Annotated in this window: 45 protein-coding genes and 2 tRNA genes (2 of these 47 cut by a window edge); 19 read left to right on the top strand and 28 right to left on the bottom strand. The window is 20.9% G+C overall.

From position 1 onward, the window contains the following. Both ACZ5EC_RS00495 and ACZ5EC_RS00490 read right to left on the bottom strand, forming a co-directional pair. A protein-coding gene (locus tag ACZ5EC_RS00495; protein WP_464303013.1) for an RHS repeat domain-containing protein crosses the window boundary here: on the bottom strand, positions 1-369 show its 5' end (the start). The gene continues 12,450 nt to the left of window position 1, outside the view; the window shows 369 of its 12,819 coding nt (coding positions 1-369); the start codon lies at positions 367-369; its stop codon lies off the left edge, out of view. A gap of 91 nt (positions 370-460) precedes the next feature. Next, positions 461-4,090 carry a hypothetical protein gene (locus ACZ5EC_RS00490; RefSeq protein ID WP_464303012.1) on the bottom strand — a complete coding sequence of 1,210 codons (3,630 nt, stop codon included), beginning with the start codon at positions 4,088-4,090 and terminating at the stop codon, positions 461-463. Between the two features lie 1,058 nt (positions 4,091-5,148). On the opposite strand from ACZ5EC_RS00490, the gene ACZ5EC_RS00485 reads away from it, so the two are divergent. The 3 genes from ACZ5EC_RS00485 (at position 5,149) to ACZ5EC_RS00475 (ending at position 8,222) form a co-directional block, all read left to right on the top strand. Next, positions 5,149-6,594, top strand: a complete 1,446-nt coding sequence (locus ACZ5EC_RS00485) for a hypothetical protein (RefSeq protein ID WP_464303011.1) — start codon at positions 5,149-5,151, stop codon at positions 6,592-6,594. Between the two features lie 123 nt (positions 6,595-6,717). Continuing rightward, the gene (locus ACZ5EC_RS00480) at positions 6,718-7,671 is read left to right on the top strand and encodes a hypothetical protein (protein ID WP_464303010.1); all 954 of its coding nucleotides are present in this window, start codon (positions 6,718-6,720) and stop codon (positions 7,669-7,671) included. A gap of 89 nt (positions 7,672-7,760) precedes the next feature. After that, on the top strand, positions 7,761-8,222 hold the full coding sequence (locus ACZ5EC_RS00475; RefSeq protein WP_464303009.1) for a hypothetical protein: 462 nt from the start codon (positions 7,761-7,763) through the stop codon (positions 8,220-8,222). A gap of 24 nt (positions 8,223-8,246) precedes the next feature. Here the strand turns inward: ACZ5EC_RS00475 and ACZ5EC_RS00470 are convergent, their stop codons facing one another. From ACZ5EC_RS00470 to ACZ5EC_RS00405, 14 genes are all read right to left on the bottom strand, one after another. Further along, complete coding sequence (locus ACZ5EC_RS00470; protein ID WP_464303008.1) at positions 8,247-10,502, bottom strand: hypothetical protein; 2,256 nt, start codon at positions 10,500-10,502, stop codon at positions 8,247-8,249. A gap of 138 nt (positions 10,503-10,640) precedes the next feature. After that, positions 10,641-11,426, bottom strand: coding sequence for a tetratricopeptide repeat protein (locus ACZ5EC_RS00465; protein ID WP_464303007.1), 786 nt, complete (start codon positions 11,424-11,426; stop codon positions 10,641-10,643). A 54-nt stretch (positions 11,427-11,480) separates the two neighbouring features. After that, a complete protein-coding gene (locus ACZ5EC_RS00460) occupies positions 11,481-12,395 on the bottom strand; it encodes a hypothetical protein (protein WP_464303006.1) in 915 nt (304 codons plus the stop codon). A gap of 204 nt (positions 12,396-12,599) precedes the next feature. Then, the gene (locus ACZ5EC_RS00455; protein WP_464303005.1) at positions 12,600-13,709 is read right to left on the bottom strand and encodes a hypothetical protein; all 1,110 of its coding nucleotides are present in this window, start codon (positions 13,707-13,709) and stop codon (positions 12,600-12,602) included. 256 nt (positions 13,710-13,965) lie between these two features. Then, the gene (locus tag ACZ5EC_RS00450; RefSeq protein WP_464303004.1) at positions 13,966-14,931 is read right to left on the bottom strand and encodes a hypothetical protein; all 966 of its coding nucleotides are present in this window, start codon (positions 14,929-14,931) and stop codon (positions 13,966-13,968) included. A 14-nt stretch (positions 14,932-14,945) separates the two neighbouring features. Further along, positions 14,946-15,473, bottom strand: a complete 528-nt coding sequence (locus tag ACZ5EC_RS00445) for a PulJ/GspJ family protein (RefSeq protein WP_464303003.1) — start codon at positions 15,471-15,473, stop codon at positions 14,946-14,948. 657 nt (positions 15,474-16,130) lie between these two features. After that, the gene (locus ACZ5EC_RS00440; RefSeq protein WP_464303002.1) at positions 16,131-16,337 is read right to left on the bottom strand and encodes a hypothetical protein; all 207 of its coding nucleotides are present in this window, start codon (positions 16,335-16,337) and stop codon (positions 16,131-16,133) included. Beyond that, on the bottom strand, positions 16,309-16,881 hold the full coding sequence (gene gspG / locus ACZ5EC_RS00435; protein WP_464303001.1) for a type II secretion system major pseudopilin GspG: 573 nt from the start codon (positions 16,879-16,881) through the stop codon (positions 16,309-16,311). The genes ACZ5EC_RS00440 and gspG overlap by 29 nt, the downstream gene beginning before the upstream one ends. 166 nt (positions 16,882-17,047) lie before the next feature. Further along, positions 17,048-18,205, bottom strand: coding sequence for a type II secretion system F family protein (locus ACZ5EC_RS00430; RefSeq protein ID WP_464303000.1), 1,158 nt, complete (start codon positions 18,203-18,205; stop codon positions 17,048-17,050). Positions 18,206-18,403: 198 nt separating this feature from the next. After that, positions 18,404-19,879, bottom strand: coding sequence for a GspE/PulE family protein (locus ACZ5EC_RS00425; RefSeq protein ID WP_464302999.1), 1,476 nt, complete (start codon positions 19,877-19,879; stop codon positions 18,404-18,406). A 1,082-nt stretch (positions 19,880-20,961) separates the two neighbouring features. Further along, complete coding sequence (gene typA / locus ACZ5EC_RS00420) at positions 20,962-22,785, bottom strand: translational GTPase TypA (protein ID WP_464302998.1); 1,824 nt, start codon at positions 22,783-22,785, stop codon at positions 20,962-20,964. A 428-nt stretch (positions 22,786-23,213) separates the two neighbouring features. Then, positions 23,214-24,410: a cation:proton antiporter gene (locus ACZ5EC_RS00415; protein WP_464302997.1), complete on the bottom strand. Its 1,197-nt coding sequence runs from the start codon at positions 24,408-24,410 to the stop codon at positions 23,214-23,216. A 61-nt stretch (positions 24,411-24,471) separates the two neighbouring features. Beyond that, entirely contained in the window at positions 24,472-24,912 is a 441-nt protein-coding gene (locus tag ACZ5EC_RS00410; protein WP_464302996.1) for a CBS domain-containing protein, read from the bottom strand. 399 nt (positions 24,913-25,311) lie between these two features. Continuing rightward, positions 25,312-26,412: a divergent polysaccharide deacetylase family protein gene (locus tag ACZ5EC_RS00405; RefSeq protein ID WP_464302995.1), complete on the bottom strand. Its 1,101-nt coding sequence runs from the start codon at positions 26,410-26,412 to the stop codon at positions 25,312-25,314. A gap of 220 nt (positions 26,413-26,632) precedes the next feature. Here ACZ5EC_RS00405 and ACZ5EC_RS00400 point away from each other — a divergent pair, with 220 nt between their 5' ends. Continuing rightward, positions 26,633-27,979: a sensor histidine kinase gene (locus ACZ5EC_RS00400; protein WP_464302994.1), complete on the top strand. Its 1,347-nt coding sequence runs from the start codon at positions 26,633-26,635 to the stop codon at positions 27,977-27,979. Between the two features lie 19 nt (positions 27,980-27,998). Continuing rightward, the gene (locus ACZ5EC_RS00395) at positions 27,999-29,360 is read left to right on the top strand and encodes a hypothetical protein (RefSeq protein ID WP_464302993.1); all 1,362 of its coding nucleotides are present in this window, start codon (positions 27,999-28,001) and stop codon (positions 29,358-29,360) included. Here ACZ5EC_RS00395 and ACZ5EC_RS00390 read toward each other — a convergent pair. Continuing rightward, complete coding sequence (locus ACZ5EC_RS00390) at positions 29,341-31,260, bottom strand: DUF5693 family protein (RefSeq protein ID WP_464302992.1); 1,920 nt, start codon at positions 31,258-31,260, stop codon at positions 29,341-29,343. The genes ACZ5EC_RS00395 and ACZ5EC_RS00390 overlap by 20 nt on opposite strands. 84 nt (positions 31,261-31,344) lie before the next feature. Here ACZ5EC_RS00390 and ACZ5EC_RS00385 point away from each other — a divergent pair, with 84 nt between their 5' ends. From ACZ5EC_RS00385 to ACZ5EC_RS00350, 8 genes are all read left to right on the top strand, one after another. After that, entirely contained in the window at positions 31,345-31,695 is a 351-nt protein-coding gene (locus ACZ5EC_RS00385) for a YraN family protein (RefSeq protein WP_464302991.1), read from the top strand. A gap of 12 nt (positions 31,696-31,707) precedes the next feature. After that, the gene (locus ACZ5EC_RS00380) at positions 31,708-31,830 is read left to right on the top strand and encodes a hypothetical protein (RefSeq protein ID WP_464302990.1); all 123 of its coding nucleotides are present in this window, start codon (positions 31,708-31,710) and stop codon (positions 31,828-31,830) included. Between the two features lie 350 nt (positions 31,831-32,180). Then, positions 32,181-33,398 carry an OmpA family protein gene (locus tag ACZ5EC_RS00375; RefSeq protein ID WP_464302989.1) on the top strand — a complete coding sequence of 406 codons (1,218 nt, stop codon included), beginning with the start codon at positions 32,181-32,183 and terminating at the stop codon, positions 33,396-33,398. A gap of 289 nt (positions 33,399-33,687) precedes the next feature. Beyond that, positions 33,688-35,220, top strand: coding sequence for a radical SAM protein (locus ACZ5EC_RS00370; protein ID WP_464302988.1), 1,533 nt, complete (start codon positions 33,688-33,690; stop codon positions 35,218-35,220). Between the two features lie 111 nt (positions 35,221-35,331). Further along, positions 35,332-35,904 (top strand): 16S rRNA (guanine(966)-N(2))-methyltransferase RsmD, encoded by a 573-nt coding sequence (gene rsmD / locus ACZ5EC_RS00365; protein ID WP_464302987.1) that lies wholly within the window; start codon positions 35,332-35,334, stop codon positions 35,902-35,904. After that, a complete protein-coding gene (locus tag ACZ5EC_RS00360) occupies positions 35,894-37,096 on the top strand; it encodes a triphosphoribosyl-dephospho-CoA synthase (protein ID WP_464302986.1) in 1,203 nt (400 codons plus the stop codon). The genes rsmD and ACZ5EC_RS00360 overlap by 11 nt, the downstream gene beginning before the upstream one ends. A 77-nt stretch (positions 37,097-37,173) precedes the next feature. Beyond that, positions 37,174-37,246, top strand: a tRNA-Val gene (locus ACZ5EC_RS00355). A 10-nt stretch (positions 37,247-37,256) separates the two neighbouring features. Beyond that, positions 37,257-37,329: transfer RNA gene (locus ACZ5EC_RS00350), tRNA-Gly, on the top strand. Between the two features lie 148 nt (positions 37,330-37,477). Here the strand turns inward: ACZ5EC_RS00350 and ACZ5EC_RS00345 are convergent. The 4 genes from ACZ5EC_RS00345 to ACZ5EC_RS00330 form a co-directional block, all read right to left on the bottom strand. Next, entirely contained in the window at positions 37,478-39,982 is a 2,505-nt protein-coding gene (locus ACZ5EC_RS00345) for a hybrid sensor histidine kinase/response regulator (protein WP_464302985.1), read from the bottom strand. A 398-nt stretch (positions 39,983-40,380) separates the two neighbouring features. Further along, on the bottom strand, positions 40,381-40,725 hold the full coding sequence (locus ACZ5EC_RS00340; RefSeq protein ID WP_464302984.1) for a DUF190 domain-containing protein: 345 nt from the start codon (positions 40,723-40,725) through the stop codon (positions 40,381-40,383). 87 nt (positions 40,726-40,812) lie between these two features. After that, positions 40,813-41,196 carry a fluoride efflux transporter CrcB gene (gene crcB / locus ACZ5EC_RS00335; RefSeq protein WP_464302983.1) on the bottom strand — a complete coding sequence of 128 codons (384 nt, stop codon included), beginning with the start codon at positions 41,194-41,196 and terminating at the stop codon, positions 40,813-40,815. A 174-nt stretch (positions 41,197-41,370) separates the two neighbouring features. Continuing rightward, positions 41,371-41,631, bottom strand: coding sequence for an RNA recognition motif domain-containing protein (locus ACZ5EC_RS00330; protein ID WP_464302982.1), 261 nt, complete (start codon positions 41,629-41,631; stop codon positions 41,371-41,373). A 335-nt stretch (positions 41,632-41,966) separates the two neighbouring features. Between ACZ5EC_RS00330 and ACZ5EC_RS00325 the strand changes: the two genes are divergently transcribed. Further along, positions 41,967-42,725, top strand: coding sequence for a phosphorylase family protein (locus ACZ5EC_RS00325; protein WP_464302981.1), 759 nt, complete (start codon positions 41,967-41,969; stop codon positions 42,723-42,725). A gap of 127 nt (positions 42,726-42,852) precedes the next feature. Here the strand turns inward: ACZ5EC_RS00325 and ACZ5EC_RS00320 are convergent, their stop codons facing one another. Continuing rightward, positions 42,853-45,105 carry a methyl-accepting chemotaxis protein gene (locus ACZ5EC_RS00320; RefSeq protein ID WP_464302980.1) on the bottom strand — a complete coding sequence of 751 codons (2,253 nt, stop codon included), beginning with the start codon at positions 45,103-45,105 and terminating at the stop codon, positions 42,853-42,855. A gap of 448 nt (positions 45,106-45,553) precedes the next feature. On the opposite strand from ACZ5EC_RS00320, the gene gpmI reads away from it, so the two are divergent. Continuing rightward, complete coding sequence (gene gpmI / locus ACZ5EC_RS00315) at positions 45,554-47,125, top strand: 2,3-bisphosphoglycerate-independent phosphoglycerate mutase (RefSeq protein ID WP_464302979.1); 1,572 nt, start codon at positions 45,554-45,556, stop codon at positions 47,123-47,125. Positions 47,126-47,133: 8 nt separating this feature from the next. On the opposite strand, the gene ACZ5EC_RS00310 is transcribed toward gpmI, so the two are convergent. After that, on the bottom strand, positions 47,134-48,180 hold the full coding sequence (locus tag ACZ5EC_RS00310) for a hypothetical protein (RefSeq protein WP_464302978.1): 1,047 nt from the start codon (positions 48,178-48,180) through the stop codon (positions 47,134-47,136). A gap of 295 nt (positions 48,181-48,475) precedes the next feature. On the opposite strand from ACZ5EC_RS00310, the gene ACZ5EC_RS00305 reads away from it, so the two are divergent. Continuing rightward, complete coding sequence (locus tag ACZ5EC_RS00305; protein ID WP_464302977.1) at positions 48,476-51,160, top strand: adenylate/guanylate cyclase domain-containing protein; 2,685 nt, start codon at positions 48,476-48,478, stop codon at positions 51,158-51,160. Between the two features lie 67 nt (positions 51,161-51,227). On the opposite strand, the gene ACZ5EC_RS00300 is transcribed toward ACZ5EC_RS00305, so the two are convergent. The 3 genes from ACZ5EC_RS00300 to ACZ5EC_RS00290 are packed head-to-tail and all read right to left on the bottom strand — an operon-like array spanning position 51,228 to position 54,126. Continuing rightward, a complete protein-coding gene (locus tag ACZ5EC_RS00300; protein WP_464302976.1) occupies positions 51,228-52,898 on the bottom strand; it encodes a hypothetical protein in 1,671 nt (556 codons plus the stop codon). A 21-nt stretch (positions 52,899-52,919) separates the two neighbouring features. After that, positions 52,920-53,240, bottom strand: coding sequence for a hypothetical protein (locus tag ACZ5EC_RS00295; RefSeq protein ID WP_464302975.1), 321 nt, complete (start codon positions 53,238-53,240; stop codon positions 52,920-52,922). Between the two features lie 55 nt (positions 53,241-53,295). Beyond that, positions 53,296-54,126: an HAD hydrolase-like protein gene (locus ACZ5EC_RS00290; RefSeq protein ID WP_464302974.1), complete on the bottom strand. Its 831-nt coding sequence runs from the start codon at positions 54,124-54,126 to the stop codon at positions 53,296-53,298. 63 nt (positions 54,127-54,189) lie between these two features. On the opposite strand from ACZ5EC_RS00290, the gene smpB reads away from it, so the two are divergent. The 3 genes from smpB to ACZ5EC_RS00275 all read left to right on the top strand — a co-directional run bounded on the left by smpB (position 54,190) and on the right by ACZ5EC_RS00275 (position 55,865). After that, positions 54,190-54,669: an SsrA-binding protein SmpB gene (gene smpB / locus ACZ5EC_RS00285; protein ID WP_464302973.1), complete on the top strand. Its 480-nt coding sequence runs from the start codon at positions 54,190-54,192 to the stop codon at positions 54,667-54,669. Positions 54,670-54,694: 25 nt separating this feature from the next. Then, complete coding sequence (locus ACZ5EC_RS00280; protein WP_464302972.1) at positions 54,695-55,156, top strand: universal stress protein; 462 nt, start codon at positions 54,695-54,697, stop codon at positions 55,154-55,156. 184 nt (positions 55,157-55,340) lie between these two features. After that, positions 55,341-55,865, top strand: coding sequence for an HIT family protein (locus ACZ5EC_RS00275; protein WP_464302971.1), 525 nt, complete (start codon positions 55,341-55,343; stop codon positions 55,863-55,865). A 302-nt stretch (positions 55,866-56,167) separates the two neighbouring features. On the opposite strand, the gene ACZ5EC_RS00270 is transcribed toward ACZ5EC_RS00275, so the two are convergent. Then, positions 56,168-57,397 carry a lysophospholipid acyltransferase family protein gene (locus ACZ5EC_RS00270; RefSeq protein ID WP_464302970.1) on the bottom strand — a complete coding sequence of 410 codons (1,230 nt, stop codon included), beginning with the start codon at positions 57,395-57,397 and terminating at the stop codon, positions 56,168-56,170. An 89-nt stretch (positions 57,398-57,486) separates the two neighbouring features. Further along, on the bottom strand, positions 57,487-57,671 hold the final stretch of the coding sequence (locus tag ACZ5EC_RS00265; RefSeq protein ID WP_464302969.1) for an Lrp/AsnC family transcriptional regulator. Its footprint extends 268 nt past the window's final position; only the last 185 of its 453 coding nucleotides appear in the window; the start codon falls outside the window, past its right edge; the stop codon is at positions 57,487-57,489.

The raw sequence follows: 57,671 nt of genomic DNA, 5'->3' as shown, positions 1-57,671 counted from the left end.
AATTCCAGCTCCATCAGAACCTGTTGTTTCTATATATGTTTCTCCTTTGTTATCTATAAGTTTAAAAATATTTTTGAAATTGTGTTCAATTATTGATTCATTACTGTTTACTTCTACATTAGAAATATTTTTCTTAATATCTCCATCATTAAAGGAAGAAATGTATTTTATACTATATATTGAAACCTCATTAAAATAATCTGAGTAATTACTCCCTTCTCCATTTCCATATACTTTGATAGAAAAAATATCCTGTGAAAAGATTTTTTTTAATATATTATTATCATAATAATCTGAAACATAAATATTAAGTACATTAATTGCTATTAAAACAAGAATAATTGTTATTAATCTTAATTTTTTACTCATTTTTTATCTCCACAATAAAAAATTCAATTTATATTTGCATTACTTTTATATTTATTTTTATTTTACACACTTTTATTTATAGTATGTCTATTTACTTTACATAACCTGAAATATATGTTTTTAAATCCATCAGGTTTTCATCTGTATTTATATTTAAATCATTTAAAATAATATCCCTTACACCATTTAGAACCAGTATCTTTGATTCAACTAATGGCAGTGTTCCTGTATTTATATGGATTAAATTATTAATATTACCATTATTTGTATTATTGTTGTCTGAAACATATGAGGCTAAAATATATTTTTCAAAAAATTCTATAACATTATCTTTATATGCACTGTTAATGATATTTTCAATACCTTCATTTGAATAAAAAAGCAATGATACTTTACTATTTGTTATATATACATTATCAAAATAAACAAGTGTCTTTGAAGATAACGGAATATCATTGCCATCTTCACTTTTATATGTTGAACTTACTTTATTAATAACAAGGGTTAAAAAATCTTTATACCCATTTATATTATATCCAGCACTATTGTTATTACTATTGTTGTTATCAATAAAGTTTATATAAGGATTTTCATTTACTAGCATTAAAAGGTTTTCTGTTTTTTCAAAAAAGATTGCAGAGTATGCATGGTCAATTAAAAGATTTTTTAAATAAAGATTTCCCCCATCCATTAAATATATACCACCAAAATATTTTTCGCAATTCTGGCTATTATTATCTGGACTACTATTATTAGTTGTATCCATGTCTACAGCTGAAATATATGGCACATGATAAAAGTCATTTCCATTTTCATCATTACCTTCAATAATCAATGTTCCATAAACAATTATTTTTTTATCATTTTCAACTTCAAGACTACCTGATGTATTTACATCATAGGGCACATACAAGACTATTTTTGTTTCACCTGCTATTGTTAGGCTACACCCTTCTGGTACAACAATACTTTTAGATGTATATAAAGGGCATAAAGTCCATTTTATATATACATCAGTCTCCTCATTAAAATCAGGTGAAATATCAATAACTTTCTGTAAATAAGCTTCAAAAGCATGTGGATCTATCGTTATTTGTTTTCCCTCAATCTTCTTTTCCTGTTTACTCTGATTTTCTATATCAAAACCATAATAATATGTATTAATCTTTATATTTATTGGTTTATTAACTGGAAGTCCTTTTATCTCAAAATAATAATTTGTTGAAATTGGATCTTTTTCATACACTATATTCTCATCAGATATATTTAATCCATGTTCATCAAGAACCTCTACTTCAAATTTGTTACATTTTATAAATTCATTTTTAAGCTTTAATCTGAATGTGTATCTACTATCATCATTTTCCATCAAGGAAAGTGAAGATAAAATAAATTCTTTTTTCAATAAACCCTCTGTAGCTACAACTTTTGTTGATGGTGTATAAAATGTCCTATCTACAAAATTTAGTCCTGTTTTATTTATAGTATTATCACTATTTGAATTAAATGTATTTCCCGCATAATCACATAAATTAAAATTTATTTCAAATTCAATCTTTCTATTATCAAAATAGTTGTATTTTATCGCATTTTTTTCATTATTATATTTTACTTCAACATTATAAATCTTTATTTTATAATCTTTTAATTCATCAGGTATCACAATATCTTTATTTTCATCAACAAATACAGAAATATTAAAATCATCTTTATTAGTGCTAGTATCATTTAAACTAATATTATTTTTAATAATTTCTTTAATATCTGTACTAGTACCTTGATTTAAAATATCATACCATTCTGTACTTCCATAAGGTGAAATTTCAAGTGATGTTTTATCAAAAAATACAATTGAAAATTTTAACCCTTTAACCTCTTTTTGATTTATTTCATTATTATTTGCATTATCAAGTATATAATCCCCATATATAAAATCCTCTTCCCCAAATTCCGAATTAATATATTTTATGTTATTATTATTGCTATCTTTAAAATAACCATCAACACTTTCATTATTAGATAAATCTTTTAAAAAACCATTAACTTCAGAATTTTTTAAAACATAAACTTCAGGCAGTTTCGTATCAATAAATACATATGATGAGCTTTTTGATACTGTATTCAGAAGAATATCACTATAATCAACAGCTATTTTAAATTTTTCTTTATCAATACTGTCATTTATTAAATTGGATATATCAATATCAATATAGGGGGATCCATTATTAATATTATTTGAAGATTCATGAAATGAAATTTTTTTATTATCTATATCTATAAGTGTAATAGATTTGTCAACTTCTTCCCACCCTTTTGCTTCATTATATTTAGTTATTTTAATTGTCATATTATTTTTTATATATTCTTGAAAACAGGAAGAGGATATTGATTTAGCACCAATAAGTTTTGATAAACTTATTTTTAAATCCCCATCACTATTGATAACTTTAATATTTTCAAAACCATTATTTGTTATATCTATATATTCATTTTTTTTATTATAAAGCTGAATATCATAATCACTAATTAAATTTCTTATGTATATAAATTTAAAATTATTATTTCCATCTTTAATTTTATCACTATTCAATGTTATCCCATTGGAATCTGTTACAGAGATTGTAAAGTAAAATTCACCTATTTGATAATTATTAATAATATCATTTAGAACATTAAGAATAGAAATTTTCTCCCCATTTTCATAGGTATAGGTAAAAGTGGGATTCTTTGGAAAAGTTTCTTCATCTTCTCTCTTTAAATAAGCATTCACAACAATTTTTGAAATTGTTGGAGTTAGATCAATTCCTCCACGAACAAAACTGCCAATTTTTCTACTTAAATTAAACTTTATTGCCGGAGAATATATTGTTTTACCACTTATTGTTCTTCCTGAAAGATCATTTGATGGAACAATTATATTACCTTTACCATCCTTTTGATTAAAATAATATTTATTTAAAGGAACTTGATAATTATTATAAAAATTATTACTACTAAAATCTGATGAATGAACACCTTTTAATGATGAAGATGTTGTAATTGTTATTTTACCTTTATCCTCTTTATATGCTGTATATGCATAAATTTTACCTCCTTCTTTTGATATTAATTCTATTTTATAATTACCATAAATTTTTCCCTTAAAAATTATATTTATTTTTGAATTAGATGATTGGATAAAAACAATTTTTTTATTAGAATTTAGTTGAATATTATTTGAAAAAATTATGTATATATTATCTGGAAAATCTATAATTTTTTGTTTATAAATATAATGGTATTTAATTATTTTATTTTGAGTTTCTCTTTTTATAGTATTACTATAATTACTATTTATATAATTAACAAAAATCAAATCTTCTGAAAAATTATTAATATTATTTTCATTTGGTTTTTTAATTTGATAATTAGAAATATTTATATTATTATTGCCAATATAATCTTTAACTAAATCATTAATATCAATTTCAGTATATATATCTTCTGTCTCTTTAGGATGTATATCATTATTTTGATTAGATGAGTCAGATGATGTAGAATCATCAGTATCATCGTCTCCACTGACGCCACCACCTCCAACACCTGGATCTATAAAAACTGCTTTTATTATATTTTTATTTATTTTTAACCCTGATTTATCAATTGTTATATTTATCCCTGAAAAAAGAAGGATAAATAAAAATAAAATTAAAATCAATTTTGTGATTTTTATTTTTCTCATAATCATCCCTTAAAATAAAATATTTTTTAACTATAACTTTTTATTATAATAGCTATAATTAATTGGAATAAATATATTTTGAAAATTTTTATATCAATAAAAATATTTTTCAACAATTTTTTAATTTTTTTTAAAAAAATTTATTATATTTAATAAAAATAAATTAAATTAATGTATCCTGATTGAAATTTATAAAAATTCAAAAGCTAAAGAGAATAAAATATTTTTCGTGGTTGATGCAGTTAATAATAAAATTTGAAATAAATATTTGATTAAATAAATATAAGCAAATATATAAATCATAATTGAAATTTTTTGACTGGATTGTAGTTGTCAAAGACAAAAAAGATTAAACTTTATTTTAGACTTAATTTATAAAAAGATTAAATAAAAGAAATATATAACTACACTAAGGAGAAAAATTTCAACTATGATATAATACTTCTTATTTTTAAAATATATAAATAATTTTAATTTTATTATTAACAAAAAAGATCTATCATTATTATAATTTTTCGAACGATTGTTAGTTGCCTAAGGCTAAAGAGAAGATAATGACTTCGTGGCAGGTGCAGTTAATAATAAAATTTGAAATTATTGTTATTGATTTAATAAATAAAAACAATATTTATATCATAATTGAAATTTTTAGAGCGATTGTTAGTTGCCAAAGGCTATAGAGTTATAATGACCTCGTGGTAGGTGCAGATAATAATAAAATTTGATATTATTATATTTGATTAAATAAGTTAAATATATATATCTATCCTTATTATAATTTTTCGAGTGGATGTTAGTTGCCAGGTGCTAAAGAGAAGATAATATTATTTTTTTTATAAATGTTTTTAAAATATAAACTAAAAGAATTACATAACTAACCTAATGAGAAAAATTATAATAAGGATAGAATTATTTCTTATTTTTTAAATATCTCAATAATTTCAATTTTATTATTAACAAAACAGAAATTTATTGACAATAATTTATTTTTGTTAATATTTTTGTCTATATATAAATACAATTTTAGAATTGAAACTTTATAAATTTAAGGAAAAAGAATGAAAAAAATATTTTTATATATTACAATATTTTTTTTCATATTTTTATTTTTATATACTCCATCTTTATTTGCTGATAACAATATTAAAATAGCATTTTTTGATATATACAATTCAAGTTCTCTTGACAATGATACAATCAATACTTTCTCTTCCCTTCTTATAAACGAGTTTATAAACAAAACACCATATAAAATTATTTATGGATCACAACTTTCCAATTTATTTAACAAAAACAATGACTTAAAAAATAAATCTTTTTATATAGATAATCCTGATTTTTATTCTTTTCTTATATCCAATAAAAAATATCTTATTAATAAAATTGATTATGCTATTTTTGGTAAAGCTTTTTTTGATAATGGAATAATTATTATAACACTATCCATCTTTGATGTTAAAAATGAAAAAATAGTTGATACAATTACAGAAAGTGATTCTATTGATTTTATTCTATTTACAGGAAATGATTCTCTTTTAAAAAATATTTCAAAAAAACTTTCACTTAAATTTAATAAAATAATAAAAAAATCATTGATTTTGACTTATCTAAAAAATATTGAAAAATTTACATTAATAAGTCCTTACTTTTCATATATATATTCATATGATTATTATCTTGATAATAATATCTCATCAGCAGAAACAGGTATTAACCTATCTTTTACCTATCCTTTAAATAATATTATTTCAAAATCAAAAATAGATATTTATACTCAGATTTCACCACAATATGAATATGATAAAGATATATATTATAATTTTTACAATATTTTCTTTTATTCTTATCAGGATTTTAACTATATTTTAAATCCTTATTTCAATATCATTCTTTCATGTTCTTATAAATTTAGTTTATTAAATTACAAATTTGATTCAACTATTACAATTGCAAATGAATCTCTTCATCAATACACTATAACTACATATTCCAGCAATAATTTTAATTTAAACCTAAAATTAAATTATACTTTTTATGATGTTTTTAATATTACAAATTCCAGTCTTAATACAGGAATTGATAATAAAATAGAATTTTATAACCAGGGAATATTGGAAAACAAAGAATATTTTGAAAATGTTGCACCGGATTTAACTTCCTTTTCTAAATATCCAGTTATAAATGTCTTCTCTACTTTTCCAGTTAGTTATAAGATTAAACCTTATATAAATTTTTATATTAAACTTAAAAACAATACTTTTAATGAATTAATTTTTAATTTTAATCTATCTTTTTTATACACAATTTTAAATAATTTATCGCTTTATGAAAATAATAATATTTTTCTACCATTTTTTTCAAATACACTCATTTTGAATTCATTTATTAAAATAGACATTAATTACTTTTATTTAAAAATTAACTTTGCTTATAATATTATAAAAAAAGTTGAATCTAGCAATGATGATTTTTTAATTAATTTATACGCAGGGATAAAATTTTAAGAAAATTAATCTTTATTTTTAACCTTTTTAATTTGAAATATTCAAATTTTATCATAAACTTTTCTTGACAATTAAAAATATTATAATTTTAAGTTTATAAAGATTTTATATTTAGGGGGATATATGTCAAAAGAAAATAATCTTAAAAAAATTACTGAAAAAAATACTAAAGCAGAAATATTAAAAGCTTATTACCAATTAGTTGAAAATATTCAAAAAAAGAAAAATGAAAATTCTGAAGAAAAAACTTTACAAAAAAATAAAACCCTAAAAGAAAACAATATTAATAAATCCATAGATGAAGAAAAAATCGTATTAGAATTAACAAATATAAAGTTGAAATTTGGAGAATATTTATCTGAAATTGAAAAAAAATTAGTAGAAAAAATTGATTTTTTAAAATCGATTAATGAAAAAATTGAACAACAAAATAAAAAATTAAATGAGCTATATAAAATTGAATATGAAGCTAATATATTATATAATATTTTAGAAGAACAGAAAAATCTTAAAAAATCTATAGAAGAAGAAAAAGAAAATATACAAAAAAATAGAAAAAGAGAAGAGGAAGAATATCAATATACAACAAAACAAAAAAGATTAAAGGAAGAAGAAGAATTCAGAAAAAAACTTATTAAAGAAAAAGAGAATTTTGAAAAAGAAATAGAAAATAGACTAAAATCAATTGAAGAAAGGGAAAATAAAATTAAAGAAAAAGAAGAAAGTTTTGAAAAATTACAAAAAGAAGTAGGAAATTTCCCTGTTTTACTCAATAATGAAATTAAGAAAGTAGAAAAAAGAGTTACAGAAGAAATTGAAAGAAAGTATGAAATGGAAAAGATTATTATGCAAAAAGATATTGAAAAAGAAAGAGAAATGTTTAAGCTTGAAATTAATACCTATAAAGAAAGAATAAATGAAATGGAATCAAGAATTAAATCGCTTGAAAAAGATTTAAAAGATGCTATTTCACAATCACAAAAAATTGCTTCTAAAGCTTTGGAAGGTATCACAGGAATTAATACAGAATTTTATAAAGAATCTTTTCAGAAAAAACATAAAGAAACTAATGAATAAATATTAATTAATAACATTGATTTATTAAATTATAAAATTTACATTTTCAATAAGGTGAACATAAAATCTCTAAAATAAAGGGGGACTAAATGGGAAAAATTGCTGATAAGAAAAAAGATGAAATTATAAGTAACGAAATTTATGAAAAAGTAAATTCCTATTTAAATGAAAAATTTTCAATTATTGAAAGACTTATAAGGGTTGAAGAAGAAATAAAGAATCAAAATAAAACACTACAATTATTAATTCATCAAATTGATAAACGATTTGAAGCTGTTGATAAAAGGTTTGAAGAATTAAGAGAAGATATGAATAGACGATTTGAAGCTGTTGACAAAAGGTTCGAAACCATAGATAAAAGATTTGAAGAATTAAGAGAAGATATGAACAGACGATTTGAAATTGTTGATAAAAGGTTTGAAGAATTAAGAGAAGATATGAACAAACGTTTTGAAGCTGTTGATAAAAGGTTCAATTCGATGATGTGGTTTATTGGAATATTAACAACTATAGGTGTTACTGTTGGTGTTGCAATTATAAAATTTCTTTAATAAGATTTATAGAAAAATATCATTTTAAAATTCATCACTTATCTCTTTAATAATTTTATTATTGTCTATACTATCAACAATTTCAGGTAAAATGTATATGTAAAAGTTTACTGTTTCTGTTTTTTTAATATTTTTTTTAAATAACTTTCCTAAAACAGGGATATCACTCAAAATTGGTATTTTTGATTCAGAATAATCTTCATTTTCTTCTTTAAAACTTGCAGCTAAAATAGGTTTGTTATTTTTTAGTTTAAATTTGTTATTAATTGTTTTTTCTGATGTCATAGGTAAAACAGAACTGTCAGATTGTATCATCCCAATATTGGTAACTCTTGAAACTTTTCCTGAAAATTCTAATATAATTTCCCCTTTATTGTTATAACTTCCTTTTAAATTAAGAAAAAATCCAATAGAAATTTCCCTGATTACACCTGCATCTACCCATTCCTTTTTTTCTTCATCATACTTTTTTTCTCTATATCTAAATGTAGAACTATTATTAAATTCAACTTTATTGTTATTTAATGAGTAAACAATGCTATCAGCACTTATTTTGGCATAATTTGACGATATTGCCCAATTAAGTTTAGCAGAAAAATATTTTCCAAAAGGTAAAAATTTTTCATAGGATGGTTTATTAATAAATTGTGATATAATATCAAAAAGGTTACTATCAAAAATAGAAAGATTAACAGAATATTCTGGTAAAAAACTTTCATCATAACCATTTCTTGTTTGAATTATTAGAATATGATATTTTATTAAAATATTTTTTATATCAATACTATTTTTAAACTTTATTACTTTTAAAAGTTCATTAACAGGTGCTTTAAGAATAATTAGATTATTATCTTTATTTTCAGAAATAATATATTTTTTGTATTCTTCAGGTATTTTTGATTTAAAATCTTCTATACTTATATAGTCTAACTTAAGGTTGTATATTTTTCTTTCCTTATCAATTAACTTAATATAATTTTCAAATTTTTTTAATGTATTTTCCGATAAATTGACAATTATTGAATTATAATTATCATTATAAATTATGCTCAAATTTTTATAACTTTCAGGTAATAAATCTTTAAATTCTTTAATTGTTAAATATCTTAAATGATAGTATTTTAAAGTTTTTTTAAAATTTTTATCAATTGACTTAATAAGGTCAAGAATACTAATTACTTCTTGATATAAACCATAAATATAAACTCTATTTGAACTTTTATCAAATTTCAACCCTTTAAATAATTCAATCTCTTTAGGTAATACTTCTTTCAACATATCAATATCAATGTTAGATAAGGAATAGGTTAACCCTATACTTGAGTCTAATGTTTTTTGAGTTATTGAAGATGAATAAACAGTATAAAAATTTTTATCTTCAATAAAATCAATTCTATAATGGGTTTTAAATATTTCTAAAACTTCTTTAAATGTTTTGTTACTGATATTTAAATTTTTTATTACAATATTATCATCCAGTAAAAGGGAGTAATCAACATTTTCATTAAAAAAAAGATTTTCAAGAACACTGGTTAAATTAACATTTTTTATACTGATAAAATAGTAACCATTTTTTTTAATTAAATTTAATCCATCAGGTATTGTAATTTTTTCTTTTTTAATTTTTGTATTTGCAATGTTTTGTGGTATAACAATATAACCATTTTTTATTTTTTTAAAATTTAGTTTATATTGCTCTGTTAAAATCTCAATTAGTTCATTTAAAGTATAGTTCTTTATATTTAAATCTATATTTCTATCTTTAATATCTTTAAAAATAATTACTTTACCCAATCTTACAAATAATTCATATAAACTTTCAAGAAGAGAATCATTTTTGATTTCCAGATCTATTAAATCATTATTGACATTTATAAAAATATTATTATTTAAACTTACATAAATAACATTATTTATTTTCTTATATGTTAAGTTATTATCTTTTAAAATAATTCCAAATATTTCATAATTATAAATATTTCTGAAATGATAACTTTTATAACCTTTAACACCTTTTGATACTATAATTGTAGAATCAGACATAGCTGCTATAGTTTGAATTATATCCTGAATGTTTTGATTTTCAAAATCCAGTTGTTTAACAAGAATATTTTTTGAAAAAAGATTTTTAAGATTTTCAATTTTATATTCTTTATTATTAATACCGTCATCTGTTTTATTGTTATCCTGTGTATATATCAATTTATTATTGACAAAAAACATAACAAAAATAAAAATTGTAATTATAAATATTTTAAATATTATTCTTAATTTTTCCATTTTTTTATTTTCCTGCTTTTTATTTTCATTATCTATTTATTATATATTTAATTTCAATTTATTCCAATCCATTTTATTATATAAAAAAGTATTAACATCAATCAACTTTATTTAATTATCCCTCTTTAACAGTTTTTATCAATTATTCCCAATAATGGATTTAATTTCATCATCATCACAAAATTCAAGGTACTTTGTTAAAAATTTTTTCCCTTCCTTATAATTAGAAAGATTTTTAAGATATATAAGTCCAATATTTTTATACACAAAATAGTATTTTAATTCATCAATTTTTATCAAAATCATATATCTATCAATTGCATCTTTATATTGACCATTTTGTTCATAAATTTTTGCTAAAGTTAAAATATAAACATCATTTTTGTAGTTATTCAGCATCTGCTTTAATTTAATTATTGCATCATTATATTTTTTCTGTTTATAATATAAAAGGACCTGCAAGTAATCTTTTATTTCTTTACTAATTTCTATATTTTTTATTTTATTTTTGAAAAGTTTTTCAGCTTCATCATATTTTTTTTCATTTAGTAACATTATTAATTTATTTTTATAATAATCAAAGGAATATAGTACTAATTTCAAATCATATCTTTTTTCTCGCAAATAGATAGATTTGCTGTAACTTTCATATCCATTTTTTACTATTTTTACATCATTCTTTCCTTTATTTGCTTTTATTATAGAAATACCATAAAAATCAGTAAGGTCTTTTTCAAGACCATTCAAATATACTGTTGCATTATAAACAGGATTATCTTTTTCATTCACAACCTGTATATATATAAAACCATCTTTTGATAATTTCTTATATCTTTCTCGTTCAGTAGTACAGGAATTTAAAAATAATAATAAATTTAATAAAATGAAAACTATCATTATTATTTTAATCTTTTTATTTTGCACTATAAATCCCCTTTGCCTTATTTCTAACTCTCTTTCTTTTTATTATTTCTGTTATCATTTATCATTTACTCTTACTTTATAATACATATCATCCATTTTAAAGAAAATGTAATTTGCATCTATTTTTTCAATATTCTGTTCATCTATAAAAACAATGTACCCATTATCCTTTCTTTTTAAAATATAAACTATTTTGTTATTATTATTCATTTTCCCAATAAAAATAAATAAATTTTCCTTATATACCTTAAAATTAGAAATATCATTTTGTTTTTTTTCAGTTGTAATAAGAATTGAATTTGCTTTTTCTTTTTCATAATTTTTATAATATTTTTCACTTATAATTTTAAAATAATTAAAAACATTATTGTCAAAAATTATTGAATTATAATACTTTTCATTTTCTTTTTCAAAATATTTTTTTAATACATTTTTTGTATAACCTTTTTCATTTATAAACATATTATAAAAAGTTTTATATTTAGTTTCTTCTAAAACAGGAAAAAATATTTGAAAATTAAAATATATTACTTTATTAATATTAATTTTTAACTTATTTATTGTAGCAGGATACAAATTATAAAGTAACAATATTAGATTTTTAAATTTATCTGTAGAAATAATTCCTTCAATAAATAAAACCAGCCCATTTTCATCGTTATTTATTTTAAAATTTAATATATTTAAATTTTCGATTTTTTTTACTTTTTCAACATAGTTATTAATGAAATCAATTTTATTATTATTAAATATTTTGTCACTATTTAAATAATTATATGCAAAATAATATAAAATCTTATTATTTTGTAATTTATATTTTTTTTCTAAATTTAAAATCATTCCATCCTGTTTTTTTACCTGATCCATGACTTTATATTTATATATTAATAAAAAAGGGATTAAAACAAGAAATAGTATAAATATTATTAATAAAATATTAATGATTTTATTTTTTTTTATATCATCCATTTCAATAAATTCTTTTTTAATTATTTAAATCTATTTTTTTTCTATATTTTTATTTATATTTATTTTCTTTTTCAATATTTCTTATTTATAATTTATTTATATTTATTTTTTTTATAATTTACTTTTACATTGTAGTTTATTTATAATGTTTATTTTATTTTTTTTTCTTTTTTATTATTTTTATTTATTTTAATTTTTATGATTCTATCTTACATATTTTCCACTTATTACTGCTTTTGAATAAATATCATTATTAAATTTCACATTTTCTATTGTACTATTAATTTCTACATTAACAAAATTCTTTATACTTTTTAGATTTTTTAATAAACTTAAAATGTTTTTTGATTTTACAACAATATCAAATTTATCATTTTCAATATTAATGCTTTCAATAATATCTTTATTTTCATCTACTTTTTTCAAGATTAAATTAATTATAATTATTGCATTATAATTTTTTAAATCTATTTTACTCAATAATTTTTCATTATTTTTAATATTTAAATTAATTTTTTTAAAACTGGATTTATCAATTGATAACTTCTTTTTATAATTTTTAATAGAATTAGCAATATTTATGTTAATGATTAACAAAATTATAATCATTATTGTAAGAATAAATTTTTTAAATAAAACTAAACTTTTATTATTAAAAATAAAATTATCACCACTAATACCAACTTTAAAAAATGCTTTTAACATTATATTAATCTTTTTTAAGTAAAAGGTTAAAAAACTACCCTTTAAATAATTTAATCCTTTATTTCTTAAAAAGTATATTTTGCTTTTATCACCAATATTTTCTTTTACCTTTTTTTCAATTAAAAAAGAATCATTTGAATCTTTTTCTAATATAAAATAAATATTGCGATTCTTTTCTTTATTAAATTTTACCAGATTATTTATAAATAAATCAAAATCTACTTTATAATCATAAATTTCATATTTAAATATTTTATCATTAATATTAATATCATAACAAAAAAGTTTTTCATTTGAAAAAAAAATATAATAACCATTATTAAAATTGTTTAACATAAAATAAATAAAAATGTCAGGAATAAATTCCTCTTTTATTATCTTTTGAGATGAATTAAATAATGGTATAAAAATGATTAACATATAATTTTTATTATCTGGATTGGATCTTTTTACCCTTAACATTTTTAAATATTTAAAAAAATACTTCTTTACTTTAAATGGAAATTCTTCCATAATTATATTATTTATTACTTTTTTTAGATATTTCTTACCAGGGTTATAAAGAAAACGAATAATTAAAAAATATTCTCCACTTTTAATTATCTTCATCTTTTCATTCTACTGTTTATTTATTTAAAATTAATTTTTAAATATTTATAAAACATTTTTTAATATTTGTTAAAGTTGATTTATTAATAATTATCAAAATTTATTAGTTAATATCAAATAAAATTTATTATTTATTATTATTTATTTTTTATTGATTATTAAAATTTATTTTTTAGTATTGTTTTATTTTTTATATAAGATTACAGAATAGCTTCTATTAAAAATTAAAATAAAAACAAATGAATATTCAAATCCATTATTTTATAATTTCAATATACTTTAATTTACCACTTTCTATAATTTTATAAATAATAAAATTTTTTAAAACTTTTTTATCTTTTCCATATATTAATATTTCCATAAATGGGGAATATGTGATAAATAAATTTTTAATTATTTTTTTTTCAGAATTATTTAAAAAATTTAAATTATTCTCATTATAAGATTTAGTGCTTTTCAAATTCAATATATTCTCTACTTTTTCATCTTCAAAATGATAAAATTTAAGTATTTTTTCTATTATCTCATTTTTTAATAAATATATATCTAAAAAACCATAATCCACAAGATATTTTTTTAATTTTTCTGAGCCTTTTAAACTAATATTTTTAGTATTAATATTATTTTTGTTAAAAATGTAATAATCAGCTGCATTTTCATATTCTTTTATATATCCTGTTACTTCAACATATAGTTTTGCAAAAGTGTATTCATCAATTAATTTTACATTAAATAATGAATAAAAAGTTATATCATTTAAATTTTCTTTTAAATAATTATATTCTTCCAATTTTAATACAGGTTCTATCTCTTTTATTGAATATATAAAATTATTTTTTATTCTATAATTATAAATTTCTAAAGCGAGATTTTCAGGTAATATACCACTTTTTGTTAACAATTCATAATTTAATGAATTAATAGGTATATTACCACACTGAGGAACAATTTGATAATAAAATCCCTTATAGCTTTTAAAATCAAACAGTTTCTTTCCTTTAAAATCAAATAAAAAATTTTTATCATTACTTATATCATTAATTGCATATTCAAGTACATCATAAATACTTTTTTTATTTTCAACATTTTTTGAATAGTTTTTAATAAAAATATAAAAAATTGATATATTATTAAAAATTGAATATAAAAATAAATTAATAAATACAAGAATTATTAGAAAAGCAAATAAAATAAAACCATTATTTTTTCTTATTTTTATCATAATTATTTTTTTTATTATTTATTATTGCTTTCCCTATTAAATATTTTGTGAATATTAACAACAATATCCATATTTTTTTTCTCTTCACCAAAATTACCAAAAGAAAATATTATAACTTGAATATAATTATAATAATCTCTTTTTACTGATATTTCCATATCAGTTAAATTGAGATAATCAAATTTTATTTTTTTAATGGTTTCATCCCTATTAACTCCATTTATTTTATATATCTCAACCTTATTATTTTTTATATCAAATTTTATTTTAAAATGATTATTCTTTAATATTTTTTCATCATTTTTTGAAACTAAATTAAAATCAGAATATACAAAATTATTTTCATATAAATATTTTCTTATATTTTTATCAAAATTTAATAATTCAAAACGAGCAAAAATAAGATCCTCTTTTTTTTTAAAGTAAGGATATCCACTATAAACAATTATAGAAATATTTATAAAAACCAATACCAATAATAAAGAACCAATAATAACTTCTATTAAAGAAAATCCCCTATATTTATTTCTAAATTTTTTCATATAATTAAATTTTTTATCATATTATTAAATTTTTCATAATTAAATTTTTTATATTATTAACTTTTTTACCTTATTATTAAATTTTTTATAATTAAGTTTGGTTCTCTTTCATAATGTATGGGTAATTATTCTAAGCCACTTGTAATTTGTTATATTTTTAACATAACCTAATCATTATCTTTAAAACTTTATCTTTTTTTAATTATGCTTTTATTATTGTTTTCATTAATTTTTTTATTATATTATTTAAACCTTGTTACTTTATTATTAGATATTGGGCATATCTTTTTTACAAATATTTTTAAATTTTTATATTCACTTAATAAAAACATATTCAATCGGTTTAATAGTATTTTTAATTTTTTTTTAATGTATATATTTTGTTAAAAAAAACTAAAAATTTATTTTATCCACACATTTTGAAATTGAACCTTAAGTTTTTTATATTATTTATTAATTTATGGTTCTGTTTCATAATATTATATATATTTATTCTAAATCATATCTTCTTTGCAAAGCTTTTTATTGAACCTATTTTACTTTTTTTTTATTTTATTTTTATAATTTTAGTCAAAACAAGTTTTTTTTAATTAATAATTTGTTTATAATATTTATTTAAAACCTGAATTTATATCCCTACCCAATTCATACCACAATTTAAAAATCAAAATTAATGTAACTATTTTCTTTTTGAATTACCAATTTAAATTTTATTAAATTTTTTTTATAAAAATTATTAAAAGAATTTGAAAAATCTATAACAATAAATGTTAAAATAGAAATTGCAAAAAATAAAATAATTATTTCCAGAAATAAATAAGAAGAAATTTTCTTTCTACCAGTTTGTAATATCCTGATTTTCACCTTCTCCACCTTCAATATTGTCTTTTCCTAAAGTAAAAAGGTCATATTTATCTTTATTATGTATACCAGGACATATATAATTATATGGATTATTCCATGGATCCAGAGGAATTTTTTTACTATTTAAATAAGGTCCATTCCAGTTTTTAGCTTCTTTACCAGTTTGTGGTTTTTCAATAAGTGCTTTTAACCCCTGTTCAGTATCAGGATAAAAACCATTATCTATGTAAAAACTTTCTAAAGCCATCTCAAAATTTTTAATTTGAGTCTTTGCTGTAATAACCCTTGCTTTTTTTAGATACTGAATATATGCTACCCCAACTATTGAAGTTAAAAGTGCAATAATTGTAATTACAATTAAAATTTCAATAAATGTAAATCCATTCAATTTTTTTTTAAAATAATAACCATTTATTCTTTTATTTTTATCTTTTTTTTTAAAATTATTAGAAGACCCTTTTCTATAATCATTTTTTTCTATAATTAATTCACTTTCATCAATTAAAGTATTTCTTTTTTTTATGTATTTATTAAATATAATCATAACTTCTCCTTCTATTTTTTTTTAATTATGCTTTTATACAAATTATTATTTTTCATAAAACTAAAATAATTATTTATTTTAACTATAATTATATATTTAATTTATTTACACCAAAATTTTTAATTTTTAGAATTAATTATTTTATATTTTAAAAATTTTTTGATTTTTAAAAGTTTATACTTTTAATCAATTGCAAAATTGGATAAAATATTACTAAAATTATTCCAAAAATAATTATACCAGTAATTAAATACATTAAAGGCATCATTATATTAATTATTAAAGAAACTTTTTTATTTAATATCTCTTCATTTTCTTTAATTAATAACTCAAATCCTTTTTTGATATTATTTATTGATTCTGAAAATTTTATCAAACTTTTTTCATCTTCATTAAACATTTCATTATCTATAAATACTTCTGATAAATTTTTTCCTGATTTTAACCCTTTCTCAAGTAAAATAAACAATTTTTTATAATTTTCTGATATTCCAATATTTTTAAAACTATCTATAATTATATCAAATGAAAAATCGGATTTTATAAAAATATAAAATATCTGTAAAAATTCAATTTTTTTTAATATAGATCTAATTTTAAAAAAATCCACTTTGTTAATAAAGCTATAATTTATTTTACCATTTTTTGTCAAAGAATAAAAGATCAACAGGATAATTATAATAGAAATAAAAATAAAAAACCAATTATTTTTTAATACAAAACTTATTTTAAATATCAGGTTTAAAGAATCTGGTATTTTTTCAAGAACTGAACTATAAATTTCAAAATAATTTGGAATAATAAAAATAAAAAGAACAAAAATAAATAAAATAGCAAATGTTATTACAAAAACAGGATAAATAAGTTGATTTATAATTTTTTTTGTTAGATCTTTTTTAAATTTTAAATAATTATATATGATCTCAAAACTATTGTTTATGTTATTTGTAATTTCTCCAGATTTTATTATCTGGATTATTTCTTTATCAAAAATATCATTAAATCTTTCTATAAACAAAGAAATATTATTCCCTTTTTTGATATGATCATATAGATTAGAATAGAATGTTTTTAAAAAAATATTTTTTGATACTTGAATTAAATAAATAATAGCCTGATCAATATTAAATTTTTCCTGAAACAGGATTGTAAACTTTTCAAAAAATTCCAGTTTAAAATTATTCTTATTTTTAATATTTATTTTATTAATACTTAAAATATCCTCACCATGATCTGAAATAAAATTATCTACCTCATTCCCTGATAAAAGTATTTTTTTTTCACCATAAATCTGGTCATTGATAACAATTATATAATAACTCACAAAATAATCCTGAACTTTTTAATTATTTTTATAAATATTTTTAAAGTTTAATTCATTAATATCAATATTAAATTTAATTTAACTTCTATATTGAAATTCATTTTAATTCATATTTTTAAAATTATTTAAATAAAATTAACAGTATAATTTTTTATGTTATTATTTTTTTTATATTTTTTACATTTTTTTTTACAAAAATTATAATTTATCAACTGTTCTAAGTAAATCAAAAAAATTAATTTCCCCTTTTTTAACTTTTTCAATTCCATAGTCAAAAATATTTAAATATCCATTTTGATACAGATGCTCATAAATGTTTTTTTCATAATCTTTTTTAAATGAATCATTATTAAAATAATTATTATTAAAAACATTATTTTTAATAAAATCATCAATAATTAATATTTCATATATAATTGTCAAACCTTTGTATCCTGTATAATTACACTGGGGACAGCCTTTCCCCATATAAGTATGATTAAATTCTAAATTATAACTTTCAATAATTTCTTTATCAATATCTACTTTTATTTTACAATTATCACAAAGTTTTCTAATCAATCTTTGAGTTATTATCATTTTTAAAGTGGATGTAATTAAAAAATCATCAACTCCAAGATCTTTTAATCTCTTAAAAACCATTAATGAATTTTCAGTATGCAAAGTAGAAAGTACTAAATGACCTGTAAGACTTGCAGAAAATGCAAGCTTAGCTGTTTCTGAGTCTCTAATTTCACCTACCATAATAATATCTGGATCATGTCTTAAAATTCGTTTTAGAACAGATGAAAACGTCAAACCTATTTCTTCATTTACCTGAATCTGATTAATACCATCAAGTTGATATTCAACAGGGTCCTCTATTGTTATTATTTTTTTGTCCCCTGTATTCAATAATCTAATAAGGGAATGTAGAGTTGTTGTTTTACCACTTCCAGTTGGTCCTGTACATAAAATCATTCCCGATTTTCTATTAATAAGCTTTTTTAAAATTTTAATATCTTTTGGTTTAAAACCCAGATCTTCTGGAGAAAATAACCTGTCCTGAACTTTTAAAACTCTTAAAACAATAGATTCTCCTGTTTTTGTAGGTACAATTGAAACTCTAAGTTCTATTTTTTTATCATTCAACCTTAAAACCATTTTACCATCTTGAGGAATTCTTTTTTCATTTATATTTAGTTTTGATAGGAATTTTATTCTAACAGAAATATTCTCAAAACTACTTTTTGAAATTTCTCTTTCTTTTATTAGAAACAAACCAACTCTATATCTAACAAGAACTGCATTTTCAAAACTTTCAAAATGTATATCTGTTGCATTTAAACTTATTGACTTTGAAATAATATCATTGAATAAATTTACAATGGGAGAATTTTCATTTATTTCGCTTATATTTTCAATAACTTTTTTATTATTAATATCATTTTTACTTTTAATCAAAGAAGTCTGAACATCTTCTCCATATAATTTTTTAACAATAGCTACAAATTCTTCAAATGTAACTTTTTTACTAATAATATTTTTATTTAAAATATATTTTATTTTATTTAGCAATATTTTTTTATCTTCCTCTTTTTCAAAATATTTTACCATAATCTCATTATCTTCATAGTCAAGAATAATCCTGTTTTTTAAAACAAATTTTTTATTAAATAATAATTTTTCAGACACATTATCACCATTCTTTATTTATTTTATTTAATTTATTTATTTGATTTAATTCATTTTTATTTTTTTATATTTTATATTTCTTTATAATTGTTCTTATCTAAATTTTATTTTTCCATCTAAAATATTAGTTAATGCAATTCTTATATTAATTTCAAAATTAATCAAAATTGTATAAAGTCAAGGATAAAATCTTAAATACTAAAATATTACATTTATTTTAAACTTAAAAATTTTAAGAATAAAAAAAATTATCAGGGTAAAAGAATAATATGAAACAAAAGGTATTTTATTAGATAAAACATTATTGATATCTAAATTAAATTTCATATTATAAACATTATTATTCTTCTTTTTCTGTTGACAAAAAATTGAAAAAAGAACCAGAATATAATTTTCTATTTTTAAATATATAAAATAAAAAAATAAAAATATAACTGATACTAAATAAATTAAATTAAAAAGTATAAAATCTGGATAAAACAAAGAAGAAATTGCAAATATTAGTATATCTCCTTCTCCAATTTTATTTTTAAAAGTATATTTTAAAATTAATAAATATATCAATATAAAAATTATATTACTAAATTTAAATAAAAATAAATTAAAAGAATTGTAAAAAAAATAAATTAAACCTGTAATGAATAATAAAATATAATAAATAAAACTAACTTCCATATTATAAATATCATCCATCAGCATAAATATTAAAATAGTAAATACAATAACATGTACTAAATTTTGTACATTCAAAAAAGTTGAAAAATAATTCATATAGTATATTGTCTTTCAATAATTTTATTTAATATTCTTATATTATAAAAATATTTCATGCTATAAATAAAAGTGTATAAAAGATAGAATAAGGTTGCCTAAAGCAAATAAATAAAAAAAATATTGCCCCCCGATGAAAAACAAATAAAAATATAAAACCAAATCATCAGGAAATAAAAAAATTAAAAGTTTGGTTAAGAATTAGAAAAATTTTGGGAAAGTCAAGGAGTTTTAGAAGATTTTATTAAAAATCCTGATAAAGAAAAAAGTAGTAATATATTATTTTAAACAATTAAAATGGAATATTTAATCTAAGCAACACTATTTGCTATACTATTATTATATTTTTTTCTTTCAGTAGCAGAAAGGATTTTTTTTCTCATTCGAAAACTTTTTGGTGTTATTTCTAAAAGTTCATCATCTTCAATATACTCAATCGCCTGCTGTAAAGAAAATTCTACAGGAGGTGGTAATTTTATATTTTCATCAGAACCTGCTGCTCTCATATTAGTTAGCTTCTTTGTTTTATTTACATTTACAACTAAATCTCTTTCTTTATTATGTTCACCAACAATCATCCCTTCATAAACTTTAACCTGAGGTCCTATAAACATTCTACCTCTACTTTTTAAATTGTTTAAAGCATATGCAACAGAAGTCCCTTCTTCAAGAGCAACCAGGACTCCTTTAGTTCTTTTTGGTATATCACCTTTATAAAATTCATATTCATAAAAGCTATGGGTAATTGTACCTGTTCCTTTAGTAATTGTCAAAAATTCATTTGTAAAACCAATCAAACCTCTTGTAGGGATTTTAAATTCAAGACGGGAATATCCATCACTACCCTGACTCATATCAATAAGTTCCCCTTTCCTTTTCCCCATCAATTCAATAATTTTCCCTGCATATTCATCTGCTACATCAATTACAGCAATTTCAATAGGTTCAGACATTTTTCCATTAATTTCTTTCAAAATAACAGAGGGTTTTGAAACCTGAAATTCAAACCCTTCTCTTCTTATCTTTTCAATTAAAATTGCAAGTTGTAATTCCCCTCTTCCCTTCACTAAAAAAGCATCAGGTTTTGAAGTTAATTCAATTTTTAAACTTGCATCATTTTGTAACTCTTTTTGTAATCTATCCCACAAATTTCTTGTTGTTAAATATTTACCTTCCTTCCCTGCAAATGGTGAATCATTGACTAAAAAAGTAATTGATATTGTTGGTTCATCAATATCAATTAATGGAAGTGGCTCTGGATTCTCAGGATCAGCAATTGTTTCACCAAGGTCAATATCATTAATACCTGCAATTGAAACAATATCACCTGCATGTGCAATTTCAATTTCCTTTTTTTTGAGACCATTATATGTAAAAATTTTTGTTATTTTATGATTTTCAATTTTTCCATCTCTTTTAATTAAAGCTACTTCCTGTCCAACTTTTACAGTTCCACTATGAATCTTGCCTGTTGCAATTTTACCAAGGTAGTTATTGTATTCAACTGCAGATGTTAAAAATTGAAATGGCTTTTCTAATTCAACATCAGGTTCTTTTACATTTTCTATAATAGTATCTAATAAAGGGGTTAAATCTTTCATTTTATCATCTATATCCAATCCTGCTAAACCATTTTTTGCTGAAGCATAAACAATAGGAAAATCTAATTGTTCATCATTTGCATTTAATTCAATAAAAAGGTCAAAAATTTTATCAACAACTTTTAAAGGAGAAGCATTTTCTCTATCAATTTTATTTATAACAACAATAGGATTTAATCCTAATTCTAAAGATTTTTTTAAAACATACTTTGTTTGAGGCATTGGCCCTTCAAAAGCATCAACCAGTAAAAGTATACTATCTACCATTTTTAAAATTCTTTGAACTTCACCACTAAAATCAGCATGTCCTGGTGTATCTACAATATTTATTTTATAACCTTTATAATTTAAACTTGCATTCTTTGAAAATATTGTAATCCCTTTTTCTCTTTCAAGCTCATTTGAATCCATAACCCTTTCAACCACTTTTTGGTTTTCTCTAAAAACACCGGTTTGTTTTAGCATTGCATCAACTAAAGTAGTTTTACCATGATCAACATGAGCTACAATTGCAATATTTCTAATTTTCATCATATTCATTCCTTCTTGTTCACTTAAGTAAACTAAAATAATTATTTATTTCAATGTTTTTTTATAAATATATTAAATATAAACCTTATTTAATTTTGTTTATTTAAAATTATTTTTAAGATTATATTTATTTTGTGACAATATTAAATATTTGAGTAAAAGGTATTATTTTTTAAAACATACTTCTTTTACAAGATGGAATAATAAATATCAGTTATAGTTTATTTTGAGGTTGATTATTTAAAGTTAATTTCTAAAGTTAATTATTTAGAGTTAATTATTTGAAATTTATTATTTAAATTTAATTTTTTAAAGCTGATTATTTAAAGTTATTTATTTAAAGTTAATTATTTTAAATTACTTATTTTAAATTAATTATCTGGAGTCAATTATGTAGTTACAAAATTATTTGTTTTAATTTTAAATATATTTTACAAATTTAGTTTCTCAATAGAAAGTTTAAGCAAAATTGGAGTTGATAATGCAGTAATTATTGCCATAAAAACTATTGCAGAGTATACACTTCTTGAGATTAAATTATTTAAAAGAGCAATATTTGCGATTACAAGTTCAACAGCTGCTCTACCATTTAATCCAATACCAACAATTATTGAATTTTTTGGTTTTATACCACCAAAAATTGCACCTATTGCACCCCCAATTATTTTCCCTGCAAATGCAGCAGCAACTATATACAACAATGGTAATCCAACAGAATATTTAGAAAAAGTTACTGAAAACCCGGTCCATGCAAAAAATAATGGAGCGAAAAATCCCCATATCCATCTTTCTATATTTTCAACTTCATTATTTCTTAAATAACTTCTAACAGTAAGCCCCCCAAGAAATGCTCCAATCATAACATGTAATCCAATAGCATGAGAAATTATTGAAAAAATAAAAACCCATATAAGTATTATTGATAATCTTTCATTGGTTGAAAGATTTTCTACTTTATTAAAAATAATTTTTGCAATCCTTGGACCTATAGCTAAAGAAAAAGCAAGGAAAACAAAAGATTTTGTAATAATAATTGCTATATCTTTTATTGCTATATTATCACCTGAATTAATACTTGTTAGAATAGAAAGTATTATTATACCTAAAATATCATCAACAACAGCTGCTCCAACTATTGTAATTCCTGGTTTTGTATTAAGTTTACCTATCTGAATCAGGGTAGCAACAGACAATGCTACTGCGGTTATTGACAAAGATGTTGCAAGATATAAGCTGCCAACAAATGAAAGATGTAAAAGATATTTTCCTACAATATAGCCTAAAGTAAAGGGAAAAATAACACCAAATAAAGCAGATAATATTGAAGATCTTCCTGCTTTAAAAAGATCATTTATATCTATTTCAAGTCCAGCACCAAGCATTATAAAAACAGCAGAAAAGTCGATAAGGGATTGAAGTAAAGGACTGGCTTCCTCATGAGAAAAAAATCTTGCTATTTCTGGCCTTTCTTTAAAAAAAATAATTGATAGAATAAAAAGTGCAAAAGGGCCTACAACCATACCTCCAATAATTTCTCCAACTATTTGAGGTTGTTTCAATCTAACCATTAAATGCCCAAAGTATAATGCTGACCCCAATAAAAGAAATGTATAAATAAAGACATCCATAAAAAATTATTTCCTTTTACCTGCATAAAAATTTTAAATTTATTTTTTATTTTTTTCTTTTTTATTCTTCCCATAGAATCTTTAATATTTCAAGACAATTTAAATCTCCAATAACTTCTTTGTTTTCATTTACAATTGGAATTTCCTGTATATTCTCTTCAATCATTTTTTCCAGAGCATCAACAATATCTGTATCCTCATATACAAAAATTGGAGGATGAGCTATATCTTTTGCAATTTTTGCAGAAATTATTTTATAAGCATTTAAAGAATCCTCTTTTCTTAAAGTTTTTTTCCCTTTAATAAAATGGGTGGTTTTCAACAAAATATTTGTAGTTATAATCCCTGATAATTGTTTATTTTCTTTTATAACATAAATAGATCTTGATTTTGGATCTTTTAAAAGCTCCTGTATAACAACTTTAATTGGAGCATTTTCATAGACAACAGGTGGTTCTTTTGTAAAAATTTTATGTACCATGGAAACAGTGATTTTTTTCATATTTTTCTCTTTTTATTTTATATATATTTATTTTATATATATTTATTTTATATATAATTATTTTATATATAATTATTTTATATATAATTATTTTTTTCTAAAAATATTATATATCTTTTTTTAAAAAGTTTTTCTATTTTCTAAATTTATATTTCTATTTTATAATTTTTTTATATTATGACTTAAAGTTTTATATCTAATAACATACAGTTTTACAAATTAATATTATTTAAATAATAAATATAAAATTCTTATTTGCAATAGTAATATTTCTTCCTTTTAAAATAATTTTTAATTTAATTATTATTTCCATATTAGAATTAATTACTAAAATTGGATTTTTATATTATTAATTAATTTTTACACTATTAATATTAAAGTTTTATATTATTTTACCAATTATCTAAATTTCTGGAAAAGCTGTTCAACTGTTATAAAATTATAATATTTATAAATTTCAATTTTATCCAGCCACTTTAAAAATTCAATTGTTCTACTTTTTGTAATGTGTCCTATCATAATAACATAATCTCTATTATTTAAAATATTCAGACCCTTTGAAAAATTTGAAATAATATATTTTTCATTATTTAAATTATCAAGAAATAAATTATTTTCAAATACCTTACCCCCTATTTTTGATGCTGCTTTTTCAAATTTACTCTTTGAACTTGTTTTAGAATCAATAAATTTAATATTTAACCTTTTTAATACACTTAATACTTCATCTGTTTTTTCTATATTTTCAGAAATTAAAGATCCCATATGATTGTTTGCATAATTTGTTGGGATTTGAGTTTTAAATCTTAATATTTTTGAATAAATAGAATTATAGTCGTCATTTAATGTTATAAAATCTTTATTAAGGATAAAATCTTTACTATTTTTTGGCTCCATCGGTATATGAATCATTGGAAAAAGATTTTCACTTTTTACAATATCATTGTAATTTTTTTGTGAAAAGGGAAGATCTGGAATTATTGAAATATTAATTTTAAAATGTAAATTTGCAACTTCTTTAATATTATCTTTATTACCACCATCATCAAGAATTAAAACTATATATTTTTTACTATACGGAACAAAATTTTGTTTTATCTTTTTTTGTATATCATATTTAAAATTTTCAAGGTCTTTATCACTTACATTAGAAAATGTTTCATTTACTGAAACTTTTTTTTCATTTTCATCATAACCCATTAAAAGCTTATCTTTGTTATTATCATTATTATCATTTAATTTCGAATCAATTTGTTTATCTTTTGTATTATTATTATTTTTATTTTTAAAATAATTATTATCTAAATTTTGTTTATGAGTTGTTTTTTGAAATTTCTGTAAATCTCTCAGGTAATTGACTTTTTTTAAAATATAGATTTGTGAAATTGAAAGAATAAAAATAATTCCTATTAAAAAATAAATTATTATTTTTAATCTTTTTTCCCTTTGTTTACATGTAGGTTTTCTTTTTTTAACTTTATTTTTTTTATTTATGCTCATCTTTATTTAACCTTTTTATAAGTTTTCCTATTTTTTATTTTATCATACTTTTAAAACCATAAAATTCTTTTTACTTTTATCGTAAACAATATAAATGAATCAATTATTAAATCCTGTTTTAAAAAATAAGTAATTTTAATTTTTTAGTTTTTACCTACTTTTTAACAATATTATAAAATATATTATTGAAATTTAATTGCAATTAAGTAAAATTTTAAATATGAAAAGTGAAAGAACTCAAAAACTTATCTATGATGATAAAATTACTGGTGAGATCCAGATAAATTATTTTAGAATATTTTTTTTAATTTTTGCATCCATTTTTTTATTCTTATTGACTCTTAACATTGAGTATGTAACAATTACATATAAAATAGATGCTGTTCTAATATTTATAGGAATTTTATATTCACTTTATTTTATAAAGCTACTAAAAAAAAAGAGATATTATAAATATTTAACCTATTTTTCTTCTGTATTTGATATTTCTTTAATTACATTTTCTATATTAATGGGTACACATGCTTACAACTCATCTTATGCAATTTTAGGAATGGGGTTTAATGTTTTTATCCTTTTCCCGGATATAATTATAACTATCAGAAGACACAATTATATTAATACCCTTTTTACAACTTTTCTTGCAGCTCTATCTTATCTTATTACTGTAATTGTTATGTATGAGCATAATGTTTTTTCTACTTTATTTATTTCAAATGGTCTTATGATCCGTTTTGATATTGTAAATGAATTATCAAAGGTATTCATAATAATTATTACTGGTTTAATTTGTGCTTTTATATCATATAATTTTGACTTAATTTTTAATAAAGGGATAGAACTTGAAATAAAAAAAGAAAAAATTTCTACAACAAACCGCATTACCTCATCAATAATCCATGATATAAAAAACTCTTTAAATGTAATTTCAGGTTTTTCTGAATTAATTGAAATAAAAATTCAAAATACAAAGAAATACACATCTAAAATTCAGAATGAAGTTCATAATCTTTATGGCTCATTAGAAGAAATTCTTGAATATACAAAAAATAGTAGTGAAATGGTTATATCTTTAAATAAAATAAATATTGATACATTAAAAAATGAAATAAAAGATACTATTACCTCTATAAGTGCAATAAATAAAAAAGTAAATATTAAAATAATAAACAATTTAAAAAACTCTAACATTATTTTGAATATAGATTTATTTAAAATTAAAAGAGCTATTTTAAATATTTTAAAAAATGCTATTGAAGCTTCATTATCAAACGGTAAACCTCAAATAGTAATTAAACTTGATAAAAAAATAAAAAAAATCAAGAAAAATAGAGAAAATGAATTTATTGTGATATCTATATCTGATAATGGACCAGGCATTGAAGAAAAAGACCAGGAATTAATTTTCACACCCTTTTACACTAAAAATAAAAAAAATGGTACAGGTCTGGGATTGGCTATTACTAAAAATATCATTGACCATCATAATGGAAATATTTATTATAAATCCCAAAAGGGTGAAGGAACAACTTTCTTTATTGAAATACCATGTTCTAATTTAACATAATAACTTTAATGGATCTATTGTGAAAAAAAATATTTTGCTTATTGGTTATATCCAGAACCTAGGAGATATCCTTTTATCAAATTTTTTATATAATCACCTTAATTCTAATTTCAATATTATAAAAATTAAAAGTAAATATAACATTTTTGAAATTATAATAAAAATTTTAAAATCTCAAAAAATTTTTATTTATGGTGGAGTTTTCCAGGATATCTCTTCATTTAAATCATTTTTATTTTATTTTGTTATTATTAAAATTTCAAATATTTTTAGAAAAAAAGTTATTTTGATATCAACATCAATTGAATCTTTAAAAAACAGATTTTCAAAATATCTTATAAAGATTATAAAACTTGATTTTTGCTGGGTAAGGGATAATTTTTCTTATAATACTTTAAAAGATATTTCTAAAATAATAATTTTAAAAAAGGATCCTGTTGACCTTTTTTTTATAAAAAATAATAAGTCGATAAATAATAAGCCTATAAATTTATCTAAAACATTTTTAATACATAAAATTGATAACATTTCTTTTATAACTAATACTGAATACAAATTTAAAAATCAGTTTCAAAATTTTAAAATTGAAAAATTAAACAACCCAGTAAATCTCAACTTAATTGTATCAATCAATCATAATTATAATAATGACTTTAAAACAATTGAAATTTTATTAAAACATTTTCTTAAAAATTTTTATTCCCAAATAGAAAATAAAATTTCTTTATATGATAATAAACTAAATAATAAAAATCTACAGTATTTCCAATTGAAAAATTTTTCATTGAAAAAAATTAAATTGAATATTAATACAACAATTGTTTATACTGATATTAACGAATATAACAAAAAAGAGATTTTAGAACCATTAATCATTAAAAAAATAGAAAAAGTTTTTAATAATCATGAATATAACAATATTATAAATTGTTTTGAATTTAAGAATTATTTATGCATTAATAAAAATAATTTTTATGAATTATTTTCAAATATAGATATATTAAATCATAGTTACAATATCATTAATAATAGAAATAATAACTCCTATAAAATAATTTACCATATTAATCAATTTAATGGCTTAAAAGAAAACAAAAATTATAACTTTAATCATTATAGTGATTATAATTTTACTGATAACAATATTAAGATCAAAAAAAATAACAATAATAATATTGATTATAACAATTATTACATTAACTTTAATAATTATCAATACAATGATTATAACAATGATAACAATATTAATATTATAATGAGTTCAAGATTACATTTCAATATCTTATTAAAAGGATTAATAAATAACTCAAAAAGTTTAAATTATTTTTTTTATTTTTTTGGTGAAAAAAATATTAACTATTTTATGACTCATTATATTTAATTTTCTTTGTAAAAAATTTCTTTTTAACAAAAACTTTAAAAATATAAATTAATATTATATAAAAAGCAAATGGTATTGCACTTCTATAAATGGTTATATAAAATGGAGTATGGAAGTGGTAGCTTGAATTTAAAAAACTTATAACGGGAAAATAACCCAAAAAAATTAAAAAAAATTCCTTTTTAAATAAATTAATAACATTTTCATTGATACTATTCTTAATATAATTAGAACTATTAACTAAAACAAAATAAAATAAAAATGGATAAAAAATTATCTCTTTAAATCTTGGCCTGATAAAAAATATTTTTTCTAAAAAATCTCTTATACTCATTTCTAATGGAAAAGGTCTATCAAAAAATAACCTGAAGAAAAACACCAAAATGATAAATATTATTAGAGTAAATTGAATAATTAATTTTTTATTATTTTTTAAATTATTAAAAACAACTGGAAAATAATAAGAAATTTTATTAAAGGAAAATTTTTTGTTAAAATGTAATGAATTAAATAAATAAGGTTTAATTTCTATAAAACAAAATATTATCACTAAAAATAAAAATGGGGAAAAATAATAAAATATAACCAGGTGGTTTTTCAAAAACAGGAAAGAATATTCATCTAATTGTGGTATAAAATGAATTGTAAAGCCAGTTAAAAATGTATTTATAACGAAAATTGTAAAATTTATTTTTCCAATTGTAAATAAAATATAATTAAATAAAGTATTAAAAAACAAAAAAAATAAAATTATATTTAAAAAGAACTGATAAAAATAAAATACTGCTTTTGAACAATTATTATAGAATAAACTATAAAAAAAATTAAATAAAATTATTAAAATAAATACTAGAAATATTAAATTAAAATACTTTAAAATATTTATTCTATTACTATTTTCAAAAATTTTACTCCAATTTATTTTAATATAATCTATAATAAATTTTAGGTTTCTTACAAAAAAATAAAGTAAAAAAAACAAAAAAACATATGAAAAGATCATATTAATAGAGTAATTATAATTAACTGGAAAGTTTTTAAGATTAAGAATTTTTTTATAAAAGCTATTTGTTATGTTCTCATTTAAAAAGATATAAGTACATTTTCTTTCAAGATATGCCCTTTTTATACGATGATATAATTTAAAATTTGAGCTTATATTTTCAAAAATAAAATGAGTCTTAATTAAATTTACTGATTCATATTTTCCTTTATAAAAATAGTATTTATAAAAATTGTAATTATCATTTAAAAAATTATAATTCTTATTTATTTTACTAATTTCATCTCTTCTACTTAAAATACTAAGTTCATTTATTTCATTATCTATATTTTTTTTATTTATAATTACTATATTATCAAATGATTCAGGGATAAAATTAAACTTTACTATTTCTGGTTTTATATTGTTTTTACTTTTTGTTTGTTTTATGTTGCTTTTATTTACAGTTTTTTTTGTATTATTTTTAACTATTGTTTGTTTAATATTGTTTTTGCTAACTGTTTGTTTTGTATTGTTTTTAATTATTGATTTACTATTAATTTCATCAAACTTTATTTTATTTAAATTTGACTCATAAAGAGTATTTTTGTTAAAAATAATATCATAATTTACAAAATAGGGATTAAAAAAAATCTGTTCATTTTTACCATTTTTATAATTATTATCTTTTCTATCATAATTAACATTCAACTTATTATTAGGTTTTTTATAAGAATAATCATTAAAAAAAGAACTATTTATATAAATTATTGGAACTTTTTTGAACAAATTATTGTCTATAATTAATAAAGGAAATATTTTTTCAGGTATAAAAATATAAAAACTAAGTAACAAACTTATTATAAATAGAATACTAAATAAAATATATTCTTTTTTATTTAAACTTGTTTTTTTCATCTAAAATCTTTTATAACTTTTTTTAACAAAATTACAAACTTTTAAATATATAATTTAGGAAAAAGAAAATTATCCGAAAAAAAAATGAACAGAAACAAAAGAGATAAAGGTAAATATTTTGAACAAATTGCTATTTCCTATCTTTTACAAAAAAAATATAAGATAATATGTAATAATTTTTATACAAAATATGGTGAAATTGATTTGATTGGAACTAAAGATGACTATCTTATATTTTTTGAAGTAAAAGGGGGGAAAGATAAATTTAAAGTTTTTGAAAAAATAAATAAAAAGAAAATAAATAGAATAAAAAAAGTAGCAAATATTTTTATCTCTAAAAATAAAATTTATCAATTCTCTAAATTTAGAATTGATGCTTTAATAATAATTGCCATGGAGGGCAATTATAGGATTTTCCATTACAAAAATATATAACAAGGATGTTGTATGAACAAGACAGAAAAAATTCATTGGTTACAAAAAGCCATTAATGATGATGACTATATCAACCATGCTATCATGAAACTTGCCCGGGAACTCATCCTTATCCTTTACAGGCTAAATATTTAAAAACAAGTTCATTTTTATAACTTTATTTACAAAAATGAATATAATATAATCCTTTTTTACTGGATATAAAAGTGAACTTTATTTCTAAAAACATTTTTAAATTTCACTTTAAAATTTTCCTTTTAATAAAAATAATTTCAAAGATTATTTTGTATAACTATAATTTTCAATTTAACTACAATAATGAAAAGATGATATAAATAAAAGTATATAAAAAATAGGATTAATAATTTTATGTAAAAAGGTAAAAAATAATTTAAATATAAAATCAAATTATAAAAAGAATTATTTTTAAAATATATTATAATAAAATAAATAGTTTAAAATTTATAAAATTCAGGGGAATAAAAATGAAAATAAAATTAAATAATTATAAAAAAATCTTATTAATACTTGTTTTAATTTCTACTATACCCTTATTTTTTAGTTTTAAATTTTCTTTTAATAAAGATGATATAATAATGATTTCTGGAACATTTTCTGAGAATATCTATGTAAATGATAAATTTGCTAAAAAATGGGATGTTGAAAATCTTGCAAAACTTTACATTTATAAGGTAGAGGATGATTTCTACTACATCAAGGGAAAATATTTTTTCTATGAGATAAATAATAATGAAAAAAATCTTTTTGATTATCAACAGGTTCAATTTAAACAATTACAAAATGGTCAAATGATTATTGAAGATAAATATCTTTATCCAACATTAAGGTCATCACCTACATTTCCAGAAAAAGAAGTTGAAATTGGTGATACATGGACAGGTAATGGAGAAGAGATGCAGGATTTTTCAAACTTCTCAATTAAAGGTTTACATATAAAAATACCAATAAATATTTCATATAAATATATAAAAGATGAAGAAAAAGATGGTAAAATTTATGCTGTTATTGAAGCTCATTATACTATGATGTATCCTTTTGAAAAAGAAAATTTTAGAAAATATGATGAAAACAATCCTCAAATGTTTACAGGAAATGTTTCTATTACTTATTACTGGGATAAAGAAGAACATCATGTAGCTTCTTTTATCCAGAAATTTAACCTTTATCTTATTATGCTGGATGGAACAAGATTTAGTTTTGAAGGAACAGGTTCAGGTAAAATGGAAGTAATAAAAAAACTAAATGAAAGCAAAAAAGAAAAAATTGTAAATGATATAAAAAAATCATTACCTGAAAATATAAAAGATGTTGAAGTAAAAAATACTAAAAAAGGGATTGTTTTTGAACTTGGGGAAATATTCTTTGATTTTGACTCATCAAAACTTAATCCAGAAGAACTTGAAAAACTTGATACAATTGGACAGCTGATAAATAAATATTTTCCTGGGTATCAAATAGTTATTGAAGGATATACTGATAATATAGGGAGTGAACAATATAATTTAAATCTATCAAAAATGCGTGCTTACAATGTTTACAATTATTTACTTACTAAGCATTATATTGATGAAGCAACCTCCAGTTTTGTAGGATATGGTGAATCCAATCCTGCTTATCCAAATGATACAGAAGAAAATAGAAAAAAGAATAGAAGAGTTGAAATCGTTATTATTGATTATTAAAATAATATCAATTTTTAATACAAAATATAAAAAATCTTAAACTATTATATTTAAAGGATACTAAAAATTTTTAAAAATTTTTAATTAACAAAAACAAAGATTAACCGAAAAATAGGTTAGATTATTTTACATTATTTTGTAAATTATTCCCACCCTCCAGGACTCCATCTTTTAATGGAGTCCTACTTTTTTATAAAAATAAAAATTTATAAAAATAAAAATTTTATCTAGTTTAACAATTAACAAAAAAAATCATTGATAATCTAATTCATTTAATTACTCTATTTCTATGATAAGAATCAACTTTTTTGTAATAGATGAGAATAAATACTCTTTATCCCCTTTAATTTCTATTGCTGAAGAATTTCCATTTTCTATAAATCTTATAAAATTACCAAAAACACTTTATAACCTTATAAATTACAACGAAATTAATCAAAAACTGCATATATTTTTTAATAATTTAGAAGTAAAATATAAAGTTGATAAAAAGAATCAAAATATTTTTATTTTATCCTGGACCACCTGGTATAGAAGATTTTTTATAGGACTATCTAAATTTTTACAAATAAATTTTCCAGAAAGCATAATTCTTTCAGGAGGTGCTGATGTTACTGGAAGTTATAATATTTTAAAACCATATTTTGACACCCTTTGTGTTGGTGAAGGGGAATTATTTTTCTTTAAAGTTCTGGATTTAATAAATAAAAACAAAAAAGACTTTGGAAAAACAGAAAATCAATTAAAAGGGATATTTATAAATAACAAAAAAAACATCTTTAAACTTAAAAATAATAAAAAAGAAAATTTTACAGATTTAAATGATATTTTATCTCTTATAAAATTATATATCAAAAAACACAAAAATATTGGAATAGAAATTTCAAGACAGGATGAGGAACAAATTTTTAATAGCGTAAAAAATAGTAATACCCCTGTTGATCTAATTTTTCAAATTTCTGCTGTTTTTCCAACAAAAATTCAATTTTTTCATCCATCTGAAATTACAAGAGGTTGTAGTGGATTATGCTATTTCTGTCAAACACCTTTTATCTCAGGTTTTTATGAAAGACATAAAAATATATACATATTATTAAAATATTTAGAATACTCCTTAAATTTTAGTAAATTTTATTTTAGATTTATATCACCAAATTTTTTATCCTTTTATTATAACATTAATGATTTAGATATATTTAATAAGGTTAAATTGTTAAATTATACAATTGATCATAAATATATTTCAAAAAAATTTGCATTTAATAAAGACAAAAAGGCAAATATAGTCTTTTTTGATAAATTTTTATCAAAAATGAAGTCATTAAATTCTGATATAAAACTTTTTTTAGGATCTTTTCCTTCGGAAATATCTATAAATTTTATTGATAAAGAAACAATTAAATTATTATCAAATTATTCTGATAATAAAGATATTATAGTTGGATTGCAAACCGCATCAAATAGATTGCTTAAATTGACAGGTAGAAATTATAACCTTGAATATTTTAATGAAAAATTGGATATTATAGTAAATTATTACAATATAATAATTGATCTAATTTTTGGCCTTCCTTATGAAACCAGTGAAGATAAAAAAACAACTTTTAATTATATAAAAAGAATTTCAGAAATCTATAATGGTAAAATAAAATTTAATTTACACTATTTCCTTCCATTACCTGGAACCCCTTTTAGAGACAAATATCCTCAACCTTTAAATATGGATGACATAAAAAAGTTTTATGCTTTAATTGGTGATAGAAAGGGATTTGGAAACTGGAAAGCTCAAATGGAAGAATATTTTACAAGAATTAAAATATAAAAAATTACTATTAAAATTCTATTATCAGTACAACTAAAATTTTATTGTTATTATAATTTTATTGTTATTAAAGTTTTATTTTAATTAAAATTTTATTTTAAAAGGGAAAATATGAGAATCATTGCAGGAAAATATAAAGGGAAAAAATTAAAAGTACCAAAAACTGACCTTAGACCAACTACAAATGTTGTAAGAGAAGCTTTATTTGATATTATTGGTGATAAAATTATTGGGAGTGCTTTTTTAGATATATTTGCAGGATCTGGACTTGTTGGTCTGGAAGCTTTATCAAGGGGAGCAAAGACTGTATCTTTTGTTGAAAAAAGTAAAGTTGCAGGAATTACTATAAAAGAAAATATCAAAACTCTTAATGCCAATGGAAAAGTTTATACAATTGATTTTAGAAAATTTTTAAAACACCATTCTGAAAAATATGATTATATTTTCTTCTCTCCACCCTATTTTGAAAAATATGAATATGATATTTTAAAATATCTTGAAATATCAAAAGTTTTAGATGATAAAACTTTGATAATTATACAAATTTATAAAAAAGTTGACCTTCCTTTATCAGATTTTAATTTTAAGGTTTTAGATGAAAGAAGATATGGAATCACAAAGCTAATTTTTTTAAAAAAAGAAAATAACCTGCAAAAAGAAATTAATATTCAAAATGAAAAATGAAAAGAATAATGATCTTGATTTTAAATCTAATTTAATATTTACATTGGTCCAATCATTATTTATAGAATTATCACTTCATCCCAAACCTGGTCTTATAACTCCAATTGAATTAAATTCACATAATGATATGGATTTTTTCTTAATGCTAGATTCAATAAAAATATTACAAAAATACTTTTTAGAATTTTATACATTTGTTGAAACCAGGGTTGATGATTATTTAAGAAAAGAATTACAATCCATTAATTATAACATAATTGAAAACAGATTAAATAATATCAAAAATATGCAAACAAATCTTAAATTTAAATTTAAATTTAAATTTAAATTTAAAATTAAAGTTAAAGATAAAGATAAAGATAATGACAATGACAATGATAATGATAATAATATTTATAATAATAATGATAATAATAATATAAAAAATAAACTACAAAAAATGATAAATACCTTTATTAATAATAATTATGAAGATTTTTTAAAAAAAGCAATTTACTGGGAAAAAAAGCTTTTTAAATTTACAAATGGTGTAAATACTTATAAAGGTATTATCTTTTCTTTTTCTATATTTATAATTACATTCATTTTATATTTAAAATTAGATTTATTATCTGAAAATCCTATTCATAAAATTCTTTTAGAAAATGAAAGAAATAATTTTAAATCCCCTGATCTTAATTTATTTTATTTCTTAAACAAAATAGTTGGAAGTAAAATTGTAGCTTTTAAAAAAGAAAATGGTGATTCAGTTAAATTAACTTATGGTAGTATTTTGCGTAAACAAAAAATTGAAGGAGAAATTTTTTCAATTGCAGCTTCTGGTTATAAAATTTGTTTCAATACAGCAGAATATATTTATAATCTTATGAATTCTTTAAATCAAATTATTAAAAACTCAAATATTTCATATACTAAAATTTATAATTATAAAAAAGCAATTTTTTTAAAAGGATTTTGCAATATTGGGAAACAAATTCTTGACTCCAATATTGCTGGTAAAAAAAACACTGATTTAAATACTAAATATAACCAATTATGTGAACATATTATAGACATTTCATTTTTTAAATATAAAAAAATTTACAAAAAAATTAATTCTATCAATAAATTTTGTATTAGAAACAAAATATCTCCAGGAGGGACAGCAGACCTTTTAGCATACTCTATTGCTTTATATAAATTATTATTTTAATAAAAATTTATATTTTTTTTAATTTTATACTTGACAAAGATATTAAATTTGGTATTTATTTTTCACACAGAAAGAATGGGCGATTAGCTCAGCTGGGAGAGCATCTGCCTTACAAGCAGAGGGTCGTAGGTTCAAGCCCTGCATCGCCCATTTTTTTTATGCGGGAATAGCTCAGTTGGTAGAGCTCCACCTTGCCAAGGTGGATGTCGCGGGTTCGAGTCCCGTTTCCCGCTATTTTCTTTAAAAAAATTATAACATTTTCTATTAGTTTAAATTTTAAATCACTTTTTTTAATTTGAAAAAATCAATAAATAAACGAGAATCAAATGAAATAAATCAATTATAAAAGTGTTGGTTAGTAAAAATTTGATTATAAATTTTTCAGTAAAATACTTTGTTTATAATTTCTATCAATTCTTCTTTTGAAAAAGGTTTAGGTAAAAAAAATGTATTATCAATTGAAAGTAATTCATCAATATTTTCATTTTTTATATATCCAGACATTATTATAACTGGAGTCTCTTTATTAATTTTTCTTATCTCTCTTAAAGTTTCTTTACCTCCCAGTTTTGGCATAACCAGGTCAAGAAAAACTACTTTAATTTTATCAAGATTTTTTTTAATATCATTTATCCCCTGCAAACCATTATTACATTCTATTGTTTTAAATCCAATCATTTGTAACATTTTTGATGTTGTTTTTCTTATAATCTCTTCATCATCTATTATTAAAGCATATCCATTTTTCATATTTTTAACAATAGAATTTACATTTGATTTACTTTTTTCAATTTTAGATGAAGTTTTCTCATTTGTTAAAATTACAGGTAAAAGTATTTCAAACTTTGTACCTTTGTTTGGCTCACTATCCACTGTAATGATGCCTTTTAAAGACTCTACAATATTTAAAACTGAAGCTAATCCTAAACCTGTTCCTTTTCCAGTTTCTTTTGTTGTGAAATATGGAGTAAAAATTTTATCCAGCATCTCTTTTTCTATTCCTATCCCTGTATCTTTTATTGAAATTTTAACATATGTGTTGTTTGATAAAGAATACTTTTGATATTTTCTGTAATCTTTATTAAAATTAAGAATATTTTTATAAAAGTATAAATTTTCAGTCTTAATTGTTAATGTACCCCCATCAGGCATTGCATCATCAGCATTTATGTATAAATTTAATAAAGCATTTTGTAAATCTGGCTCAAAACATAGTACCTTTACTTTTTTAGCTTCTGGAATAAACTTTATCTCTATTTTTTTACTCAAAGTTTGTTTTGCTATTTTTAACGAATTTTTTATTATTTCATGAATATCATAAATTTTAAAGCTATGTGGAGTTTTTTTTGTTAAAGTTAAAAGTTTTTTTGTAGTTTCTTTTGCTACATTGGATGAAGTAATTATCAAATTTACAAAATCTTTGAGTTCATTATTATCTTTTACCTTTTCTTTAATTATTTCTGCTGCACCTAAAATGCCTCCTAAAATATTATTAAAATCATGAGCAATTCCACCTGCTAACTTCGCAATAGTTTCATTAATTTGAGATTTCCTCAATTGTTCCTCTAAATTTAATATTTTACTAATATCTTCAAAAATAAAAATATAACCAAAAATATTTTTTTTATCTTCTCTTTTAAAAGTCTCAGATTTAGATATTATCTGATTTACTTTATACAAAATTGGCTTTTCTTTTGAAAATTTATCTAATAACAAAGCTTTCTTTTTCTCATCTGTTACTATATTAGTTATATTATCTTTTGTAAACTTAATAGGTTCAATAGTGTCAAAATCAAAAAGTGTAAAAACTAAAGATATGTCTTTACCATAAATCTCTTGAAGTTTAAATCCAGTAATTTTATTAGCCTGATAATTCATATTTTTAATTTTTAAGTCATTATCAGTTACAATTATTCCTTCCCCTATAGATTCAAATACTGTTTCAAGATGAGATTTTTCATTTTTTAATTCATTGGTTGCATGTTTAATAGAAAGTAGTGCATTTGCAAGTTTATAAAAAACTGTAATTATCTTTTTAGATTCCTCAGAAAAATGTTTCCCCTTTTCAGTAATATCAAATGTTAAACCACAATATTTAATGTTTTTAAGATATAAATCAAATGTTAAAGATTCATATGCATGTTTAATTGATTTTAAAAATAATTGTTTATCATTTTCAGTTTTTAAACCTTTTACTGTTTCATTATTAATATTTTTGAGTATCTGGACTCCCCATTCAACCTTTTCAAAAGCTGACATTGGAATATACAATTTTTTAAGAATATTTATATCATGACCAATACTATCAATAAATTTAACTTTATTATCTTTATATAGAAAACAGGAACCAGCTTTAGCTTCTTCAATTAAAGTAAATCCAGTATTTAAAAGTTGAGATAAAAAAGATTCTATATCACTATCAGGAGAAAAATCAATTTCCAGAATTAACTTTAAAATTTCCTGATATTTAATAAAAAGATTTTTATATTTCTCTTTTGATTCTTTTATACTATTTTCTTGAACTATTTCTTTTGTTATATCAACACCTGATACAATTACAGACAATTCCCCCTTAAACTTTATTTTCAAAGCTTTAAAATAGATCCATTTAGTTTTTCCACTTTTTGTTAAAATTTTGAACCTATATTCTGAAACAATTTTTTTACCTTTTAATCTTTCAAAACCACGTTTTTTTACAATTTCTCGATCTTCAGGATGCACTATATCCCAGAATTTCATCTTAATCAATTCTTCTTTAGAATATCCTAAAAACCTTACTGCTTCTTCATTTGCATAAACAAAATTTTCTTTCTGGTATATTAGTATAGGTAATTTAATAAATTTTTCTATTATTTCTATTACAACACCATCGTTAATCTCTATCAAAAATAATCCCCCATTTTTATTTATGTTAAGATAAGAAATTTATTTTTTATTTCTTATTTCAAGAAAATGAATCTCTTTTTCTAGTGAACCCCAAATAATTTTTGGGTACAATTTTAGTTTTGTTTGAAATATAAATAATATTTAATATTATTTTTTACATAAAATTTTTTAAATACTTCTTTTTTTATTGAAAATTTATTTAACTTTATCTGTAATACTTATAAAAAATAAAAAAAATTGTAATTTTTTACTTAATAATTTATTTGTAAGTTAACAAACTAACAAATCTATATAATGAAATGATGAAATTAATCTTATATAATTATTTTAATAAATTGATATTCATTTTAATTATAAGCTATTATTATGTTTTTTCAAATTTATAAAAGATTTCAATTTTATTTTTTGCTTTGATTATGAGTATATTTTATAACTTTTATCTCTTCCAGAGTAATTAAACCTTCTTTAATTACTTCCTCTAAAAAAGGTAATATTCTATCAATTTTTTCTTTTTTATCTACAATTTCAATAATTATTGGTAGGTCTTCAGAAAGTGATAACAACTTTAGTGTATGGATTCTACTATTTGCTCCAAATCCCATAATTCCTCTAATAACAGTTGCTCCAGCCATATTTAATTCCCTGGCTTTATAAACAATTTTTTCATAAAGTGGTTTTCCTTTACAATGATCCTTTTCTCCTAAAAAAATCCTCAATAACATTGAATTTTCTGGTAATTTCATATTTACCCCCATATTTTGATTTTTTCATAATTTTATATCTAAGCATTTTATTAATTATTGTATTTTCACAATTTTATTAAATTTATTTTATCTTATATGTAAAAGATATCTTGCTAAAAACACTCCTGCAAGTAAAAATATAAAACCAAGTATATTAGTTATTAAAAAATAAATTATAGCAAATTTATATTCATAATTAGCAATAAGGTTAAATGTTTCCAGCATATAAGTAGAAAAAGTAGTAAATCCACCTATAAATCCTATAAAAATAAAGCTTCTTAATTCTGGTGAAAGTATTTCATAATTAAAAAATTCCCATAATAAACCAATCAAAAATGATCCAAAAATATTAACTAAGATTGTACCTGCTGGAAAATTTGTTGATGTTGACTGTGATATAAACATTGATAATAAATATCGACTAACAGCACCAAATCCTCCTCCTAGAAATATAAAAAGTATCTTAACCATAGCATCTCCTTGTACTATCTTTTAACACTATCTTAATAAAAAAAAGGGAGGTAAATCCCCCCTTTTTGCAGGAAAACATATAAAATAAATTTATTTTATTAATATCTTTGTTAATAATGCTTTTAATATATTTCTAACCTTACAAAGGTTATTAAATATATTGTCTTTTTTTAATTAATAATATCTATTTGGTCTATTATTGTATCTTTTTCTTTTTGGTCTAGCTTCTGATACTTTAATGTTTCTACCATCTAAATCAGTATCATTTAAACCATCAATTGCTGCTTGAGCTTCTTCATCATTATTCATAGTAACAAATCCGAAACCTCTTCTTTCTAAAATGTTAACTTCTTCAACAGAACCAAACTTTTCAAAAGTTGATTTTAAAGTTTCTTCTGTTGTGTCATAATTTAAATTTCCTACATAAATCTTCACTTCACTTCTCCTAAAAAAATTATCATATTTTGTAGCTTCCTGCCTAGCTACAACCTAATATAAAAACTTTAATCTTAAATGTCAATACAAATATTAAAAAAAAATTAAAATTCAAAATTTTTCCTTTTAATTATATAAGGTATCAATTTTTTTATTTCAAATTTAATTATACATATCACCTCATTGTTATTCTTTTATACAATTTAAAAGTAACAACTTGTTTTTAAATTATTTATTTTATTTAAATGCTTTAATTAATTTTAACCATTTTAGTGGAAATTTAAAAAAAATAACTTATTTTAAAGTTAGTTAAAATTGATAAAAAAGGAGTAAACATGGCTTTAAAACCAATTCATATTGAGGCAAAACCTGAAGATATTGCAAAAGTTGTACTAGTTCCAGGAAATCCTCAGAGAGCTGAGTACATTGCTAAAAAATTCTTTTCAAATCCTAAACTATATAATGAATATAGATTAATGTATGGATTTACTGGAAAATATAAAGGATATGATATTTCAGTACAAACTTCTGGAATGGGAACCCCATCTTTTTCTATTATAGCAGAAGAATTAAATATGTTAGGTGCAAAAACTCTAATCAGGCTTGGTACAGCAGGTGGGTTGCAACCAGAACTGAATATTTCAGATATTGTTATTGCAACTTCAGCACATTCTTCCCATGCAATTTTTAGCCAGAGATTTAATGGAGCTTCTTTTTCAGCTGTACCTGATTTAACATTATCTTATAAATTATATGAAAAAGCATTAGAAAAAAAATTCCCTGCTCATACTGGTAGTATACTAACTTCGGAAACATTTTATGAAGAAGACACAAAACTTGTTGAAAAATTTGCTGATTATCACACATTAGCTGTTGAAATGGAAGCTTACGCATTATTTGGTATTTCAGCTAAATATAATTTAAAATCAGCATGCATTGTTACAATTTCAGACCTTTTATTTAAATATGAAAATAATAAAAGAATTTTTGCACCACACAGAGGTGATAAATCCCAGATTGCTAAGGGTGTAGATTATATGACTGAACTAGTTCTTGATACAATTATAGAAAATTATGAATATCTCAGTAAGTAATATAAAAAAAGAACTAATATAATAATAATAATATTATCTATAATTTAACTTTTATTATATTTTCTTAATTTTATTTATATATTTTTACAATTTTTGTATTTCGATTTTAAATTTATTACGTGTTTTATTAATTGTTTTTATTATTTTTATTATGATCAATCATTTTTTTTATATTCTCATTACCATTTATTTTACTTAATTTATTTTTTTCATTACTGATTTTAAATTTTCCAGTAAGTGAATTTAACATTTTAATTTCATTATTATTTTGATTGGTTGCATTATTTACTTCTTTAACAATCTCATCAATTTTGTTTAATTCTTCCCAGATATTATCTAATTCTAATTTTGTTTTTTCATTTAAATTCACCATATTTTTAATTGATATAATTATTTGTTGTGATCCAATATTCATTTCAGAAGACCCAGATTTCACTGATTGTGTAATTTCATTTAGTTGTTTTAATGAATCACTAATTGTTAAACTATTTTCATTTTGAATTTTCATATGCTTATTAATTTCTGTTATTACATTTTTTAAATCACTTATTTTATAAAACATTGTTTCAAAAGATAATTTTGATTCTTCAGAAAATTCAACAGCTTGTTTTACTAAATTTATAATTTCTTTTAAATATTCTCCAATTTCTTTTGATTGTTCCGAAGCTAATTCTGCAAGTTTTCTTATTTCATCAGCAACAACTGCAAACCCTTTGCCAGCTTCTCCAGCATGGGCAGCTTCAATTGCTGCGTTCATTGCTAAAAGATTTGTTTTAGAAGATATATTTTCAATCATCTTATTTGTTTCAATTAAATTTTTTGATTGAACAGATATTTTTAAAATTATTTTATTTACATTTTCTAATTTTCCTTTTCCAATCTTTGATATATCATCCAAACCACTAACAGAATTAGAAGTACTATCAATTTTTTCTACAATTTCATTAAATCCCTCTATCATTTCTTCAACAATTTTAGAAGAAGAATTTACAGCACTTGTTTGTGTTTTAATTAATTCAGTTAAATTTTCTATATTTCTTGTCATTTGCTCTATAGCTGCAGATGTTTCTGTAACTGAAGCCATTTGATCGTTAAATACATTTTTCGTATTTGATATAGAATTATTTATATTATATGAAGCTTGAGTTAATTCTTTTACTTTTTTATCCAGAATAAACGAAGAATTTTTCAATTCATTTGAACCACTGATAATTCCCTCAATTAAAGTTCTTAACTTTTCGACTGTTTTATTTAGATTATAATACAAAAATCCAATTTCATCTGATGATTTAACCACAACCTTTATATCTAAATTACCATTTGCAATTAAGCTAAACTTATTTGTAAATAATTTTAAAGGATTAAAAATATATTTTTTCATCAATAAAGTTAACAGGAATATAATTAATAAAATTGATATAATAAATATTAAAATAATAATTATAAGAGAATTATAAAATTCTTTTAAATCACCTGAAATATCAACTGTATAAACAAAATAACCAACAACTTTATTATTAAAATCTTCAAGAGGGATATAAGAGATTAATAAATTACCTTTTCTAATAGTATAAATTGAATGGTCTTGTTTCACCTTTTCAAAAATAGTTTCATCAGCAACATCCTGAGGTTTAGAATTTTTATTTATGCTTGAAGAAAAATAAACACTTCCATATTTCTCTTTAAAATATTTATTAATATTTTCTTTGAAAAAAATGTTTTCTGCTGATTTTGCATCTATAAATATTAAAAAATTTTCTTTTCGCTTATCAACTTTGATTATATTTATAACATCAAATGGCTCAAAAAAAACTTCAACTGAACCTATATATTTTCTTTTATTATCGAATATAGGAGAAATACCTCGTAATGCGAATCCACCTTTTCCAATTTCTATTGCCCTAATTGGTTTTTTAGTTTTATAAACATTTAAAATTGTAAATCTAAACCAGCTCAAATCATCAAACCTTTTATCAGACCAAACCCTTAAAAAACTTCTGGCTGGAGGTTTATGAAAATGAACTTTCAATATTTTGATTTCTGAATTTTTTACTATTGTATTAATTATAGGTTCAACTTTATTTTTAAGATACATACTTCCTTTTTTTTCATCTTCCATTTCATATGCTTTTTGCACTTCTGGAAGTTTTGAGAAAAAGGAAGCCAATTCTAGCCCTTGTTTTTCTAAATTTTTAATAAGTGATTCTATAAAAATGCTTTTCTCTTCAATTTTTTTTTCATTGTTTTTATTAAGTGTATTTATACTATAATCCCAAAATAAAAACCCTATTCCAATAGTTGCAAAACTTAAAATTAAACTTAAAATTAAACTAATTTTTGTTGCTAAACTCTTTTTTTGTTTAAATTCAAATTTCTCCACTATTACCCTCTCAAATATTTATTAATTAAATAAAAAAAAATAATCTATTTTTATAACTTTAACCTATAATACTTACAATATTCATTTAATTCACATATAACAATAATTATATTATTTGTTACTAGCAAATATTGATTATTATTATGCAATCATCAATATTCTCTTAATTTTATTGTAAATCATATTTCTAATTTGTAAAATGATTTCTTTCTTAAAAACTTATTTTAATTTTTTTAATATCTTGATTTTTATGTTATTTTAAATTAGATTATTATAAATTGTTGGTAAAATAAAATAGATAAAGGGAATATAAAAATAGTTAAAATATTAATTTATTATATAATGAAAAAAGACTAAAATATTAAATTATAAATTAAAATGTCTTAGTTGTTAAAATAATTATAATATTAAAATAATTATAAAAAATATTTTAAAATTGGAGAGTAAGATGAAAATTAAACCTTATTTACTTTTAATTAGAGATGGATGGGGATATAGTGAAAGGAAAGAATTTAATGCAGTTTATGCATCAAATCCAATTAATCATATCCATTATATAAAAAACTACCCCACTGAATTTATCAATGCCTCAGGATTGTGGGTTGGATTACCTGAAGGCAATCAGGGGTCATCTGAAGTTGGCCACCTCAATATGGGAGCAGGAAGAGTTGTTTATCAAAACCTTGTTAAAATTAATAAAGATATAGAAGAAGATAAATTAAAAAATAGAACCCCTCTTCTAAAATTAGTTGAACATATTAAAAAATATAATGGTAAAATTCATATATATGGATTGGTACAGGATCAGGGTGTTCATGCTCATACTAATCATCTAATTGGTTATTTAAAAGCATTAAAATATAATGGAATAAAAGGGGAAAAAATTTTAATCCATGTAATATCAGACGGACGTGATACTCCTCCTCAATCTACAAAAATATATATAAAAGTTCTTGATGAGTTTATAAAAAAAGAAAACTATGGAAAAATTGTTTCTATTACAGGAAGATACTATGCTATGGATAGAGATAATAGATGGGAAAGGGTAAAACTTTTTTATAATTTACTTACATCAGGGGAAAGTGAGAAACCTGCTTTTGATGATGTTTATAAAGCTGTTGATGATGCATATAACTGTGGGGAAAATGATGAATTTATTAAACCTCGCATTATAAAAGGATTTGAAACAATAAAAGATAATGACGCTATTTTATTTTTCAATTACAGGTTTGATAGAGCAAGAGAAATAACTAAAGCATTTGTTGAAGATGATTTTAACCAGATTCCTGTAAAAAATATTAGAAATCTTTTCTATTTATGTACAACAGAATATTATGAAGATGTTAAAAATTCAAAAAGGGCAAAAGTTGAGGTTGTATATCCACTTGAAATTTTAAAAAATCTTATGGGTGAAGTTATTTCAAAATTGGGTTTAAAACAATTAAGAATTGCTGAAACTGAAAAATTTGCACATGTTACTTTTTTCTTCAATGGGCAACAGGATATTGTATTTGAAGGAGAAGATAGAATTTTAGTACCTTCTCCTAAAGTTGCAACATATGACCTGCAACCAGAGATGTCTGCATATATAGTTACTGAAAAATTGTTAAAAGCTTTAGACAAAAATATTTATTCATTTATAGTTCTAAACTTTGCAAATCCTGATATGGTTGGTCACACTGGAAATTTTGAAGCAGCAGTAAAAGCATGTAAAGTTGTTGACGAGTGTGTTGGAAAAGTTGTAAACAAAGTTTTAGAAAAAGATGGTGTTGTTTTTTTAACATCAGATCATGGTAATGCAGAAACTATGGTTGACCCAATTACAGGGGAACCTCAAACTGCACATACATCAAACCCTGTGTGGTTTACAATTATCTCAAATAGAGAAGAGTTGCAAAAAGATAAAATTAGAATAAAAAAAGATTGTAAACTAGCTGATATTTCTCCAACTATTTTAAAAATTATGGGTTATGACATTCCTGAAGAGATGACAGGAAATATTATGATAGAAAAAATATAATTTTAATTTTAAAAATGTGGACCAATTTCAAATAGATAACTAAATAGTTTTTTGTTTATGAAATAGGTTCCATAAATCCTGAAATCTACAATTAAAATAGGGATAATTAACCCAATACCAGCAGTTTTATAAAAGTTATCTAAAGATAAAAATGAATTAAAACTAATATTTTTATTATGTCCCTCTGTTATTCCCATATCAAAAAATAAAACTATCCCTGCATAAACAGAAAAAGAAAAAGATTTTAAAAAATTTTTAAAATAAATTTCTAAATCATTATTAAAAACACTTTTAAAATAGCCATCACCAAAATATGAAGGAATTCCCCTTATAGCACCACCAATTGCAGCTGGATTTGATATTCCCCCAATTCTTGCTAATGCATCCACAGGAACTGTATTTCCATTTAGATAATCCACTATTAATCTATTATTTAAAGTTAACCCAATAAATTGGTTATCAAGAAGTATAGAATAATGTGTAATTGAAGTTGAAATTCTAAAAAAAGGATAAAATATTTTAAAGTTATTCAAATAGTTAAAAAAAGCATATTCAAAAGAGTTATCTAACTCAAATCCTTTTTTTAGAAAAGAATCTGCTAAAGATAAATTTGTCCATGAAATATCAAAGAAAATTGAATTTTGAAATATTCCATTTCTATCATTTAAATTGTTTAATGCAAATAAAGAATCAGAGGAATAATCATAAGAAATTACTCTGGTTTTTAAAAAAGTATCAATATTTAATTTGTTAAACATTGCACTATAACCTAATTTAAAATCTGCATTCCACATTTCCAATTTTGTACTCTCATTGTATATATCCTGAACAATATTAAAACTTGAATCTCTAAAATAAGCAAAAGATTCATACCCTCCACCAACCCATAATGTAATATTATCTCCAAACATGAAAATAACATCTGTTCCCCATATTCTTGGAACTATATTAAATGAGAACAAACTATTATTAAATTCAGACTCCTGTGCTATTATTTGTAAACTTGAAAACAATAAAAATAACAATAATAAAACAAAAATGTTTGATTTTTTCATATAATCCCCTAATATCATTATTGTTTAATATAAAACAATTATATATAATTGATTTATTTTATCAACTAAAATTCAAAGCTATGATTTCCTTTTTTTTAATGAAATAAAATGATTTTGATTTATATAATTTAATTATATATTTTAATTATAAATTTAACTATACAATTTAAATTTTTGTAATTGGAAAATTAAATTTTAATAATTTAATAGTATTTAAAATTGGAAATTAGTAGTATTTAAAAATTAATAGTCTATTAAACCATAATAGGTAAAAACAATAAAATAAAGGGTAGATTTGAAAGCGGAAAGTTTAAATATTAAATTTGGTGATAAGCGATACATCACAGGGCTTTTTCTTGATATAGTTGATTTTACAAAATTTTCAGAAGATCTTGACCCTGAAGAAGTAGATGATATTATTAACCTTTATTTTAATCTTTTTGCAAATATAATTGAGCGTAATGGTGGTTGGATTGAAAAATATATTGGAGATGCAATATTTGCTGTATTTGGAAAAGATGTTGCTTCTACTTTAGACCCATATAGAGCAAGCTTGTCAGCTTTACAAATAATTGATGCTTGTAAAAAGTTAAATAAAAAAAATAAATATGAAATTAATATTAGAATTGGAATTCACTCAGGTCTTGTTGCTAAATCTAAAAGAGGATCATTCGAAGTATTGGTCGGTGACACTGTTAATACTGCATCCAGAATTCAACATCTTGCTAATAATAATGAAATTTTAATTTCTTCCAGTATTAATGATAATATATCTGAATTTTTCATAACTGAATTTAAAGGAATGTATAATGTAAAGGGGAAAAAAGATAAATTGTACATATTCAAACTAATTGGTAAAAAAAAAGATATAGATAAAATTGTTCCTTCTAATCTAATATTTAAAAGAACTGAATTAAAAGAATTCTTAAAATTTTATATTAAAAATATTTTTCCTATATCAATTTTTGGGCCTAAAAAATCTGGAAAAACTTATTTTATATTTTCAATTTACCATACATTAAAGGAATTGAAAAATAACAATATCCTTTTTGTAAGTTTTAATCCTATTGAAAAAATAGATTTACCCCTTTTTTATAAAAAAATATCATTAGAATTATCAAATTACTTACAAACCTCCTTTCAAATTAACATTTTAAACCAGGATAATTACAATATAAATCTCAATATGGTAAAAACTAAAATATTTAAAATTATGGATAAAATGGAAAATTTTATAATTTTAATTGATAATCTCAATGATTTTTCAACTAATCTATTGGAATTTTTAAAAAGCGATGAATTTTTAAAATTTATTAAAAACAAAAATATATCATTGGTTATTTCATCATTTAAAAGTATTTATAGTAATAATATTTATTTAGGAAATATGACTATTTCTGAAATCTCTTCTTACATTAATTTTAATTTGAAAGAAACAATAGCAACTTCCATTGAAAATAAAATAATTGAATTCTCAAATGGAAATATTGGGATATTAACAGATATTTGCAATATTTATAAAAATAACAAAAAAATAAATTTTACTTCCACTGTTGAAAATCTTTATCTTGAAATAATTGACAGGCTTGATGAAACTGCTAAATTGATTTTATACATTATATCACTCTCATTTTATCCAGTATCAAAATTAGTTTTATTTAAAAGCATTTTATATTTTGAAAAGATTAGTTATCAAAAACTTGATGAAACAATTAATAATCTTATTAAATTAAATCTTGTTAAATTTAATAATTCCAGATTAAATATAGTATCTACAACTGCAAAGGAGATAATCAATAACACAATATTAAAGAAAAATAAAAAATTAATTTATAAAACACTTTTCAACTTTGAAAAAAATAAATTAATTAAATATTTTTATGCCAAACTCTCTGAAATAAATTATGATACTGACTTTAATTTAATTAAAGAAGAAACCCCTATTCAAGAATTTGTAAAAATAATAAACCATCTATTTAAGGAAAATTGTGATAAAGATGAATTAAAGAAATTTATTAATGAAATTCAAGATATTTTTTGCTCTTTATCAATATTATCTCAATACAAAATTGAAATTGATTTACCTGAAATTATTAAACTTTCAGAAAATATAAACATAAAAATACTAAATGAATTCCTTAACAATAATTATTTACCTGAAAATATTGGACAAACTAATTTGCTAAATCAACCTGACATTAATTTGTTATATAATTTTTTATTAAATACAAATAAATTTAATAAACTTGCCACAGTTTATATAAATTCCAATCTTAATAAAAAATATCTATTCACAAATAATTCTGAAGAAAAATTTAAAAATATAGAAAACTTTTATCATGAATTTACCTTTTATCTTTCTTTCTTTTTCCATACAAGATATTTAAAAGTTAACCCACTAAAAGATGAATTTGATGAAACTAATCTAAGATTAAAAATTTCAAAATTTTTTCTATTATGCAGCAAAATTTTATATTTGCTTAATACAAATTTTATTAAACAATACAAAGAAATTTTAATGATGTTAAACAAGCTTGAAAAACTGGCTTTTGATATTGATTTTAAAATTTTTTTTGAAATATATTATTTTTACCTATTTTTAGTTATGTTTTTAAGTAAAAAAATTGAATTTGCAAAATATTTTGAACAATTAAAAAAAGAGATAATATTTTTTAAAGATGAATATCTTTTATTAACAATTGTCAAAAATACAATATTTTCAAACAATCCTGATTATTCTTTAAAAGATTTATTAAATAATCTTTCTATTTCAAAAATAAAACTTCTTTCTATTCCATTTTCAATATATTTGATATTTCTGAATAGTGATATTTTTAATCCTGACTATAACTTTTCTAAATTTTTTAACACATTTTATGTAGAATTTGAAAAAGAAATATTAAAAACCAATATAATAGAAAACTCTTTTTTTGAAAAAGTAGTGTATTCTTTAAAAAAAATTTTTAAAAAACTTATTTAACATTTAAATATTTAACATTTAAAATAAAAGAAATTTAAGAAAACATGTATTTTAATGATTAAAATTATTAATCTGAATTTTCTTTTTTTTGAATGTAATAATCAATTTTTGCTAAATTATATCTTAAATAAAGTTGTTTCTGGAATGTATTGTTTCCATGATAACAATTAACTTCATATTTCAAAACAAACTTATCACTTTGCAAATAACCAACTCTACTTACTTTTAAAAACAGATAAATTAAAAGCTCTTCATTTGAAAAATTATCTATTTTACTATTTGAGTTTATTTTTTGTATAACCTCAACAACTTTGTCAAACTGCTTTTTTGTAATGGGTTTTTCCTTAAAATTCTCTAAATTTTTACAAAATTCATATACCTTTTTTAACTCTATATGGTTGTCAAAAAATATGTTTTTTATTCTTTTTGAAGATAATTCTTTACTCGTTCTATCATAAAAGTTTAAAACTATTTTTCTAAAAAAATAATTATCCTCAAGGTCTTTAAAATTATCTAAAATCAGTGATAATGGAAACATTAAAGAAATAGGATAAAAATTTCTTTGAACTAAATTGATCAATATTTCATTTAAAGTCTCTTTTTTTTCATATATTTTTTCAAATACACTCCTATAAAGGCCATAAAAAGTATTATTGACATTTTTGAACAATTTTTTTAATTCCAGGTAATATTCATAAGAAAGATCAAAATTCTCATAATAGGTTATTGATATATATTTTGTTAACATAAAAATTAAAGAAGCAAATTCTCCAAGCTCTTTTTTCCTTTTTAGTGATTTCAATGAAATTGCTTTTACTAAAGAATAACGCTTTTTTCGTAAATATATTAAGGTTAATCCTGCATAAGATTGAGTTAATTCTCTTTCATCATTAATATTTGCATACATTTTTTCAATTATTGAAAAATATTCCATTGCTTTATCAATATATCCAAGTTCTGCATATACCAATGCAATATTATTGTTGTACTTCAATATATTTTCATGCTCCCCTGCTTGAATTCCTTCTCTTAAAGATAATAAAAAATGTCTCTTAGCATGATTGTAATAACCAAAAAAAAGGTAAACAATTCCAATAAAGTTGTTTAATTCAGCTTTTACTTTATTATTTTTTAAATATTTTTTATAATCTTTCCTCAATGATTTCATTAAAATTTTAATGTTATTTATTATTTCAATTACATTTTCATTAAATAAAAAATTAAGATTGTAATAAATAAAAGTTTCAATGAGTTGTAATATATCATTTTCCTGAACAATAATATTAACAGGGTTTTCATTTTGATCAGCAATTCTTCTAACAAAGTTAATACTATTTTCAGATAAAATTTGTAGCTCTTTAAAAACTAAAAGATCACTTTGTGTTATTTTAGATTTAAGTTTTAAAATTACCTCTTCAGACAGAGATGCACATTTTTTAAAATCACCAATTCTATATAAATATTTACAATATAGTTTGTATAAATTTAGAACATCATTATCTTTTCCCAATCTAATTGCAAACATTATTGTTTTTTTTATATATTTGTCAAAATCTTTAAACTTAAAAAGATTCCTTTCAATATAAACAATAAATTTCAATATGGAATATTTATCATTATCTGATATTTTATATTTAAACTCTTCAAATAAAGCTTTTAAATATTTTAATCCATCTTCTTTATTGATAGATATTAATTTTGAACCAAATTCAAGTTTATGCTTTAATTCTGCATCCATTCAAGATACCTTAATATCGATTTAGCTAATAAATGCCATAACATGTAAAAACTGGAAAATACTGATAAAGTGAATCATAAAATACATATAATCTTTTTTTCTATCTTGTTTTATTAATAAAAATAAAATAGTTAAACCAAGAGTAATAGAGGAAAGAATCATTTTCAAGTTAGATATATTTTTTATATATCCAAAAATAATCCCTAAAAATAATATTTGACATATTGTTGTTAATGCCATTAAAACTTTATCTTTTTTCCCTCTAAAAATTATTATTCCTATAACAGATGATATAGTTAAAATTACAGAAGTAAAAAAATTAATACTAACCGGGAAATCCATTATTTGCCTCCTAAATTTTTTAATTTATTTTTCTTAAATTTTATACATGTTTTTTTTAACTTATTATATATTTATAAAATTCTTCAATAGTATAAAAAGATAATATTTTATTCTTCTTTAAAAACTTATACAGAACAAGTAATTTATTACAACTATTTTTGTTTTTATTAGAATTTTTAAAAAATTTATCGTTTTTTCTAATATTATTACCTTGCATATTTTTATCTGAAGTTAATACATTTTGGTCTATACTCTTTGTATCATTATAGTATATATCCTCAGAATCTTTATCGTTTTTATAAATATAATTATTATAATGTACTTCAATATTATGTGTTATTTTTATAAATGGTAAATCAAGTAATTTTGCAGCTTCTTCATCTCTATCAGAATCTCCAATATAAATAGAATTATCTTTCCCTGTATATTCAAGACACTTTTTAATTATATCAATCCTTTCTGTCTCTTTTGAACATGGAAACAACTTTTTAAAATATTTTAAAAGCTTTGTTTTTTTTAATTTAACCAATGCACCTTCGTAAATATTTCCTGTAACCACATATAAACTAACCTTACACTCTTCTAAAGTCTTTAATAACTCAAAAACATTTTTAAATATTATCCAGTCATTTTTTTTGGTTTCAAAATGTTGGGCAAGTAACTTAGAATATTTTTTTTTAAATATTTTCCATTTATCTTCATCATACTTAATATTATAAATTTGAAGTAGTTCATTATACACCTGAAAATCTATCCCTCCTTTAAAAACAGGATCATGAAAATTTTTTATATTATGGACTTCTTCAAAAGCTTTTAAAAATGATTGTTTTCCTCCACCACCTGTATGAAGCAAAGTACCATCAATATCAAAAATTAAATTTATCATATTGATTTTCCATTAAATTACTTTATTTTAGTTAAAAAAGTAATTCAAATCAGGAATAAGTCAATGCAAAATAAAAAAGGGAATAAAAATCAAAATAATAAATATAAAATTGTTATTAAAAACAAAAAAGCTTATCATGACTATTTTATAATAGAAAAAATTGAAGCTGGTATTGTGCTTGTTGGTACAGAAATTAAATCAATCAGGAATGGTAAATGCAACTTTAAAGATTCTTATGCAAGAATAACCAAAAATAAAGAAGTTTTTTTATATAATTTTCATATTTCTCCATATGAAAACCAGGGATATATAACACATGACCCTGATAGACCAAAAAAATTATTACTACATAAAAAAGAAATTAACAAATTATGGAAAAAAGTCACTTTATCAGGGTATACTCTGGTTCCACTCCAGATTTACATTAAAGAAAAATATGCAAAAGTTGAATTAGCATTGGTAAAAGGGAAAAAGACTTATGATAAAAGGGAAACCTTAAAAAAGAAAGATATAGAAAGACAGATTGAAAGAAAATATTTTTAAATTATCCTTTAATCAGGAGGAATTTATGAACATTTCAAAAATTTTAATCCCAATAGATTTTTCAAATATTTCTACCCACCTTATAAAATTTGCTATAGATTTTGCAGATAAATTTGATGCACAACTTTTTTTCATACATGTAATTGATGAAAGAACTTTATTTAACACTAATTATAATTATTTTTATCCAGATTTTATTCCACCAATTACAATTGATCAAGAATTTATTGATAAATTAAAAAGTTCAGCATCAAAAAAAATTGATTCTCTTTTAAACGATTATAATAAACATAATAGAAAAATTACTAAAATTATAGAACTTGGTATTCCAACATCTGTTATAATGGAATCAATTGATGAATTAAATATTAACCTTATTATAATTGGAAACCAGGGATTAACTGGTTTACAACATCTATTTTTAGGTTCAACATCTGACTATATTGTGCATCATGCTAAAATTCCTGTTCTTGTTGTGAAAGTTTAAAATTAAAATAAAATAAACTTCAAATATAAAGTTATATTTTTATTGATAATAAATTTTAGGAAAATATATTAAAATAAAAAAATAAAGGTTTAAAAAAATTATTAAATAATATTTTAAAATGTGAATTGTTAAGATATATAATATATAAAAACAATTAAATTTTAAAACAATTTAAGGTAATAAAATGTTTGATAAATATGTTTATCCATTTAAAAAACAGGAATATTTTAAAGGAAAAAAGCCTGAAGTTGACTGTATTTTATGTGAAATTATAAAAAATAATCCAGATGTTATAAATTTAAAAATATGTGAAACCTCTTTAATATATTGCTCTGTTAACCTTTATCCTTACAATAGTGGTCATACCATGATTTTCCCAAAAAGACATATTACTGACATCAGAAATTTAACAAAAGAGGAAGAATGTGAAATATGGGAACTTGGAAAAATTATTATGGATTTGCTGGAAAAATTATATAAACCAACAGGTTTTAATATGGGATTTAACATAGGGAAATTTTCAGGTGCATCAATTGATCATATCCATTTACATATTATCCCAAGATACCCAAATGAATTAGGTATAATCGACCTTATTGGCGGTGCCAAAGTTTTAATTGAAAATCCAAAAGTTACTCAAAGAAAATTACAAAATGAGCTTAAAAATTATTTAAAAAATAATAAAATAGATTTTGAAATTAGGTTTTAAAAAATAGAATTGATTCTATCATTATTAAAATTTTTCTCGCTAGGTTAGTTATGTAAAATATTATTACAATCTTTTTAACATAAAAAGAAAAATAAAGTTTTTAATCTTTAAGTCTTTGACAACTAACAATCGTTCGAAAAATTTTAATAATAATAGATAATACTTTTTTAATTTATTTAATTAAATATAATCATTCTTATTTTTTAAATATTTTCCCTGCCACAGATTTTTTTTCTCTAGTTCTATTACCTACTCTGTTATTACAATCTATTTTAAATAAAAACAAAAACAAAGTTTATAAACTATTTATAGGGAAAGATATATTCTTTTGGTTGTTTTTTCCATCTTGGATGGATCAACATCCAGCTTTCAATGTGTTTTAAGATTATTGGTTCATAATATTTATGAACAAAATATGTTATAAAAAAACTTTTTTCATCTTTTGTTAGCTTGTTATAATCTTTAAATCTATCTAAATAGTTTTGCAATATATAACCTTCAGTTTCTTTATAAAGTTTTTTATATTTTTCCTCTGTTACTTCTTTAGATTTGATAAAAAGGGTTGTATTTTCATCAAAGTTAAGATATTTGTTAAATATATAGATTGGTATATTTTTATTATTTTTATTAAAATATTCATAAAAAGAAAACAAAAATAATTTGTGCTTAAATTCCAGAGTATTAAACATATAATCAAAATCTAATGGTTTTTCAAAAACACCAAAAAGTTTTCCATTTTCATCATAATATGAATAACCTGGAACTATAGGGGCTTTTGAAACAAGATGGAATCTTGAAGTACCCTGAGTTGCAGAAGCCGGGCGTTTAAAAAATGGGATATATACTCCAAATTTTAAAGCATTTTGATCAAACATAACTGCAAGAATTTCATTATTAAATAGGGGTTTAAAAAATTTTTTGGGATTATCAAATTTCGATATAATTTTTGCTTTTTTTTGTGTTCTGAAGCTTTCAATATAAGCATCCAATTTCTTGTTATCAAGTGGTCTTACAATTACATTTACTGGAATTCCTAAAATTGCACACGCACACCCAAACACTTCCCAATTACCAATATGAGGTGAAGCAATAACAGCACCTTTACCCATTTTTAAAGTTTCTTTAAGATTATCCATTCCTATTATATTAACAAGATTAACAAATTCATTATTTTTAATTTTTGGGTAATAAATAAGGTTAAAAAATACCCTTCCAAGATTTTGGACCATTTTTTTATAGATTTTGAAATAATGTTTCTTATTAAATTTTCTTTTAATAGTATTTATATCATAATTAAATTCATCATTATGATTTTCATCACTATGAAATAAAATTTTTTCATCAATCCCTTTTTCAATTATTTCTAAATTTTTATATGTTACCTTTTTTAAAGGAGGTAAAATTGAAAAAATTAATTTAAAAAGTTTTGCTCCAAACTTTATCCCTTTTTTATAAGGGATCAATTGAAAAATATAAAATAAGAATTTTACAGGATAATATTCAAAATTCTCTAAAAATTTCGACTTTGCCATTTTATTCCCTGGATTTTGTTTTGAAATTATTTTGATAAGAAATTTGGTTTTTTAAATTTTATATAAAATTTAATTAATGGTTATTACCCTTAAGTTAAAGGGTAATAACCATCTTCTATAGAATTTAAAATCAAAAATGTTTCTATTTTATTAACTGAATCAAGAGATGAAATTTTTTCAGAAATAATATTATTTAAGTCTTCAAGATTTTTTGCACTAACTTTAATTAAAAAATCAAATCTTCCAGTAACTTGATAAACTTCTAAAACTTCAT

Source organism: Exilispira thermophila (assembly GCF_055389015.1).
The sequence above is the reverse complement of the archived record's forward strand: the minus strand, read 5'-3'. Positions and strand labels throughout refer to the sequence as shown.

What these genes read in the sequence shown, in the direction of transcription:
- ACZ5EC_RS00300 (WP_464302976.1), bottom strand. Translation starts at nt 52,898, where the DNA reads ATGGATGCAGAATTAAAGCATAAACTTGAATTTGGTTCAAAATTAATA.
- gspG (WP_464303001.1), bottom strand. Translation starts at nt 16,881, where the DNA reads ATGATTATATTTAATAAATACATAAAAAAAAGAAATACTTTAATTGAT.
- ACZ5EC_RS00450 (WP_464303004.1), bottom strand. Translation starts at nt 14,931, where the DNA reads ATGATAAAAATAAGAAAAAATAATGGTTTTATTTTATTTGCTTTTCTA.
- ACZ5EC_RS00400 (WP_464302994.1), top strand. Translation starts at nt 26,633, where the DNA reads ATGAAAAGTGAAAGAACTCAAAAACTTATCTATGATGATAAAATTACT.
- ACZ5EC_RS00385 (WP_464302991.1), top strand. Translation starts at nt 31,345, where the DNA reads ATGAACAGAAACAAAAGAGATAAAGGTAAATATTTTGAACAAATTGCT.
- ACZ5EC_RS00340 (WP_464302984.1), bottom strand. Translation starts at nt 40,725, where the DNA reads ATGAAATTACCAGAAAATTCAATGTTATTGAGGATTTTTTTAGGAGAA.
- ACZ5EC_RS00290 (WP_464302974.1), bottom strand. Translation starts at nt 54,126, where the DNA reads ATGATAAATTTAATTTTTGATATTGATGGTACTTTGCTTCATACAGGT.
- ACZ5EC_RS00470 (WP_464303008.1), bottom strand. Translation starts at nt 10,502, where the DNA reads ATGGAAAAATTAAGAATAATATTTAAAATATTTATAATTACAATTTTT.
- ACZ5EC_RS00445 (WP_464303003.1), bottom strand. Translation starts at nt 15,473, where the DNA reads ATGAAAAAATTTAGAAATAAATATAGGGGATTTTCTTTAATAGAAGTT.
- typA (WP_464302998.1), bottom strand. Translation starts at nt 22,785, where the DNA reads ATGATGAAAATTAGAAATATTGCAATTGTAGCTCATGTTGATCATGGT.
- ACZ5EC_RS00370 (WP_464302988.1), top strand. Translation starts at nt 33,688, where the DNA reads ATGATAAGAATCAACTTTTTTGTAATAGATGAGAATAAATACTCTTTA.
- ACZ5EC_RS00310 (WP_464302978.1), bottom strand. Translation starts at nt 48,180, where the DNA reads ATGAAAAAATCAAACATTTTTGTTTTATTATTGTTATTTTTATTGTTT.
- ACZ5EC_RS00415 (WP_464302997.1), bottom strand. Translation starts at nt 24,410, where the DNA reads ATGGATGTCTTTATTTATACATTTCTTTTATTGGGGTCAGCATTATAC.
- ACZ5EC_RS00455 (WP_464303005.1), bottom strand. Translation starts at nt 13,709, where the DNA reads ATGAAGATAATTAAAAGTGGAGAATATTTTTTAATTATTCGTTTTCTT.
- ACZ5EC_RS00460 (WP_464303006.1), bottom strand. Translation starts at nt 12,395, where the DNA reads ATGGATGATATAAAAAAAAATAAAATCATTAATATTTTATTAATAATA.
- ACZ5EC_RS00475 (WP_464303009.1), top strand. Translation starts at nt 7,761, where the DNA reads ATGGGAAAAATTGCTGATAAGAAAAAAGATGAAATTATAAGTAACGAA.
- ACZ5EC_RS00410 (WP_464302996.1), bottom strand. Translation starts at nt 24,912, where the DNA reads ATGAAAAAAATCACTGTTTCCATGGTACATAAAATTTTTACAAAAGAA.
- ACZ5EC_RS00280 (WP_464302972.1), top strand. Translation starts at nt 54,695, where the DNA reads ATGAACATTTCAAAAATTTTAATCCCAATAGATTTTTCAAATATTTCT.
- gpmI (WP_464302979.1), top strand. Translation starts at nt 45,554, where the DNA reads ATGAAAATTAAACCTTATTTACTTTTAATTAGAGATGGATGGGGATAT.
- ACZ5EC_RS00325 (WP_464302981.1), top strand. Translation starts at nt 41,967, where the DNA reads ATGGCTTTAAAACCAATTCATATTGAGGCAAAACCTGAAGATATTGCA.
- ACZ5EC_RS00380 (WP_464302990.1), top strand. Translation starts at nt 31,708, where the DNA reads ATGAACAAGACAGAAAAAATTCATTGGTTACAAAAAGCCATTAATGAT.
- ACZ5EC_RS00485 (WP_464303011.1), top strand. Translation starts at nt 5,149, where the DNA reads ATGAAAAAAATATTTTTATATATTACAATATTTTTTTTCATATTTTTA.
- ACZ5EC_RS00375 (WP_464302989.1), top strand. Translation starts at nt 32,181, where the DNA reads ATGAAAATAAAATTAAATAATTATAAAAAAATCTTATTAATACTTGTT.
- ACZ5EC_RS00360 (WP_464302986.1), top strand. Translation starts at nt 35,894, where the DNA reads ATGAAAAATGAAAAGAATAATGATCTTGATTTTAAATCTAATTTAATA.
- ACZ5EC_RS00480 (WP_464303010.1), top strand. Translation starts at nt 6,718, where the DNA reads ATGTCAAAAGAAAATAATCTTAAAAAAATTACTGAAAAAAATACTAAA.
- ACZ5EC_RS00405 (WP_464302995.1), bottom strand. Translation starts at nt 26,412, where the DNA reads ATGAGCATAAATAAAAAAAATAAAGTTAAAAAAAGAAAACCTACATGT.
- ACZ5EC_RS00490 (WP_464303012.1), bottom strand. Translation starts at nt 4,090, where the DNA reads ATGAGAAAAATAAAAATCACAAAATTGATTTTAATTTTATTTTTATTT.
- ACZ5EC_RS00270 (WP_464302970.1), bottom strand. Translation starts at nt 57,397, where the DNA reads ATGGCAAAGTCGAAATTTTTAGAGAATTTTGAATATTATCCTGTAAAA.
- ACZ5EC_RS00390 (WP_464302992.1), bottom strand. Translation starts at nt 31,260, where the DNA reads ATGAAAAAAACAAGTTTAAATAAAAAAGAATATATTTTATTTAGTATT.
- smpB (WP_464302973.1), top strand. Translation starts at nt 54,190, where the DNA reads ATGCAAAATAAAAAAGGGAATAAAAATCAAAATAATAAATATAAAATT.
- crcB (WP_464302983.1), bottom strand. Translation starts at nt 41,196, where the DNA reads ATGGTTAAGATACTTTTTATATTTCTAGGAGGAGGATTTGGTGCTGTT.
- ACZ5EC_RS00275 (WP_464302971.1), top strand. Translation starts at nt 55,341, where the DNA reads ATGTTTGATAAATATGTTTATCCATTTAAAAAACAGGAATATTTTAAA.
- ACZ5EC_RS00295 (WP_464302975.1), bottom strand. Translation starts at nt 53,240, where the DNA reads ATGGATTTCCCGGTTAGTATTAATTTTTTTACTTCTGTAATTTTAACT.
- rsmD (WP_464302987.1), top strand. Translation starts at nt 35,332, where the DNA reads ATGAGAATCATTGCAGGAAAATATAAAGGGAAAAAATTAAAAGTACCA.